This window comes from Nocardioides caldifontis (genome assembly GCF_008087345.1).
Classification (GTDB): Bacteria; Actinomycetota; Actinomycetes; order Propionibacteriales; family Nocardioidaceae; genus Marmoricola_A; species Marmoricola_A caldifontis.
On the sequence record NZ_ML701736.1, the window covers coordinates 1 to 57,671 of the forward strand.

At 69.7% G+C, this 57,671-nt stretch carries 45 protein-coding genes and 1 pseudogene (1 of these 46 running past the window's edge); 27 read left to right on the forward strand and 19 right to left on the reverse strand.

Annotated elements, in window-relative coordinates:
- Positions 1–390 precede the first annotated feature (390 nt).
- Together FIP57_RS02930 and FIP57_RS02935 are read left to right on the forward strand one after the other, a co-directional pair.
- Positions 391–1,143 carry a hypothetical protein gene (locus FIP57_RS02930; RefSeq protein WP_148571842.1) on the forward strand — a complete coding sequence of 251 codons (753 nt, stop codon included), beginning with the start codon at positions 391–393 and terminating at the stop codon, positions 1,141–1,143.
- A complete protein-coding gene (locus FIP57_RS02935) occupies positions 1,140–1,895 on the forward strand; it encodes a hypothetical protein (RefSeq protein ID WP_148571844.1) in 756 nt (251 codons plus the stop codon). Before FIP57_RS02930 ends, FIP57_RS02935 begins: the two co-directional genes overlap by 4 nt.
- On the opposite strand, the gene FIP57_RS02940 is transcribed toward FIP57_RS02935, so the two are convergent.
- Genes FIP57_RS02940 through FIP57_RS02950 form a run of 3 tightly spaced genes read right to left on the reverse strand, consistent with a single transcriptional unit; the run spans position 1,882 to position 6,090 of the window.
- Positions 1,882–3,138, reverse strand: coding sequence for an MFS transporter (locus FIP57_RS02940; protein ID WP_148571846.1), 1,257 nt, complete (start codon positions 3,136–3,138; stop codon positions 1,882–1,884). The two genes, FIP57_RS02935 and FIP57_RS02940, sit on opposite strands and share 14 nt — an antisense overlap.
- Positions 3,139–3,148: 10 nt before the next feature.
- Positions 3,149–5,038: a CocE/NonD family hydrolase gene (locus FIP57_RS02945; RefSeq protein ID WP_148571848.1), complete on the reverse strand. Its 1,890-nt coding sequence runs from the start codon at positions 5,036–5,038 to the stop codon at positions 3,149–3,151.
- Positions 5,035–6,090 carry a P1 family peptidase gene (locus tag FIP57_RS02950; protein WP_162529663.1) on the reverse strand — a complete coding sequence of 352 codons (1,056 nt, stop codon included), beginning with the start codon at positions 6,088–6,090 and terminating at the stop codon, positions 5,035–5,037. Before FIP57_RS02950 ends, FIP57_RS02945 begins: the two co-directional genes overlap by 4 nt.
- Positions 6,091–6,151: 61 nt before the next feature.
- Between FIP57_RS02950 and FIP57_RS02955 the strand changes: the two genes are divergently transcribed.
- Positions 6,152–7,216, forward strand: coding sequence for an arginase family protein (locus FIP57_RS02955; protein ID WP_148571853.1), 1,065 nt, complete (start codon positions 6,152–6,154; stop codon positions 7,214–7,216).
- Between the two features lie 26 nt (positions 7,217–7,242).
- On the opposite strand, the gene FIP57_RS02960 is transcribed toward FIP57_RS02955, so the two are convergent.
- On the reverse strand, positions 7,243–7,902 hold the full coding sequence (locus tag FIP57_RS02960; RefSeq protein WP_148571855.1) for a GntR family transcriptional regulator: 660 nt from the start codon (positions 7,900–7,902) through the stop codon (positions 7,243–7,245).
- A 22-nt stretch (positions 7,903–7,924) separates the two neighbouring features.
- Positions 7,925–9,421 (reverse strand): FAD-dependent tricarballylate dehydrogenase TcuA, encoded by a 1,497-nt coding sequence (tcuA, locus tag FIP57_RS02965; protein ID WP_203231025.1) that lies wholly within the window; start codon positions 9,419–9,421, stop codon positions 7,925–7,927.
- 128 nt (positions 9,422–9,549) lie between these two features.
- On the opposite strand from tcuA, the gene FIP57_RS02970 reads away from it, so the two are divergent.
- The 3 genes from FIP57_RS02970 to FIP57_RS02980 are packed head-to-tail and all read left to right on the forward strand — an operon-like array spanning position 9,550 to position 12,572.
- The gene (locus tag FIP57_RS02970) at positions 9,550–10,566 is read left to right on the forward strand and encodes a Bug family tripartite tricarboxylate transporter substrate binding protein (protein ID WP_203231026.1); all 1,017 of its coding nucleotides are present in this window, start codon (positions 9,550–9,552) and stop codon (positions 10,564–10,566) included.
- Positions 10,566–11,075, forward strand: coding sequence for a tripartite tricarboxylate transporter TctB family protein (locus FIP57_RS02975; protein WP_148571859.1), 510 nt, complete (start codon positions 10,566–10,568; stop codon positions 11,073–11,075). Before FIP57_RS02970 ends, FIP57_RS02975 begins: the two co-directional genes overlap by 1 nt.
- Positions 11,076–11,087: 12 nt before the next feature.
- The gene (locus FIP57_RS02980; protein ID WP_148571861.1) at positions 11,088–12,572 is read left to right on the forward strand and encodes a tripartite tricarboxylate transporter permease; all 1,485 of its coding nucleotides are present in this window, start codon (positions 11,088–11,090) and stop codon (positions 12,570–12,572) included.
- A gap of 5 nt (positions 12,573–12,577) precedes the next feature.
- Here FIP57_RS02980 and FIP57_RS02985 read toward each other — a convergent pair whose 3' ends face one another.
- Entirely contained in the window at positions 12,578–13,285 is a 708-nt protein-coding gene (locus tag FIP57_RS02985) for a lysoplasmalogenase (protein ID WP_148571863.1), read from the reverse strand.
- Positions 13,286–13,318: 33 nt separating this feature from the next.
- Positions 13,319–13,546 (reverse strand): hypothetical protein, encoded by a 228-nt coding sequence (locus FIP57_RS02990; protein WP_148571865.1) that lies wholly within the window; start codon positions 13,544–13,546, stop codon positions 13,319–13,321.
- Between the two features lie 352 nt (positions 13,547–13,898).
- On the opposite strand from FIP57_RS02990, the gene nrdR reads away from it, so the two are divergent.
- From nrdR to FIP57_RS03030, 8 genes are all read left to right on the forward strand, one after another.
- Positions 13,899–14,405 (forward strand): transcriptional regulator NrdR, encoded by a 507-nt coding sequence (gene nrdR, locus FIP57_RS02995; RefSeq protein WP_148572511.1) that lies wholly within the window; start codon positions 13,899–13,901, stop codon positions 14,403–14,405.
- Between the two features lie 129 nt (positions 14,406–14,534).
- On the forward strand, positions 14,535–17,402 hold the full coding sequence (locus FIP57_RS03000) for a vitamin B12-dependent ribonucleotide reductase (protein ID WP_148571867.1): 2,868 nt from the start codon (positions 14,535–14,537) through the stop codon (positions 17,400–17,402).
- 530 nt (positions 17,403–17,932) lie between these two features.
- On the forward strand, positions 17,933–21,934 hold the full coding sequence (locus tag FIP57_RS03005; protein ID WP_203231027.1) for an Eco57I restriction-modification methylase domain-containing protein: 4,002 nt from the start codon (positions 17,933–17,935) through the stop codon (positions 21,932–21,934).
- Positions 21,931–25,392: an SNF2-related protein gene (locus tag FIP57_RS03010; RefSeq protein ID WP_148571871.1), complete on the forward strand. Its 3,462-nt coding sequence runs from the start codon at positions 21,931–21,933 to the stop codon at positions 25,390–25,392. Before FIP57_RS03005 ends, FIP57_RS03010 begins: the two co-directional genes overlap by 4 nt.
- Positions 25,393–25,777: 385 nt before the next feature.
- The gene (locus tag FIP57_RS03015) at positions 25,778–27,340 is read left to right on the forward strand and encodes a 3'-5' exonuclease (RefSeq protein ID WP_148571873.1); all 1,563 of its coding nucleotides are present in this window, start codon (positions 25,778–25,780) and stop codon (positions 27,338–27,340) included.
- Positions 27,340–31,131 (forward strand): protein kinase domain-containing protein, encoded by a 3,792-nt coding sequence (locus FIP57_RS03020; RefSeq protein ID WP_162529664.1) that lies wholly within the window; start codon positions 27,340–27,342, stop codon positions 31,129–31,131. The genes FIP57_RS03015 and FIP57_RS03020 overlap by 1 nt, the downstream gene beginning before the upstream one ends.
- A complete protein-coding gene (locus FIP57_RS03025) occupies positions 31,128–32,741 on the forward strand; it encodes a methylation-associated defense system protein MAD7 family protein (protein ID WP_148571878.1) in 1,614 nt (537 codons plus the stop codon). Before FIP57_RS03020 ends, FIP57_RS03025 begins: the two co-directional genes overlap by 4 nt.
- The gene (locus FIP57_RS03030) at positions 32,738–37,747 is read left to right on the forward strand and encodes a helicase HerA domain-containing protein (protein WP_148571880.1); all 5,010 of its coding nucleotides are present in this window, start codon (positions 32,738–32,740) and stop codon (positions 37,745–37,747) included. Before FIP57_RS03025 ends, FIP57_RS03030 begins: the two co-directional genes overlap by 4 nt.
- Before the next feature lie 168 nt (positions 37,748–37,915).
- Here the strand turns inward: FIP57_RS03030 and FIP57_RS03035 are convergent, their stop codons facing one another.
- Positions 37,916–38,662, reverse strand: coding sequence for an NUDIX hydrolase (locus tag FIP57_RS03035; RefSeq protein WP_203231028.1), 747 nt, complete (start codon positions 38,660–38,662; stop codon positions 37,916–37,918).
- 60 nt (positions 38,663–38,722) lie between these two features.
- Here FIP57_RS03035 and FIP57_RS03040 point away from each other — a divergent pair, with 60 nt between their 5' ends.
- Complete coding sequence (locus FIP57_RS03040) at positions 38,723–40,258, forward strand: ADP-ribosylglycohydrolase family protein (RefSeq protein ID WP_148571882.1); 1,536 nt, start codon at positions 38,723–38,725, stop codon at positions 40,256–40,258.
- Here FIP57_RS03040 and FIP57_RS03045 read toward each other — a convergent pair.
- Positions 40,204–41,118, reverse strand: coding sequence for a phosphorothioated DNA-binding restriction endonuclease (locus FIP57_RS03045; protein WP_148571884.1), 915 nt, complete (start codon positions 41,116–41,118; stop codon positions 40,204–40,206). The genes FIP57_RS03040 and FIP57_RS03045 overlap by 55 nt on opposite strands.
- 79 nt (positions 41,119–41,197) lie before the next feature.
- Between FIP57_RS03045 and FIP57_RS03050 the strand changes: the two genes are divergently transcribed.
- On the forward strand, positions 41,198–42,112 hold the full coding sequence (locus tag FIP57_RS03050; RefSeq protein WP_148571886.1) for a nuclease-related domain-containing protein: 915 nt from the start codon (positions 41,198–41,200) through the stop codon (positions 42,110–42,112).
- Positions 42,113–42,303: 191 nt separating this feature from the next.
- Here the strand turns inward: FIP57_RS03050 and FIP57_RS03055 are convergent, their stop codons facing one another.
- A complete protein-coding gene (locus tag FIP57_RS03055; RefSeq protein WP_148571888.1) occupies positions 42,304–43,695 on the reverse strand; it encodes a hypothetical protein in 1,392 nt (463 codons plus the stop codon).
- Positions 43,696–43,902: 207 nt separating this feature from the next.
- Here FIP57_RS03055 and FIP57_RS03060 point away from each other — a divergent pair, with 207 nt between their 5' ends.
- The 8 genes from FIP57_RS03060 to FIP57_RS23530 all read left to right on the forward strand — a co-directional run bounded on the left by FIP57_RS03060 (position 43,903) and on the right by FIP57_RS23530 (position 50,751).
- A complete protein-coding gene (locus tag FIP57_RS03060; RefSeq protein WP_148571890.1) occupies positions 43,903–46,500 on the forward strand; it encodes a winged helix-turn-helix domain-containing protein in 2,598 nt (865 codons plus the stop codon).
- Between the two features lie 88 nt (positions 46,501–46,588).
- Positions 46,589–47,260, forward strand: coding sequence for a hypothetical protein (locus FIP57_RS03065; protein ID WP_148571892.1), 672 nt, complete (start codon positions 46,589–46,591; stop codon positions 47,258–47,260).
- Positions 47,257–47,919 carry a DUF2306 domain-containing protein gene (locus FIP57_RS03070; RefSeq protein ID WP_148571894.1) on the forward strand — a complete coding sequence of 221 codons (663 nt, stop codon included), beginning with the start codon at positions 47,257–47,259 and terminating at the stop codon, positions 47,917–47,919. The genes FIP57_RS03065 and FIP57_RS03070 overlap by 4 nt, the downstream gene beginning before the upstream one ends.
- Positions 47,916–48,125: a hypothetical protein gene (locus FIP57_RS03075; protein WP_148571896.1), complete on the forward strand. Its 210-nt coding sequence runs from the start codon at positions 47,916–47,918 to the stop codon at positions 48,123–48,125. Before FIP57_RS03070 ends, FIP57_RS03075 begins: the two co-directional genes overlap by 4 nt.
- A gap of 41 nt (positions 48,126–48,166) precedes the next feature.
- Positions 48,167–49,477 (forward strand): HNH endonuclease signature motif containing protein, encoded by a 1,311-nt coding sequence (locus tag FIP57_RS03080; RefSeq protein WP_148571898.1) that lies wholly within the window; start codon positions 48,167–48,169, stop codon positions 49,475–49,477.
- A gap of 375 nt (positions 49,478–49,852) precedes the next feature.
- Positions 49,853–50,029 carry a hypothetical protein gene (locus FIP57_RS23040; RefSeq protein WP_162529666.1) on the forward strand — a complete coding sequence of 59 codons (177 nt, stop codon included), beginning with the start codon at positions 49,853–49,855 and terminating at the stop codon, positions 50,027–50,029.
- 122 nt (positions 50,030–50,151) lie between these two features.
- The gene (locus FIP57_RS03085) at positions 50,152–50,376 is read left to right on the forward strand and encodes a hypothetical protein (protein WP_148571900.1); all 225 of its coding nucleotides are present in this window, start codon (positions 50,152–50,154) and stop codon (positions 50,374–50,376) included.
- A gap of 30 nt (positions 50,377–50,406) precedes the next feature.
- Positions 50,407–50,751, forward strand: coding sequence for a hypothetical protein (locus tag FIP57_RS23530; RefSeq protein ID WP_203231029.1), 345 nt, complete (start codon positions 50,407–50,409; stop codon positions 50,749–50,751).
- 3 nt (positions 50,752–50,754) lie between these two features.
- On the opposite strand, the pseudogene FIP57_RS24475 reads toward FIP57_RS23530, so the two are convergent.
- A pseudogene (locus tag FIP57_RS24475) lies at positions 50,755–51,155 on the reverse strand (DoxX family protein).
- Between the two features lie 39 nt (positions 51,156–51,194).
- On the reverse strand, positions 51,195–51,734 hold the full coding sequence (locus FIP57_RS03100; protein WP_238993246.1) for a Uma2 family endonuclease: 540 nt from the start codon (positions 51,732–51,734) through the stop codon (positions 51,195–51,197).
- 89 nt (positions 51,735–51,823) lie between these two features.
- On the opposite strand from FIP57_RS03100, the gene FIP57_RS03105 reads away from it, so the two are divergent.
- Positions 51,824–52,294, forward strand: coding sequence for a DUF4112 domain-containing protein (locus FIP57_RS03105; protein WP_203231030.1), 471 nt, complete (start codon positions 51,824–51,826; stop codon positions 52,292–52,294).
- Between the two features lie 2 nt (positions 52,295–52,296).
- Here FIP57_RS03105 and FIP57_RS03110 read toward each other — a convergent pair whose 3' ends face one another.
- Entirely contained in the window at positions 52,297–52,770 is a 474-nt protein-coding gene (locus FIP57_RS03110; RefSeq protein WP_148571905.1) for a VOC family protein, read from the reverse strand.
- A gap of 100 nt (positions 52,771–52,870) precedes the next feature.
- Between FIP57_RS03110 and FIP57_RS03115 the strand changes: the two genes are divergently transcribed.
- Positions 52,871–53,362 (forward strand): nucleoside deaminase, encoded by a 492-nt coding sequence (locus tag FIP57_RS03115; protein ID WP_148571907.1) that lies wholly within the window; start codon positions 52,871–52,873, stop codon positions 53,360–53,362.
- Here the strand turns inward: FIP57_RS03115 and FIP57_RS03120 are convergent.
- The 4 genes from FIP57_RS03120 to FIP57_RS03135 all read right to left on the reverse strand — a co-directional run bounded on the left by FIP57_RS03120 (position 53,359) and on the right by FIP57_RS03135 (position 56,223).
- Positions 53,359–53,952, reverse strand: a complete 594-nt coding sequence (locus FIP57_RS03120; protein ID WP_238993247.1) for a class I SAM-dependent methyltransferase — start codon at positions 53,950–53,952, stop codon at positions 53,359–53,361. The two genes, FIP57_RS03115 and FIP57_RS03120, sit on opposite strands and share 4 nt — an antisense overlap.
- A gap of 25 nt (positions 53,953–53,977) precedes the next feature.
- Entirely contained in the window at positions 53,978–54,418 is a 441-nt protein-coding gene (locus FIP57_RS03125) for a hypothetical protein (protein WP_148571909.1), read from the reverse strand.
- Between the two features lie 63 nt (positions 54,419–54,481).
- Entirely contained in the window at positions 54,482–55,135 is a 654-nt protein-coding gene (locus tag FIP57_RS03130; protein ID WP_238993248.1) for a response regulator, read from the reverse strand.
- On the reverse strand, positions 55,123–56,223 hold the full coding sequence (locus FIP57_RS03135; protein WP_148571911.1) for a sensor histidine kinase: 1,101 nt from the start codon (positions 56,221–56,223) through the stop codon (positions 55,123–55,125). Before FIP57_RS03135 ends, FIP57_RS03130 begins: the two co-directional genes overlap by 13 nt.
- 146 nt (positions 56,224–56,369) lie before the next feature.
- Between FIP57_RS03135 and FIP57_RS03140 the strand changes: the two genes are divergently transcribed.
- Positions 56,370–56,972, forward strand: coding sequence for a hypothetical protein (locus FIP57_RS03140; RefSeq protein WP_148571913.1), 603 nt, complete (start codon positions 56,370–56,372; stop codon positions 56,970–56,972).
- Here the strand turns inward: FIP57_RS03140 and FIP57_RS03145 are convergent.
- Entirely contained in the window at positions 56,962–57,615 is a 654-nt protein-coding gene (locus FIP57_RS03145) for a response regulator transcription factor (protein ID WP_148571915.1), read from the reverse strand. The two genes, FIP57_RS03140 and FIP57_RS03145, sit on opposite strands and share 11 nt — an antisense overlap.
- Before the next feature lie 18 nt (positions 57,616–57,633).
- Positions 57,634–57,671, reverse strand: the final stretch of a protein-coding gene (locus tag FIP57_RS03150; RefSeq protein WP_148571917.1) for a sensor histidine kinase. The gene runs 1,123 nt beyond the window's last position; 38 of the gene's 1,161 nt are visible here — the last part of the coding sequence; its start codon lies beyond the right edge, outside the window — the gene reads right to left on this strand; the stop codon is at positions 57,634–57,636.

A 57,671-nucleotide genomic window follows, 5' to 3' on the forward strand; every position in this document is an offset into this window, starting at 1 on the left:
TGGCCGGGCTCCGCGACCACCTCACCGATGCGCGGGAGCAGGGGTGGGCGGCCGTCCTGCTCCTCGGCACTGCCGCCACCACCGGTGCCGCGGCCACCCTGGCGTTGGTCGTGGCCCCGCCCGCCCCGCGGGGCCCCGGCGGGGCCCCCCCCCCCCCCCCCCCCCCCCCCCCCCCCCCCCCCCCCCCCGCCCCCCCCCCCCCCCCCCCCCCCCCCGACTCGACATGTGCGTGCGGGCGGCGCACGATGGGGCGATGGGTGACATCGGCACCGAGAGACGTGAGGTCGAGTTCGAGCCGCTGACCGCGCCGGCACCGGGTCCTGCCCGGCAGCCGTCCCCGGAGCCTGCGCGCGAACCGGCCCCCGCCCCCCAGCCGGAGCCGGCAGGGTCGTGACGGACGATCGCGCGCTCGTCGCCGGTGAGCTGCGCGGCTACCGCCAGTTCGAGCTGCGCGACGACGGGCTCTACCCACTGGTGCACGGCGACGCGGGGCCGTGGAGCGGCGAGGTCGAGCACGCGCGCTGCCAGGCCGGGGGAGACCACCCCGCGCCGGCGCGAGGGTGTCGCTGCGGCCTCTACGCGTGGTACCTCCCCGGCGCCGCGACCGTCGCGCTCGGCCCGGCCAGCGCCGTCGTCGCGGCCCGCGGCCGGTCGGTCCTCGGCGACCGCGGGTTCCGCGCCGCGGCCGCCCGCATCGAGGCGGTGAGCCTGCCCGTCACCGCGCGGTGGGGGCCGGCGTCGAAGCGGGCGCGCCGGATGCTCGCCGAGCGGTACCCGTCGACGAAGGTCTACTCCTCGCCCCGCCGGATGCTCGCCGACCACCCACCGCACGACGTCGGCGCGCTCGGGATCCACCCGCCGCCGGACCGCAGCCGCACCTACCGGGCCGTCCTGGTCGCGGTGTGGGCTGCCGTCGTGGTGGCGGTCTACTCCCTCGTCGCGGTGCCGCGCGGGCGCACCGCGGAGCTGGCCGAGCAGTGGTGGCCGCTGCTCCTGCTGCTCGCCGTCGCCTGGCAGGCGTCGCTGGTCTGGCTGGTGGTGCGACTCATGGCACTCCAAGGTTCCCCCGGACCGGGTGTGGGGACGGGCGGACCGTGGAAGGAAGAAGCGGAGCGTACGACGACGACAGGAGCGAACGAATGACCGAGCCGCAGACCGGGCGCGCCACCGACGACGACCGGCTGGTCGGGGACCAGAAGGTCCAGGACACCTCCACCGACCCGCTGACCCCGATCCGGATCGGGCAGCTCTTCGGGTTGACCGCGGCGCTGGCCGTCGCGCTGTACGTCGTCCGCGGGCTGCTCTTCGGGCGGAAGCAGAAGACCCGTTCGGAGCTCCTCGCGGAGGCCGCCCGGACCAAGAGCGAGGCCGCCGCTGCGTCGGCCCGCAAGGCGGCGGAGAGGGCGGCCAAGCAGGCCGGGCCTGCGGCGAAGGAAGCCCGGAAGGCGGCGGACAAGGCGGCGAAGAAGGCCGCCCCGATCGCGGCCGCCGGCGCCGGTGCGGTGACCGCGACCGCGGCGAAGGTCGGCACCGAGGTGGCCGCCAAGGCAGTGGACGTCGGCGGCGAGGTGGCCTCCAAGGCCGCGGCGCTCGGCGCGGGCGCCGCCGCGGTGGCCGCCGGGATCGGCGAGGAGGTGGGGGACACCGTGCACGGCGTCCAGAAGAAGGTCCGCAAGACGCGGCGCCGGCTCTTCGTGATCGTCTGCCTGGCGATCGGCTACGTGCTCGGCGCCCGGGCCGGGCGCGAGCGCTACGACCAGATCGTCGCGCAGGCGCAGAAGCTGATGGGTCGGCCCGAGGTGCAGCAGGCCCGGAACACCGTAGCCGACAAGCTCGACGACGTGGCGGGCTCCGGCTCGAGCCAGGACTCGGGCCCCTCGGCTACGTCGGCCTGAGCGGCGCGGCCGGTGCTGCGGGGCTCGGATCGTCCAGCCCCCGCAGCACCGGCAGCGCGCTGATCCCGAGCGCCAGAACCACCAGCAGCCCGGCGATCACGAGGAAGACCGGGTCGACGCCGAGCCACTCGACCCCGCCGCCGGCAAGGAGCTGGCCGAGCGGCGGAGCGGCGTAGAACAGCCCGAGCTGCACGCCGTAGATGCGGCCGTGCTGGTGCTCGGGGAACCGGTCCTGCACCAGCGAGTTGAGCAGCGGCTCCATCGGCCCCCAGGCGAGCCCGAGCAGCAGCGCCGGGACGACCATGACCACCGGCGCCGGCAGCAGCGCCACCGGCACGTAGGCGAGCGCGGCCAGCAGGATCGAGCCGCGCACCAGGCCGTGGCGGGTGGTGCGCCGCGCGATCCAGCCGTAGCCGAAGGCACCTGCCATCGCACCGACCGACATCGCGCTGAGCACGATGCCGAAGGCCTCCGGCTCGTCGGCGCCCTCGAAGTGCACCGGCAGCAGCACCGACTCGGTGGGCGCGTAGATCATCCAGATCACCGTCACCGCGATGGTCAGCACCCACAGCGGCTTGTCGCGGAGCAGCGCCCCGACGCCGGCGCGGGCTGCGTGCCAGGGAGAGGCCTCGACGAGCGCGTCGTCCGACAGCGGCGCCCGGTTCGGCACCCGCATCGCCAGCACCGCGGCCGACGCGAGCACGAACGCGGCGAACGCGAACCACATCGTGGCCACCGAGCCGACCGTCGCGATCCCGAGCGCGCCGACCATCGGGCCGACCACCCAGCCGCCCGCGAAGAGCCCCTCGTGGAGCCCGTTGAGCTGGTCGCGAGGGACACCGCTGGCCGCCGAGACGTTCGGGATCAGCGCCTTGCGGGCGGTGTAGCCCGCCGGGTCGAACGCGGCGCCGAGCACGGTCAGCGCCAGGATCGCTCCGTAACCGAGCACGCCGAACGCGTCGAGCACCGGGAAGAGCAGCACCGACACCCCGCTGAACAGGTCGGAGACCACCGAGACCGCCTTGCGGCCGATCCGGTCGACGAGCACGCCGACGACCGGCGCGATGAGGATCCCGGGGATGGCGGAGACCGCGGCGGCCAGCCCCGCGGCGCCGGGGGAGTCGGTGCGCTCGAGGATCAGCCACGGGATGACGACCATCACGACGGCGTTGCAGACGCCGCCGAGGATGTTCGCGGCCTCGAGGAGGACGAGCTCGCGCTTGCTCGTGGAGGGCGTGGTCATGGCGCGACGATCATCGCGGGAACCGTTCGGTCCACTGACGCCGGGCCACCTGCACCTCCCCGTCGTACGCCTCGAGGTCGATGGTGACGTCGGTCCACTCGCGGCCGAGCTCGACCTGCATGGTCGAGTGGACGCGGACGTCGACGCCGGGCCAGGTGAGCCGGTAGGTGCAGGCGGCGTCCGCCCGTTGCGCGAAGGTACGCCGGTCGACGCTGACCGTGCCGGTGTAGTGCTCCCAGGCGTGGCCCTCGTGCGGGACGGCGTAGTCGGAGCCGTGGTCGACGTGGCAGGTCGTGGTGCGGGCCAGCACGTCGTCGCTGATCGTCCACGTGGTGCCGGCCGGGTCCTCGCTGCTGGTCTCGGCGCCCGGGGTGAACCCGGGGTCTGCCGGCTCGCCGTCCCAGACCGGGAGCGTCACCTCGCCGCCCTGGACCGTGAGGGTGACGGGCGCGGGCGGGGCGACGGTGTTGGGCCAGTCGGCGCCGGCGACCGAGACGCGGAGCCGGTGGCCGGGGGCGAACCGGTAGGCGCAGGCGTCGAGCTCGAGGTCGACCGTCACCTCCTCGTCGGGGACCACGTGCGTGGCCTCGCCGTGGACGTGGTCGCGGAAGGTCAGGCACCGGCTGCCCCGCGTCACCAGGGCGGAGGTGCCGTCGGGGAAGACGTCACACAGCTTCACGCTGAGCGTGCCGTGGGTGGCGTCGGCGGTGAGCCGCAGGGTGGCGGTGGGGTGGCCCATGAGCGTGAGCCCGTCCGCCGGCCACTCCCAGGTCAGCGAGCGGGCGTCGTCGGCGCGCTGGTCGCCGGACTGGCCCCACGGCAGGTGGCCGGCGCAGTCGATCCAGGCGGCGGTGCCGACGTCGGGCTGGACGTCGAGGCTCCGCGGTCCGTCGAGGGTGTGGGTCTCCGCCCTGCTCGTCGTGGTCGTCGTCCAGAACCCCTCGTGCAGGTCGAGGTCGGGCTCCGGGCGGGTGGACCCACGGACGAAGACGTCGACCCGGTCGGGCTCGCCGTCGCCGCGCAGCCAGTGGTCGAAGAACGCCGCCATCTCGACGTCGAGGTCGATGCGCGGGCCGGGCATCGCGGTCTTCGGGTCAGCGTGCGCCCAGGGGCCGGCGAGGAGCCGGTGCGGGGTGCCGTTGGCCTTGAGCGCCGCGATGGTCCGGAAGCTGTTGTTGCGGTAGCCGTCGGCCCAGCCGGCGACGATCATCGTGGCCGCCTCGATGCGCTCGTAGCCGGTGCCGTCGGCGCGGCGGACCGACCCGTGGCGCCAGTACTCCCCGTCCATGCTGGCCCGGAGCCAGGTCAGCACCCAGGGCTCCATCGTGTCGATGCGCCGGCGCCACTCCTCGCGCCACCCCGCGCCGTACACCGCGGGGACGGGGGGCAGCGCGCACATCGGCGTCATGTAGTGGTTGTAGTCGACGAGGTCGACCAGCTTCAGCGCGCCGCCGCGGTAGTGCACGTCGTCGGTCCACCGGTCGTCGGTGGCGTAGATCGCGCAGACCGCCTTCAGCGCCGGGGGCCGCTCGCAGGCGAGCTGGAGCGAGTTGAACCCGGAGTACGACGTGCCGAACATCCCGACCTTGCCGTTGCACCACGGCTGGGCGGCGAGCCAGGCGATGACCTCCTTGAGGTCCTCCTGCTCGGCCTTCGGGTACTCGTCCGTCGCGTCGCCCTCGCTGGACCCGGTGCCGCGCAGGTCCACCCGGCAGACCGCGAAGCCGAACTCGTCGCAGAGCCGCTCGTAGGTCGCGGTGTAGGAGCTGGTGAGGTCGTCCTTGCGGTAGGGGAGCGCCTCGAGCAGGCACGGCTGAGGGTCGTCGCCGTCCGGCACATAGATCGTGGCCGCCAGCTCGATGCCGTCCCGCATCCGGAGGTGGACGTCGCGGGCGGTCACGTGAGCAGCTCCAGCACCTTCTCGGGGTCCAGTCCTTCGCTGGTGTTGCCGTCGCGCCCGACTGTCGTGGGGGAGGAGAGCATCGAGTCGAGCACCGCCTCCTCGGCGCAGTCGACGACGGCCTCGAAGAGCGGGTCGAGGGCGCGGCTCCCGATCGGGTCGGCGCCCACCCGGTTGCCGTCGCGGTCGGTGCGGAAGGTCGTGCTCGCCGCCAGGAAGATCTCGCCGCTGCCGTGGTGGGCGGTCGAGCCGGTTCGGGCCAGGCCGAGGCCGATCCGCCGGGCGAGCCGCTCGCACCCGGCGCCGTCGACAGAGGCGTCGGTGACGACGACGCCGATGCAGGAGCCGGCGGGCTTCTCCGGCCCCGGTGCCGGCGGGAAGTGGCGGCCGACCGGGACGCCGGCGACGGTCAGCCGGTCGCGCTGGCCGAAGTTGGTGAGCAGCAGGACCGCGACCGTGTGGTCCCCGACCTTCCGGGAGGCGGTCCCGATGCCGCCCTTGAAGCCGAGGCAGGACATGCCGGTGCCGGCGCCGACGGAGCCGGTTCCCGGGGCCGTGGTGCCGCGGGATTCGCGCGCTCGTGTATAGGCAGTCCTCACGTCCTCGGCGGTGACCTGCATGCGGCGGCAGTCGTTGAGGTAGGAGTCGTCGCACTCGGCGACCACCGGGACGACCACGTCGTCGGCCACTCCCGGGTCCTGCTCGAGGGCGAGCTCGCAGGCGGCGTCGTACACCCGGCCGAGCTGCATCGTGGAGGTCAGGTAGACCGGTGTCTCGAGGGTGCGCCACTCCTGGGCGGAGATGAACCCGGTGCACTCGCCGGCGCCGTTCAGCACCGCGCCGCCGGCGGCGAACGGCCGGCGGTAGGCGTCGGCGGCGACCAGCAGGACGGTGACGCCGGTGCGCGCGACCCCTCGGCCCTCGGGCGGGGCCGGTTCGTCGCGGACGACGGTGGCATGGCCCAGGCCGACGCCGGGCACGTCGAGGACCGAGCACGACGGGCCTGGGGGGAGGGACCCGATCACGATCCCGAGGTCTTGGGGACGTGGCACGTGACTATCTGAGCAGTCAGCCAGTGTTCTTGTCGAGCGGCTTGTGCTTCGATGCTGACCGATGAGTCAGTACGACGTGCCCGTGGTCTGGTCGCCGACGACCCGGCTCCACGACCCGCACCACGAGGTGTGGGTCGGCGTCACCACGCCGGCGGTCGAGGTGGCCGCGCGGGTCGACGCGATCCTGGCGGCGCTGGCGGACTTCCCGCTGGTGGAGGCTTCCGCGTCGCCGTCGTCCGCGCTGGCGTCGGTGCACTCGGCCGGGCTGCTCGGTTTCCTGGAGTCGGCCTGGTCGCGCTGGGCCGGCGCCGGCTACGCCGAGGAGGTCGGCCAGGACCGGGTGGTGCCGTACCTGTTCCCGACACCCGCGATGACCGGCGGCATCCCGCTGTCGGTGCCGGCGCGGGTGCACGCCGAGGCCGGGAGCTACGCCTACGACACGATGACCCTGGTGGGGCCGGGGACGTGGGAGGCGGCGTCGGCGGCCGCCGCGTGTGCGGTGGAGGCGGCGTCGCTGGTGGGCTCCGGTTCCTCTCTCGCCTACGCGCTGTGCCGGCCGCCGGGGCACCACGCGACGCTGGGCGGGTTCGGGGGAGCGTGCTACCTCAACAACGCGGCGGTGGCAGCGGTCTCGTTGCGGGCCGCCGGGCACGAGCGGGTCGGGATCGTCGACCTCGACGCGCACCAGGGCAACGGGACGGCCGCGATCTTCTGGTCGCGGTCGGACGTGTTGTACGGCTCGGTGCACGTCGACCCGGCCGCCGGCTGGTTCCCGCACTACGTGGGGTTCGCCTCGGAGACGGGTGCGGGTGACGGTATCGGCGCCACCCGGAACCTGCCGCTGGAGCCCGGGACCGGGGACGGGCCGTGGCTCGCTGCCGTCTCCTCGCTCGCTGACTGGGTGGTCTCCGCCGGGTGCACCGCGCTGGTGGTGTCGCTCGGCGTGGATGCGGCCGTCGACGACCCGGAGAGCCCGCTCGAGGTGACCCACGACGGGTACCACCGGGCGGGGGAGCTGTTGCGTCACACCGGACTGCCGGCGGTCGTCGTGCAGGAAGGTGGCTACCACCTGCCGACGTTGGGGTCCCTCGTCCGGGCCTACCTGACCGGGCACGCCGGCACGTAGGGCACCTGCTCGACGGCCGAGGTCGGTCAGTGCAGCGGCGTGACGCCGTGCCGCCGCAGCAGGTCGAGGCGGATCTCGCGCGCCTTGCTCATGTGGGCCGCGGCCCGTTCTCGAGCCGATTCGGCGTCGCGGTCGCGGATGGCGGCGAGCACGCCGGCGTGCTCGTCCAGCGCCTCCTCCCAACGGCCGCTGGCCGAGAGCGTGGAGTGAGGGGTGCGGACCAGGTGAACGGTGAGCCGGCGCAGCAGGTCCTGCAGCACCGCGTTGTGGGTAGCTGCCCAGATCGCCTCGTGGAACTCGGTGTTCGCCTCGGCGCGGGTCGCGTCGAGCGGATCGACCAGCGCCCGGTCGCGCTCCAGCAGCGACTCCAGCCGCATGAGGTCCGCCTCGGTGCGCGAGGAGGCAGCCTCCGCGGCCGCCTCGCCCTCGAGCAGGATCCGCACGTTGTAGATCTGGATGACCTCGTCGGTGCCGACCCCGCGCACCACCAGCCCGCGGGCGGACGGGACGAGGATCCGGTCGTGCTCGAGACGGCGCAGGGCCTCGCGGACCGGCGTACGGGAGACCCCGAAGCGAGAGGCCACGGCGACCTCGCGGACCGGCTCGCCGGGGGACAGCGCGCCGTTCACCACGTCCGCGCGCAGGGCGGCGTAGATGGCGGAGGCATCCGCCTTCGGTCCCGCCACCGCATCCTCCTCCGCACCAGGCCTAGGCCAGCGACCCCGCGCGCCGGCCGAACACCGCACCCGACACCAGGCCCGTCCCGCCGGGGTAGTTGCCGCTGAACAGCCCGCCGAGCATCTCCCCGCAGACGAAGAGCCCGTCGAGCGGCGCGCCCGATTCTGTCAGGACCCGCCCGCAGGTGTCCGCGCGGAGCCCCCCGAAGGTGAAGGTGATGCCGCACGTCACCGGGAAGGCGTGGTACGGCGGTCGGTCCAGCGGCTGGGCCCAGTTGCTCTTCGGTGGCGTGACGGCCGCGCGCCTCCCGTCCTTGACGGCGGGGTCGAACGGCACGGAGGTGTCGATCGAGGCGTTGAACTCCGCGATCGTGCCGGTCAGGGCGGCCGCGTCGATTCCGAGCTCGGCGGCCAGCTCGTCGAGCGAGTCGGCGACGACCTCGCTGGTGCCGGGCGCGTCGTAGTCCTCGGTGCGCAGCATCGGCCGGGTGGTGGCGTCGAAGAGCTGGTAGGCGATGCCGCCGGGCTGGGCCAGGATCAGGGCGCCGTAGCGGGCGTAGGTGTAGTTGCGGAAGTCAGCGCCCTCGTCGAGGAACCGGTGTCCCTCGCTGTTGACGACGATCCCGATCGGGTAGCCGCCGCGGGTCAGCTGGTTGGTCAGCTCGCGGTCGCCCTCGTCGGCGGCGTTGGCGTCCCACGCCACGCTGTGGCAGGTCGACCAGTCCCCGTACGGCGCGGCCCCTGCCTCCAGTGCCGCACGCAGCATGTCGCCGGTGTTGAGCGGGGTGCCGCGCACCTTGGCCCGCTGCCAGCCCTCGCCGAGGTGCTCCCGGCGCATCTCGGCGTCGGCCTCGAAGCCGCCCGCTGCGAGGACCACCGACTCTGCGCGCAGCTCGCCCTCCCGGCCCTCGGCGTCGCGCACGCGCAGCCCCGTGACCCGGCCGTCCTCGGCCAGCAACGAGGTGCCGGCCACGCCGTACCGGATCTCGACCCCGGCCGCAGCGGCGGCCGCCTCGTGCTGCTCGACCAGGCCCTTGCCGCCGCCCGTGCTGCCGATGGCCAGGCCGCCCCAAAAGACGTGCTTGCCCTGGCTGCGATCGGCCTGCCGCTCGTACATCAGCCGGAAGCGCAGCCCATGCGTCTTCATCCACCGCAGAGTCGGCTCGCTCTCCTCGACCAGCGTGCGGGTGAGATCGGGGTCGTTGCGGCCGTCGGTGACGCGCGCCATGTCGGCGAGGTACTCCTCGGCGGTGTACGGCGGCAGCACCGTGTCGTCGAGCCGCTCGTCGTCGTCGACGAGGTCGCGCACGTCGTCGACATCGCCGTGGGTCACCCGCATCGCCCCGGCGGTGTAGAAGGTGTTGCCGCCGTGCTCGCCCCGACGCCCCTTCTCGAGCAGCAGCACCCGCCGGCCGCGCTCCGCGGCGGAGAGCGCCGCGCAGTGGCCGGCGTTGCCGCCGCCGACCACGACGACGTCGTACGGGTCGCTGGAGTCGATCGAGTGATCCGTGGGTCGCGCGTCCGTCACGGCTGCTCCTTGATGTTCGGGGCCGTGACCGGCCCGCCCGAGACCTTGTACGCAGCAGGATACAACTGTATACACGAGGGATGGAATCGAGTGACCGCGGTCACTCGCGTCTCTCGGGAAGGACGCCCATGGACCCATCGTCGATGCGCTGGCGAGCCGTCGCCCCGTATGCCGTCGCGCTGGTGCTGGCGGTCGTGCTCGTCGTGGTCACCGTCAGCCGCGGCGGCCGCCCCGCCGCGGCCGAGGCCGCCCTCGGTGACCAGCAGCTCAAGATCATGGCGCCGGCCGACCCCGGCGGCGGTTGGGACCAGACGTCCCGTGCAATGCAGGAGGCGCTGCGGGACCTTGTCGGCCGCAGCGAGGTCTACAATGTCGGCGGCGCGGGCGGGACGATCGGGCTGAGCCAGTTCGCCCAGCTCGATGGCCAGCCCCACCAGCTGATGACCACCGGCCTCATCATGGTGGGCGCGATCGCGGCGAACGACGCAAGGGTGACGCTCGACCAGGTCACCCCGCTGGCTCGGCTGACCACGGACAGCCAGGTCGTCGTGGTCCCCGCCGACTCCGACATCCAGACCATGGCGGACCTCGCCCAGCGGATGCGCAGCGACCTGCCGTCGGTCTCCATCGCCGGCGGCTCGGCCGGCGGTGCTGAGCAGATCCTCGCCGGGTTGATGGCCGACGAGCTCGGCCAGGATCCGGCTGGCGTCAACTACATCGCCCACGCCGGTGGCGGCGAGGCCGTCGCCACCTTGCTCTCCGGCACCGCGGTCGCGGGCATCTCGGGCATCTCCGAGATCAAGCCGCAGATCGACGCCGGGGAGATGCGCGCGCTCGCCGTCTCCAGCGCCGAGCGGGTGGACATCCTTCCCGACGTGCCGACCCTGATGGAGGAGGGCATCGACGTGGAGCTCACCAACTGGCGGGGCGTGGTCGCCCCCGCCGGCATCACCGACGAGCAGGAGCTCGCGCTCGAGGAGCTTCTCACGGACATGTCCGAGACCGAGGTGTGGCAGGAAACCCTGGAGTCGAACGGCTGGGGCGACGTCTTCCTCGTCGGGCCGGAGTTCGAGGAGTTCCTCGCCGAGGAGGTCCGGCGCACCAACCAGGTCATCGCCGACCTCGGTCTGGGAGGTGGGCAGTGATGGCGGCCGGCAACGAGCCGGAGCCCACTTTCTTCGACCCGTCGCGCGATCGGCGTACCTCCCTCGCGACGATGATCCTCGGCGGCGTGATGCTCGCGCTGGGCGTCGTGGTCGTCGTCCAGGCCACGCGGCTTGACAACGGCGACGACGTCGTGGGCGCGGCGACGGCCCCCTGGGTGGTCGGCGGTCTGCTCCTCGTCTTCGGTCTGCTGATGGTGCTGCGCGGACGCCGGGACATGGGGCCGTGGGAGGAGTCCACGCAGACCCACGCGCAGGACTGGAAGCGCACCGGCGTGATGGTTGCGGTGCTCCTGGCCTTCGCCCTCGTCGTCCCGTGGCTCGGGTACGTCGTGTCCGCGACGCTGCTCTTCGGCGCCACCGCGATCGTGCTCGGCGCCCCGGCGCGGGCGCGGTCCTTCGCCTACGGCTTCAGCGTGGCCGTGATCGTCTACCTCGCCTTCGACGTCCTGATCGGGATCTCGCTCCCGACCGGGCCGTGGGGCTTCTGAGAGGCAACGCCCATGGATGCCCTGACCATGCTCATGGACGGGTTCGGCGACGCGCTGACCCCCACCAACCTGTTGCTGGCGCTCCTCGGCGTCACCGTGGGCACCGCCGTCGGCGTGCTGCCCGGCATCGGCCCGGCGCTCACGGTCGCGCTGCTGCTGCCGCTCACCTTCAAGCTGGATCCGGCGGGCGCGCTGATCCTCTTCGCCGGCGTCTACTACGGCGGCATGTACGGCGGGTCGACGTCGGCCATCCTGCTCAACACGCCAGGGGAGTCGGCATCCATGGTGGCCGCCCTCGAGGGCAACAAGATGGCCCGCAAGGGGCGAGCGGCTTCGGCGCTGGCGACCGCGGCGATCGGCTCGTTCGTCGCCGGCACGATCGGCACCGTCCTGCTGACCTTCGTGGCCGAGCCGTTCGCGGAGATCGCCGTCGACTTCACCCCGGCCGACTACGTCGCGTTGATGGCGATCGCCTTCGTGACCGTGGCCAGCCTGCTCGGCGACTCCGCCCTCAAGGGCTTCGCCTCCCTGCTGATCGGCCTGACCATCGGCCTGGTCGGCATCGAGTCGCAGAGCGGCCAGGCGCGGCTCACCTTCGGGGTCCCGACGCTGCTGGACGGCATCGACGTCGTCGTGGTCGTCATCGCGCTGTTCGCCATCGGCGAGGTCTTCGCCCACGCCCTCCGCGGCGGTGGTGGCGGCACGGTCACGCCGCTGCGCGGGGTGCCGGTGATGAGCCGGCAGGACTTCCGCCGGTCCTGGCCGGCCTGGCTGCGCGGCACCGCGTACGGCTTCCCGATCGGGGCGCTCCCGGCCGGCGGCGCGGAGATCCCGACGTTCCTCTCCTACGCCACCGAGCGACGCCTGTCGAAGCACAAGGAGGAGTTCGGCCACGGCGCGATCGAGGGGGTCGCCGGTCCCGAGGCCGCCAACAACGCCGCCGCCGCCGGCGTGCTGGTGCCGCTGCTCACCATCGGCCTGCCGACCTCGGCGACCGCCGCGGTCATCCTCACGGCGTTCCAGTCCTACGGCCTGCAGCCGGGCCCGCAGCTGTTCAGCGAGTCCGGGCCGCTGGTCTACGCGCTGCTGGCCTCGCTCTACGTCGGCAACCTGATGCTGCTCGTGCTCAACCTGCCGTTGGCGCGGCTGTGGGCCAAGCTGCTCCAGATCCCGGCCTACGGCATCTACGCCGGCATCCTGGTGTTCGCCACGCTCGGCACGCTCGCCTCCGGCGGCGGACTCGCCGACCTGCTGGTCCTGTACGTGATCGGCGCGCTCGGGGTGCTGATGGCGATGGCCGACGTGCCCGTCGCCCCCGCGATCGTCGGCCTGATCCTCGGGCCGCTCTTCGAGACCCAGCTGCGCCGGGCGCTGCTGATCTCTGAAGGTGACCTGTCGGTCCTGGTCGAGACGAAGCTCAGCATCGTGCTGTGGGTCGTCGCCGCTCTCGCGCTGGTCGTGCCGTTCGTCGCCGGCCGGCTGCGGCGCTCGGCCTGAGGTCGCTAGCCGACCGCCACCGCCTCCGCGACGCCGGCCGCGATGAGCCCCTGGCCGGCGGTGTAGGTCGCCATCACCAGCGCGTCGGTCCAGGCCGGCGCTTCGTCGAGCAGGAACCGTCGCGCGCCGAGGATGGTGTCGGAGGTCAAGAACAGCGCCGTGCCCGCCACGACCCGCCGCCGGGCTCGCCGGGGGAGCTCCGGGCTGAGTCGGGTCGAGGCGGCGACCATCGTCGTCAGCGCGCCGGCGTAGGCGACGACAGGCACTCGCAGGCGCTCGCTCTTCCGTCCGGCGGCCCACCCCATCACCGGGGCGAGCGCCGTGAACGCGGCGGCCGCGCCGACCACCCCGCCGTACGACCCCTCGGCGGGCGGCTGACCGGCGCTGGCGAACGCGGTGGTGTACGCCACGTGCGCGCCGAAGAACCCGCCGACCCCGGTGAGGAACGCCGCCTCGGACCTCCCGAGCAGCGCGATGTCACCGACGCCGGAGAGCGCCTGGGCGGCCACCGTCCCGCCGCGGAGCAGCCCGCCGTGGTGCCGCTCCCTACGGGCGAGTGCACCGGCGAACGCCGATCCGAGGACCGGCATCAGCAGCGGCTTGGTCACCAGCCGCCAGCGGCGCACGTCGGGGGAGGAGGAGCCGGCGAGGGCCGTGTCCAGGGCGGCGAGGCCGGCGTACGCGATCGGGAGGGCTCGTCGGGGGAGTCGCACGGGCACATAGTGCACCAGCCGACCGACGGGCAGTCAGCGGTGCTTGCCGCCGCGGGGGCGCGGCTCCTCACGCCTGACCAGCCGGGTGCCGACGGCCAGCGCGGCGGCGAGCGCGGCGACGGCTCCGAGGGCGGCCAGGGCGAGCCAGACCCAGGCAAGCGCGTCCCCGTCCCGGGCGGAGCGGCCGGCCGCGATGGCCAGCCACACCAGTCCGGCCCACGCGACGACCAGGACCAGGAGCGCCAGCGCGCGGACCGTCATGGTGACCATTCTGCTGCACCGCCCGCGGAGTCACAGGAGCCCCTCTCGCACCTCCGACACGCCCGGACCGAGGTCCCGAAGAGGGAAGAACCTGGGTTGACCTGCGGTTTTACCCATGAGCCCGAAACACGTCGCGACGACGCGCCGTGACGGGTTGCGCCCTTGGGGGCCCGGGAGTACGGTTCCCCAACATCTAGTGATTACAACGGTGTGATTCTCCACAGGTAGTGGTCGGTTACGCACAGACGAGCGGGAGTTCTCCCCACGTTCTGCACAACCTCCTCCACACCCAGCGGCGGATCAGCCACCGGGACCACGGTCCCACGAACCACCCGCGAAGGAGGTGCCGGACATGCACTGCCCCTACTGCCGGCACACCGACACCCGGGTCATCGACAGCCGCGTCGCCGACGACGGCGGAGCGATCCGCCGGCGCCGCACCTGCTCGTCGTGCAGCAAGCGGTTCAGCACCGTCGAGCAGATGCAGCTGGTGGTGGTGAAGCGGTCCGGCGCTACCGAGCCGTTCACCCGTGAGAAGGCCGTCGCCGGCGTCCGGAAGGCCTGCAAGGGCCGGCCGGTCTCCGAGGACGACCTCGCCAAGCTCGGCCAGGAGGTCGAGAACTCGCTGCGGTGCGAGGGGTGGGCCGAGGTGCCCGCCCACGAGGTCGGCCTGGCCATCCTCAAGCCGCTCCGCGAGCTCGACGAGGTCGCCTACCTGCGGTTCGCGAGCGTCTACCGGGCGTTCGAGTCCGCAGACGACTTCGAGGCCGAGATCGCGATGCTCCGCCTGTCCAAGCCGGCCGCCGAAAGTGTCGGTGCCGCCGAGCAGGCTGAGCGAGAGCCCGCTCCCGCGGGCTAGCAGACCACCCGGCGCGCGTGTGGGGAAGCGCGCGCGCCGGGTGCACCACCCTTCCCCCAGCACCAGAGCAGTCAGCGTTACACCCCCACGCAGGACGCACACGACAGCCACAACGGAGAGGAAGTCGGCATGACGGAGACGGTGAACGGGCCCGCACGGCAGCGGAGCCCGAAGAAGGCCGCGGGTCTCAAGATCGACCGGGTCTTCAGCACCGCGGGCGTGCACCCCTACGACGAGGTGACGTGGGAGCGTCGCGACGTCGTGCAGACCAACTGGAAGACCGGCGAGGCCGTCTTCGAGCAGCGGGGCGTCGAGTTCCCCGACTTCTGGTCGGTCAACGCCTCGACGATCGTCACGACCAAGTACTTCCGCGGCGCGGTCGGCACCGACGCCCGCGAGTGGAGCCTCCGGCAGCTGATCGACCGGGTCGTGCACACCTACCGCAAGGCCGGCGAGGACCACGGCTACTTCGCCTCCGCCGCCGACGCCGAGCTCTTCGAGCACGAGATCACCTGGCTGCTGCTGCACCAGTACTTCTCGTTCAACAGCCCCGTCTGGTTCAACGTCGGGACCAAGTCGCCGCAGCAGGTCAGCGCCTGCTTCATCCTCTCCGTCGACGACTCGATGGACTCGATCCTGAACTGGTACAAGGAGGAGGGGTTCATCTTCAAGGGCGGCTCCGGCGCCGGCCTCAACCTCTCCCGCATCCGTTCCTCCAAGGAGCTGCTGTCCAGCGGCGGCACGGCGAGCGGCCCGGTGTCGTTCATGCGCGGTGCCGACGCCTCGGCGGGGACGATCAAGTCGGGCGGCGCGACGCGTCGTGCGGCGAAGATGGTCGTGCTCGACGTGGACCACCCGGACATCGAGGAGTTCGTCGAGACGAAGATGCGCGAGGAGGACAAGATCCGCGCGCTCCGCGACGCCGGGTTCGACATGGACCTGGGCGGCAAGGACATCACCTCGGTGCAGTACCAGAACGCCAACAACTCGGTCCGGGTCTCCGACGAGTTCATGCGGGCCGTTGAGGAGGGCACCACCTTCGGGCTGCGCGCCCGGATGACCGGCGAGGTCATCGAGGAGATCGACGCGCGTTCGCTGTTCCGCAAGATCAGCGAGGCGGCGTGGGCCTGCGCCGACCCGGGGCTGCAGTACGACGACACGATCAACGACTGGCACACCAACCCGGAGACGGGGCGGATCACCGCGTCGAACCCGTGCTCGGAGTACATGTCGCTCGACAACTCCTCCTGCAACCTGGCGTCGCTGAACCTGCTGAAGTTCCTCAAGGACGACGACACCTTCGACTCAGCCCTGTTCGCCAAGGCGGTCGAGCTGATCATCACCGCGATGGACATCTCGATCTGCTTCGCGGACTTCCCGACGGAGTCGATCGGCCAGACCACGGTCGACTACCGCCAGCTCGGCATCGGCTACGCCAACCTCGGTGCGCTGCTGATGGCGATGGGGCTCGGCTACGACTCCGACGGCGGCCGTGCGATGGCGGCGTCGATCACGTCGCTGATGACCGGCACGTCGTACAAGCGGTCGGCGGAGCTGGCCGCCGTCGTGGGGCCGTACAACGGCTACGCCCGCAACGCCGAGGCCCACAAGCGGGTCATGCGCAAGCACCAGGCGGCGAACGACTCGGTGCGCACGCTGCACTCGACCGACCGTGACGTGCACGCGCTGGCCACGAAGGCGTGGGACCAGGTCATCAAGCTGGGGGAGAAGAACGGGTTCCGCAACGCCCAGGCGTCGGTGCTCGCCCCCACCGGGACCATCGGCTTCATGATGGACTGCGACACCACCGGCATCGAGCCGGATTTCTCGCTGGTGAAGTTCAAGAAGCTCGTCGGCGGCGGCTCGATGCAGATCGTCAACCAGACCGTGCCGCGGGCGCTGCGGAAGCTGGGGTACCTCGAGGAGCAGGTCGAGGCGATCGTCGAGTACATCGCCGAGCACGGCCACGTCATCGACGCTCCCGGGCTCAAGCAGGAGCACTACGAGGTGTTCGACTGCGCGATGGGCGCGCGGGCGCTGGCGCCGATGGGCCACGTGCGGATGATGGCGGCCTGCCAGCCGTTCCTCTCGGGTGCGATCTCGAAGACCGTGAACCTGCCGGAGACGGCGACGGTCGAGGAGATCGAAGACATCTACCTGCAGTCGTGGAAGCTCGGCCTCAAGGCGACGGCCGTCTACCGCGACAACTGCAAGGTGGGCCAGCCCCTGGCCGACGCGAAGGCGAAGGGCGCCGACAAGGCGGTCGAGGCCGACGAGGGGCAGGTCAAGGTCGTCGAGGTCCACAAGCCGTTCCGCAAGCGGCTCCCGAAGTCCCGGGCGTCGAAGACCACGTCGTTCACCGTCGGCGGTGCCGAGGGGTACATGACCTCCGGTGCCCACCCGGACGGCGAGCTCGGCGAGATCTTCCTCAAGCTCGGCAAGCAGGGCTCGACCCTGGCCGGCGTGATGGACGCGTTCTCGATCGCGGTGAGCATCGGCCTGCAGTACGGCGTGCCGCTGGAGACCTACGTCTCCAAGTTCACCAACCTGCGGTTCGAGCCGGCCGGCCTGACCGACGACCCGGACGTGCGGATGGCACAGTCGATCATGGACTACATCTTCCGCCGCCTCGCGCTCGACTACATGCCGTTCGACGAGCGCTCGATGCTCGGCATCTACTCCGCCGAGGAGCGCCAGCGGCAGCTCGAGACGGGCTCCTACGAGCCGGTCGACGAGGTGGAAGAGGTCTCCGAGGCCGAGTCGCTCCGTGACCACGAGGCCAAGGTGGTCGAGCCTGTCGAGGCTGAAACCAAGTCGGTCGAGGCCGCCGCGGCGAAGGAGGCGCCGAAGGGCGCCCACACCTCCGCCGAGCTGATGGAGGCCATCACCGGCACCGCCGTCGACAGCCCGCTCTGCTTCACCTGCGGGACCAAGATGCGCCCGGCCGGCAGCTGCTACGTCTGCGAGGGGTGCGGCAGCACCAGCGGCTGCAGCTGAATTTGCGCGATGGTGGAGCGGGTGACGACCATGCAGGTCGTCACCTGCTTCTGCGTCGGGGGATGGTGCACGTGCCGGTTGAGATCGTCGATGTCTACTTTGCATCGGCGATATAGGGACTCAAGTTTCGTGGGGCCGGATTAGTCTTTTGGGGTGGGAAAGCGGCCGCTATAACCGCCCCGGCGTTCTTGCCGGCTCGGTTATAGCGGATTGGCGTCGACATGGCGAGGGGCGTGGGGCACGCCTCTCGGTCAGCACTTGCCGGTCCGTGCTCTGCCGCTGATGGTCGAAGCCACGGCATAACCTCGCGCGCGCAAATACGCTGGAGGTCGGGTAAGGCGTCAAACTGCCGGACTGTCACGCCGCTGGAGGGCACTCGGTGCAGGGCCGCGGCGATGGGTGCCGGCTGACCGCGCAGTGGCAGGATCGTCGGCGAATCCTAGATGTCCGCCGCATCTCTGCCGGTCGTTACTAGGGTTTGGGCCGAGTGTCTTCACAACCGGGCTGAAGTCTGAGGAGATTCCGTGCGATTGACCGCCGACAAGGTTGTGTCCTGGAACGACCCGTCTGCGCCCGCCACCGTGACGACCGAGAAGGTGTACCTCGGCCCTGACCCGTTCGGGCTGGGCGGATTTCAGGTCGCAACCGCCACCGCGGTCGTCGCCCCATCACGGCAGGTTCTTCGCGACCTTTTCGCCAACCGCAAGGGCAGGACGCAGATCCAGCTGGTCGTCGCAGTCGCGCACGACGGCGTGGTCCATCTCTTCGGTCCGGATCCGCAGGCCCAGCCGATCGCGTTGCCGGAGGATCAAGCCGAACGTCAGCTCCAGTCGGTTCTCGCCGAGACTGATGTCCTGGCCGCGACGGAGCGGTTTGCTGGCTTCCGCAAGGCGAACGACTCGACCGGCGTGGCGGGCTTCACTAACAGCGGGCTGTTTGCGTCGCACCACATCACGAGCAACGTGCCGAAGCGTTCTGACTGGGGGGCGCTCGGCAGCAAAGCGGCGCCCCTGCTCAGCAAACGCGGCAAGCAGCTCGTTGAGGCCCTCGGGTTCGGAACCCAGCCCGGGCCGAACGGCACGATGCTCCTGTCGATCGGCGGCCAGCCGCCGCGTGCGGTAGCCGTCCTCCTCGACGACTCCGAACAGTTCGATGCCAAGACCCAACGGTTTCAGCTCTCCCCGGTGGCGTTCGGTCTCGCCGTGGCCTCACGGCAGGAGGTCCCGTGGTTGGTGGTCCTTCGCAAGGACCAGATCCGGCTGTATCCGGGGCGTGACGGCGTCGGTGTTGGCTCCAAGGGGCAGGCAGAGACCTTCTTCGAGGTCGACCTCTCGACAGTCGATGCTGAGTACGCCGCGCTGCTGCCCCTGATCTTCTCGGCGGACGCGCTGGTCGCCGACGGGACGGCCGATGAGCTACTGCGGGACAGCTCCCGCTACGCCACGGAGCTCGGCGCCCGTCTCAGGGAGCGCATCTATGACGAGATCGTCCCGCCAGTGGCAGTCGAGGTTGCGCAGAGGCTGGCGAAGCATGCCGCAGTCAAGCTCGACGCGGACGGTCTGGCACTGGCCTACCGGGTCACGCTTCGCATCCTGTTCCGGCTGCTCTTCCAGGCCTACGCCGAAGACCGCGGACTCCTGCCCTCGGGACGCAACGAGGGCTTCGACGCGAACAGTCTCAAGACGAATGCTCGCCGGCTGCTTGCCTCGGACTCCGACGAGTTCGGGGACTCGTCGACGATCTGGTTCGACCTCGTCCAGGTCTGGAATGCCATCGACCAAGGCAACCCGCAGTGGCAGATCCCGTCCTACAACGGCGGTCTGTTCGGCACCGACCCGGACCGTGCTCCCGAGGGTGCACTCATCAAGAAGATCGAGCTGCCGGACAGTGTGCTCGGACCTGCGTTGCGGAGTCTGCTGATTGACGTCACCAATGACGGCGTGCTCGGACCGGTCGACTTCCGGTCACTGAGCGTGCGCGAGTTCGGCACCATCTACGAAGGCCTCCTCGAGAGCTCGCTCTCCCTCGCAGAGGAAGACCTCACCGTCGACAACAGCGGTGCCTGGGTGCCGGCCAAGGAGGGTGATGAGATCTATGCGCACTCCGGTTCGGTCTACTTCCACACCGCGTCGGGGGAGCGAAAGGCGACAGGCTCGTACTTCACGCCGAAGGTCGTCGTCGACCACCTCATCGAGCGCTCGATCGTCCCTGCACTGACCGCCCACCTCGAGAAGATCGCCACATACCTGAACCAGGGCGACGCGTCCGCCGCCGCGCGGGAGTTCTTCGACTTCCGCGTGGCTGACCTCGCGATGGGCTCAGGGCACTTCCTCGTTGCGGCGGTCGACAAGATCGAAGCGCTGATGCGGACGTTCCTCACCGAACACTCGGTGCCGGGGGTCACTGAGGAGCTGTTGCGCCTCGCCGCGGTGGCGCGCGACGCGCTCGGCACCGATGACGTTGCGAAGAGCGAGGTTGACGAGGTCGGCCTGCTTCGGCGTCAGGTTGCTCGACGCTGCATCTACGGGCTGGACGTCAACCCGATGGCTGTGGAACTCGCCCGTCTAGCGTTGTGGATCCACACGTTCGTGCCTGGGCTACCAATGAGTAACCTCGACCACGGCCTCGTGAACGCGAACAGCCTCACCGGGATCGGCACTATCGAAGAGGCCCTCGATGCGCTCCAGCCAAATCGCAAGCCGGGGGAGATGAGTCTCTTCGACGAGATCCTCACCGACCAGCTTGCCTCGTCGAAGACCCTCTTGATCGACGTGGCGAACGCAAGTGAGGCCAACAAGGCCGAGGTCGAAGAAGGTGCCCGCATGCTCGCGCAGGCACGGGAGGCTGCGGACACCGCTCGTCGGATCTTCGATGCCGCTGTCGCCGCGCGCATTGGATGGATTCAGCCTGGCGTGATCCTGGACGAAGACTCGCTTCAGGAGGTCCTGAAGCGGCTCGAAGTTGCCGAAGCAGCTGCGGAGCTTGAGCCGGCACACATGCCCTACCTCTTCCCTGAAGTCTTCCTGCGTGACAGATCAGGCTTTGACGTCATCTTGGGCAATCCTCCGTGGGAGAAGCTTCACGTTGAGGAGCATCAGTGGTGGGGGCTGCGCCTTCCGGGCCTCCGTTCCATGCCTACCAAGCAGCGGAATGCGACGCTCACAGCGTTTCGCGCTAGTCGACCTGATCTGGAGGCCGAGTACGAGACCGAGATCGAGCGTGTTCGCGCCATGGCCGAGGCGGTTTCGTCCGGACCGTACGTTGGCTTGGGCGCGGCTCACCTTGACTTGTTTCAGGCGTTCGCCTGGAGGAACTGGCAACTGCTTGGCTTGGGGGGACGCTCCGCGCTGGTGTTGCCGCGTGGTGCGCTAGCCGGCTCCGCGCTCACATCGTGGCGTCGCGAGATCCTGAGGAGCGGCTCGTTTGCCGACGTTTGCTTCTTGGTGAACAACCAAAAGTGGGTGTTTCCGGAGGTTCACCCTCAATACACGGTTTGCCTTACGGTGACTGAAAAGGGCGGCGAGAAGGTCGTGAGGTGGTCCGGCCCCTTCTCGAACGAGGAGGACTTCGTCAAGGGCGCCGGAGTTCTCGCTGAAGTGCCGGGCGACGAGTTCGTTTCCTGGTCGAATACGGCGGCCTTCCCGCTGATTCCTGATCCGCGGTCAGCAGAGGTCTTCCGTCAGATGAAGCGGAGTCCTCGGTTTGACGCAGTCCGGGCCGGCTGGGAATTCCGTCCGATTCAGGGAGACATGAACGCCAGCGGTGACCGCGGCGTCATGGAGTTCGACACAGAATCGGCGCGAGGACGAATCCCCATTGTCGCTGGTGCGAGCTACAACATCTGGGCACCCGACGCGGGGAGTCCGTTCGCGTACGGAGATCCCGAGGTTCTGCGTCCGCACCTGACTACCAAGCTGGCCAGTGCGGTGCGGCACTCGCGCTCGGCATACAACGGCCTGAAGTTCGCACCAAACACCCTGCCCCTCGACAGTGCGCGGATCGCGTTCCGCGACATTGCGCGCGCAACCGACACGCGGACGGCGATTCCTTGCCTCCTCCCTCCAGGCACTGCCGCGGTGCACCAATCGCCAATCCTGGTGAGACGGCAGGGCGACGAAGCTGCGGAAGCATTCCTCCTGGGCGTGATGTCGAGCATCCCGTTCGACTGGGCAGCAAGGCGCTGGGTCGAGCTTCACCTCACGTTCGAGCTGTTGAATCCGCTGCCCGTTCCGGCTTACGACGCTGACTCCCCGTTTTGCCGGAGGGCTCGCGAGATCGCTGGTCGCCTCGCCGCTATCGATGACCGCTACACAGACTGGGCGGCTGCAGTCGGGGTTCCGGTGGGGTCGGTGAAGACTCCTGAGGAGAAGGACGACCTCATCGCTGAGCTCGATGCGCTGGTGAGCCTGTTGTACGACCTCACTGAAGACCAGGTCGAGCATGTCTTCGCGACCTTCCACCGTGGCTGGAACTTCGAAGTCCGCCTCGACGCGGTCTTGACGCACTACCGAGAGTGGAAGGGCAAGGCATGACCCAGCTCCCTGACTTCGCGACTAACCACGCGCCGAGCGACGCCGCGACCACGGTGGCCGACAAGGTCAATGAGTTGTTCCGGCTTCTTCGCGAGAACCGGGTGACGGCCCCGCCTATCGCCATCGCGACGGCATACGTCAACCCGGCCGGGTTCGCACTCTTGGCTGATGAGCTGGAGACGGCACCGCGGGTGCGCCTGCTGCTCGGTGCGGAGCCGGAGGAGGACTCGGTTCGGGCGATCACGTCGGGGGACTCCGACCAGGATGCGCGTCGGGACGCGGCCATCGAACACCACCAGGCATGGCTTGAGGCGGAGCGCGACACGATGGGCTTCGCGCGCGTGCCGACCGCTGAGGCGAAGCGGATGGTCGAGTGGCTGAAGAGCGTCGACCCCGAAGGAATCGCCAAGGTCGAGGTGCGGCGCTACGCCGGCGGGTTCCTCCACGGCAAGACCTACCTCGTCGAGGATGGAGCGGCGCAAGCCGCCATCGCGGGATCGTCCAACATGACCTACGCCGGCTTGGCTCACAACGCTGAACTGAACCTCGGCACCGGTGGTGGCACGAGTTCGGCGGCCAAGGTGCGTGAGTGGTTCGAGCACTTCTGGAGCCTCAGCGACCCGTATGACTTGGCCGGCCTCTACGGTCGCCTGTGGGACCCCCACACACCCTGGGTGATCTACCTCCGGATGCTCTGGGAGCTGTACGGCGAGCATCTCGACGAGGACGAGAACCCCAACGTTCGCACCGGACTCAACCTCACCCGATTCCAGGCCGACGGTGTCGCGCGCATGGAGCGACTCTTGGACGAGCACGGCGGAGTCCTTGTCGCCGACGAGGTGGGCCTCGGGAAGACCTTCCTCGCGGGCGAGGTCATCTACCGCACCGCCAACATCAACCGACAGCGCGTGCTCATCGTGGCGCCCGCTGCGCTGAAGACCTCGATGTGGGAGCCCTTCCTCGTCACCCACGACTTCAGCCGGTGGGTGAAGGTCTACTCGTACGAGGAAGTCCGCAACCGGCTCGATCCGGACAAGGGGCCGGTCGACGCCTTCCTCCAGGAGATCGAGGACTACTCACTCATCGTCATCGACGAGGCCCACAATCTGCGGAATTCGGGGGCGCAGCGGTCGGGCGCGGTCGACCGCGTCATCACCGCCGGCAATCCGAAGAAGGTCGTGCTGCTGACCGCGACGCCCGTCAACAACTCGCTCACCGACCTCGAGACGCTCGTCAAGTACTTCATTCGTGACGATGCCCGATTCGCCTCACTCGGCATTCCCAGCATCAAGGCGTACATCAAGCACGCTCAGGACATGGATCCGGCCAACCTGACGCCGGAGCACCTGTTCGACCTCATGGACCAGGTCGCGGTGCGCCGTACGCGCAAGTTCGTCAAGGAGCACTACGCCAACGAGATGATCATCGGGCCGGACGGAAAGCCGACGACGATCAAGTTCCCGCAGCCGAAGGTGCGTCGGATCGAGTACCCCCTGGACGCCGACGGCTTGGCCCTCATCGATGCGATGGTCTACGCCCTTGACGACCCGACCGACCCCCACGCGCCTCGCGCGTGGGAGGACCGCAGCCGCGACCCGAAGCGCCTCATGCTCGCCCGCTACCTGTCGAGCATGTACACCGTCGACCACGACCTGCAGGAGTACCAGATCAGCAACGTGGGCCTGCTCCGGTCCGGTCTGCTGAAGCGGCTGGAGTCGAGTCCCCAGGCCCTGCACGCGTCTCTGGAGAAGATGATCGCCTCCCACGAGGCCTTCCTCGATGCTCTGGGAAAGGGCTTCGTGCTCAAGGGGGAGGCGCTGAGCGAGTGGGTCTCGTCGGACTCGGACGACCTCGACGAGTTCGTCCTCGAGTTCGACAAGGATGACCAGATCGAGTCGGTCGATGGCTACCACCTGACCGAGCTCAAGGCCGACGTCGAGTCAGACATCGTGTTGCTACGCGAGCTGAGCGACCTCGCCGCTGTCGTCATCAAGGGGACGGAGCCCAAGGTCGAGAAGCTCATCGAGGAGCTGACCCAGATCGCAGCAGATGCCCAGCGCACCGACCCCAGAGGGCTCTCACACTCGGACCGGCGCAAGGTCATCATCTTCTCGGCCTTCACCGACACGATCCTTCCGATCTACGACGCCGTCGAGGAGGCGATCAAGAAGGCCCCCGCGGGATCGCCGCTGGCGGACTACAGGGACCGGGTGGCCCCGCCGATCATGGGTTCATACGCGAAGACCCATGAGCGCGGCGCCAGCGGTGGCGTCGATCAGGGAGGACGAGCATCCACGATCGCCGGGTTCGCGCCGGCGACGGCCGGCCCCCGAAACGCAGCTGGGGAGCCCACAGCCAAGGACGAGTTCGACATCCTGTTCACCACAGATGTTCTTGCCGAGGGCGTCAACCTTCAGCAAGCCGGCCAGATGATCAATTACGACCTCCCGTGGAACCCGATGCGGATCGTCCAGCGCCACGGTCGAGTGGACCGCATCGGCTCCAAGCATGACTACGTCTACCTCGGGCTCTTCTTCCCGGCCGAGCGTCTTGACGAGCTGCTGGCCCTGGAAGCTCGCCTGGAGGCGAAGCTTGCCCTGGCTGACGCGGCTGTCGGCGCTGGTGAGGTGCTTCCGGGGAGAGGCCCTGGTCACGAGGTGAACCTCGCTGACGACGAGGTCACCGACGAGTTCGAGAAGTTGCTCGACGCCGGCGGCTCCAGCGCGTCCCTGTCCGGAGAGGAATACCGCCGCAGGCTCTTCGGCGCCTTCAACATGGAGCCGGTCGTCAAGGAGGATGCCCTAAGCCTTCCGTTCGGCGCGGGCAGTGGCTTCGTGAACCCGGTCGTGCACGGCAACGGCTATGTGTTCTGCGTCAAGATCGGGAAGAGCCGCCAGCCCTGGTTCCGCTACGTCCCGACGGACGAAAACTGGGCACTGCGTTACACGGACGATGGCGCGCCGATCGTTTCGCCCGACACTCTCGTCTCTCTGCGCGTCGCCGACCCGCAGAACGCGACGGCGGAGCGCTGGTTGCCCGAGGACGTCTACGACCACGCATTCGACGCCTGGGAGGTAGCACGCGACAGCGTCTACGCAGCGTGGAAGGAGCTCACCGACCCCAATGCGTTCCAGCCCGACCTGCCGCTGTCGTTCCGCGACGCCTATGCGCTCGTCCTCCAGAGGGGCACCTTCCTGGACAAGGACGAACGCATCGAACTAGCAAGTCGGTTGCGCAGTGTTCCCACCGCCAAGGTCGCGCGACAGGTGCGCGGGGCCCTCAATCAGGGTGCAACCGATGAGCAGCGCATCAAGCTGGTCCGCGAGGTACTCGATGAGGCCGGGATCACCGCTCCGCCTCCGCGCGATCCGCTCCCCGATATCGAGAAGCACGAAGTCCGGCTCGTGACCTGGATGGCAGTTCGGGGGACTCGCGGGCTGGAGGGATCGAGCGGCTGACGTCTCGGAGGCGCCGATAGTGCGGCGGGAGGAGGGTTCAGCTGCGTGGTCGTGCGGGCCGAGCTCTCACATGAAGGCGTCTAAGGAGACTGTTGTAGTCCCCGGCCGGCCCCAGTCGAACCGGCTGGACTTGTCGAATAGATGGTGCGAGCGGTCAGCTCGACTGGAAACCACCTCGGCCCAAATGACGTCCCACCGGGTGGTGTAGTTCCGGGTTTACCTTCGTCTCGCTGACGGAGACGAAGGCTGCTGTACTGCAGCGTTGCAGAACTCGTTCCGCGCCAGTCTTGACTCGACACCTCCACGATCTGGCAAAAGGTACGTACGGTTCATCTCGGCCGTCGCTAAGCTGTATGCCCAGACGTGAACAGGGGGACTACGGGGCATGCCGACTGCTCGCTCATCCAGTTTGGAACAGGCGCTGACAACGCACTTGACTGAGGCTGGCCTCAGCGTCTTCTGGCCGGAGTCCGACGACCTGCCAAGCCTGGTCGCGGTGGATGCTCAGTGGGGCCTTCTGGTTGTCGACCTCGTTGAGCACGAGGAGGGCGCCCTTGTCGAGCTCAACCGCAAGCTCGCTCGACTTCGCAACGACATCCCGCAGATCGCACGAGTGCCCACGCAGAGGCTAGTTGTAGCCGGCGACGCAAGTGCTTCTGACGGCCGCACCTTGGCGCTCGCGGATGTATTCGAAGGCACCTTTGTCTCGGGACTCACGCCGAATGCGATTGACGAAGGTGCCGTCAGCGCGGTCACGGACCGCTTTGCACCTCGCCTCAGTATCGACGTTCCTCGCCGTGACCCGATGTCGGACGAAGGTGCGTCTGCTCGAGCTGCGCGGCGGCTCGTGCTAGACGCCACGCAGAGCGGCATCGCTTGCAGGAAAGTGGAAGACGTCCTCCTCGTCACCGGTCCACCGGGTAGCGGGAAAACCCTGGTCCTGGCCGCTCGAGCCAAGTGGCTGGCGACCCAGAATCCCAGTTGGCGCATCGTGTTGCTCTGCTACAACCGCTTGCTTGTCCCGTACCTGGAAACCTTGGTCTGGGGCCACGCCAACATCACGGTCTGCACCTTCGGGCAGCTGACAAGTCGACTTCGGATCCGCGTCTCCCTCGACAACGAGGAGTGGGCCAGGCAGAACGTCAAGCACGCGCTAAAGCAAGTCAAGCCGGTGTTCGACGCAGTCCTCGTTGACGAATGGCAGGACTTCATGGATGCGTGGACCCGCCTCGTCCTGGCCACGGTCCGGCCCGGGCGGGGCGGTGTGACCCTGGCCGGTGACCCCAAGCAGGCGCTCTATCGCGACGCGAACAGCGAAGTCGCCCTCGCAGGCCATGAAGTGGAGATGGCCACGCTGACCCGTCCCTACCGATCAACGCGGCAGATCCTCGAAGTCACCTCAGCGCTGGACAGGACGATGGATGTGAAAGGCCGGGAGGACGCCTTCGACGGTCAGGCGGTGGACCTCGTCTGGGCGGAGAACGTGTCAGAGCTCGGGGCCGCCATCGCTCGCGACATCCAGCTCCTCCTCGCGGAGGACAAGCGGAATCCCCAGGACATCGGAGTGCTCGTCACCCGGAAGTGGGACATCGGAAAGGTGATGTACGCCTTGAAGAAGGTCAGCGTCCCGGCGCGGGCCGTGTATCCGAACCAAGCGAAGGAGTTCGACCTGTCGGAGCCTTCGGTCAAGGTGATGACGGTGCATTCGGCGAAGGGCTACGAGTTCGACGTCGTCTTCCTGGTCGGGATGGAGCACCTCGCCGATCCTGACGGAAGCGAGCGTGCCGGTCGCGAGGGACGCTGTGGCTACGTTGGTTCGACGCGGGCCAAGGACCAACTGGTGCTCACCTACTCCCGCGACAACGTCTACCTCGACCGGATCCGCTCGCTGCCCGATGAGCTGGTACAGCAATGGGTATGGCCCGACGACTATCCCGAGGTCGGCTGATGGCGGATCTGCGGGTCAAGGGCGAGTATGTAGGGCCAGGTGAGCAGCGGACCGCCGAGCACCTCGCGGAAACCCTCCCGGAAGACTGGGTCATTTTTGCGGGCAGGAAGCTGCCAGGCCCGAACCGTGACGACGCCGACCTTGTCATCGTCGGCAAGTCGCTTGTCTTCGTCATCGAGGAGAAGGCCTGGGGTCCGACTGTCGTCGTCGACGACAACAACTGGTACGTCGGCTCAGACGCACGGCCGAACCCGCTGAATCGTGTGGGTCAGGTGGCGCGCATCGTGGCCGGTACTCTCAAGCAGCGGGCCAACGGGTATAGGAATCTCGGTTCGGCCCACCGCGTCGTACCGGCCGTGGTCCTAAGCCACCCCAAGCTGCAAATCCTGCGTGGGCACAACCACGACGAACGGGAGCACATCTGGGCACTCTCGGAAGCCGCGGATGCGATCCTGGCTCTGGACGAGCGATTCCCGGGATCGGGCCTGGGCGTCGCCCGTCGCCCCGTCATCGCCTACCTCGACGACCTGCCGAAGCCCGACGGCAAGCCGACCCTTGGCGGGTACACGCTGGATTCCCGGGTTGCCAGCGCCGGACGGGAACAGGCGTGGTCCGCCACGGATTCGACCGGCGAGCGGCTGGTGCTGAAGTGCTATCCCTCGGCGGCCTTTGGCGCCCACGGGGATCCCGAGGAGTTTCTGCGACGGGAGTACGTCGCTGTCAACCGGGTTGCAGACCTCGGCCGGACGTGGCGCGCGTTCCCACCCTTCAAGGACGACACCGGCAGCCTCTTCGTCGTACCGGTCGTGCCCCCCAGGGGCGGCATGACCCTGCGTGCGTCGGTGCAGGACGGGGTGCCTGAACGTCGTGACGGCCGGTTGGACGACCAGATCGCGCGGGCTGTGACCATCGACGCCTTCCGCGCGCTTCAGGACATCCACGACGCAGGCCTCGTGCACCGGGCGCTTCATCCCAAGCGCGTGTGGCTGCACCAGAAGCGGCGCGTCATGTTCAGCGACCTCAACTTCGCCCGTGTCGTGGGCGACGAGTCGATCGCCCTGTGGGCCGACGACGGCGACATGAGCGAGGACTACCGGGCGCCCGAATGCGCGCCCAGCCTCGCGCTCGCGAACAGCAGGTCGGACGTGTTCAGCCTGGCGCTGTGCCTCGGCTACTGGTTGCTGGGAAGAGACGTCATGGAGCTCACCCACGAGGAGCTGGGCCGCGCCGTGGCCACGACATATCCGTGGGCCGAGCCGATGCTCCGGGCGCTGTCTGGTGCCTCGAAGGACCGGCCTCATGCCGGAGAACTGGCCGACGAGCTCGTGGCGCCCACGCCGTCGCCGGAGCCGATACCAACGCCCTTGGGGGTTTTCGAGGAGGGGGGCCTGATCGCTGATCGCTACGAGATCGTCCGCAAGCTGGGCAGCGGGGGGTTCGCGACGTCGTGGAAGGTCTACGACCGTCAGCGCGAGCTGCCCATGGTGCTCAAGCAGTTCCACGAGGACGTGCCCGACAACGTGCGCGCCGAATTCCAGTCTGCCCACGGACTGCACTACGACTACTGCGGAAGCGTCTACGACATCCATGTCAACGAGGCGCCGCACTACCTGGTCTCGGAGTACGTCGAGGGCGAGAGCCTCGCCGACGAGGGCCAGGCGTTCGCAGTCGAGCAGCTGCGCGACATCGCCGTCTGCATCCTCAAGGCCCTCGACTACATTCACAACCGCGACCGGGTCCACGGGGACGTCACGCCCTCAAACGTGATCGTGTCCCCGGACGGCAGCAGTGCGAAGCTGATCGACTTCGGCCTCATGGTGCGCGCCGGTAAGCGGCCGGCCGGGCAGACGCCCAGGTTCGCGGCGCCGGAGTTGAGCGACGGCGAGCCCGCGACTGTGTCCAGCGATCTGTTCGGCTTCGCCGCGACCATGGCCTACGCCATGCTCGGGCGCCCGGTTAGCTCGACGGCGTCCGGCAGCTTCGAGTTGATCCCGCCGACCCTTGCAGAAAGGGAGGCGTGGGGCCACGGCGGAACAAGGCTGCTGGAGACGTTCTTGATGGCAGCCAAGTTGGCGCCGGTTGACCGCCCGCGATCCGCCGCGGAACTTCTCGACCTCGTGCGGAGCACGCGCATCGCCTCGGAACCCGACACGCCCTCAGACGGCGAGGACACGTTCCGTGTGAACCCCAACGTCGCAGCGATCAGACGGCTGTACCGCGCGAGCTCGATCGGCAACGCCGGCAACCGCGGGCTGGACGATGAGTTCGCCCTCGCGACGTATGTCCCCACGCGCCTCGACCAGAACCTCGTTCCGAGGGTGTTAGCCGGCGACCTGGACGTGGTACTTCTCAGCGGCAACCCAGGCGACGGAAAGACCTCGCTCCTGGTGCAACTTGGTCAGTTGCTCAGGGACCGCGGCGCGGAGGCTCTCCACTCGGACGACGCAGGATGGGTCCTGCGACTGCGGGACCGCACCTTCCATGCGGTGTTCGATGCCAGCGAAGCTCACGGATCGCTGAGCTCAGATGAGCTGGTGAAGCAGGCGCTGGAGCCGGTCCGCACGTTGAGCGATGGACCGGCCACCGCTCTCATCGCGGTCAACGACGGGCGCCTGCACCAGTTTTTCGAAGACAACAGCGATATCTACGAGGACTGGTGGTTTGAGATCCAGGACCAGATCGCGGGACGAGACCCCGGCACCTCCCGGGTAGTGCTCGTTGACCTGAAACGCCGATCGTTGGCTTCCACGGACGCAACGGGCTTGTCCGACCGGGCCCTCGCGTCCCTGGTCCGACCCGAGCTCTGGGACACCTGCTCCTCCTGCGCAGCTCGGACGGCCTGCCCGATCCTCGTCAATAGGGACCGCTTGAGCGGGCCGGGCGCGGGTGCGTTCAGCGAGCTGATGCTGATCAGCCACCTGCGGCGCCGGCGCCGGGCGACCTTCCGTGACGTCCGGTCCGCGGCCGCCTGGGTCATCACGGGTGATCGGGACTGCGCCGAGGTCCACGAGCTGGTCCGGCAGGGGAGGAACGCCAGCTTGATGTCCGACGCCCTCGCGCACGACCTCGCCTTCGCGACCGACAGCAACGACTATCTGATCAACGAGTGGAGCGACCTGGATCCCGCGCTGGTGCCGAACCCGAGTGTCGACAGGGCCCGGCGGCAGTCCTCCACGGCCGACGGGACCGCGTTCCTCCGCAGCAGCGAGAGCGCCGCCCGCTCCATCTACTTCGGCGAGCGCGTCGCCGACGACATCACTCGCAGCGATGTCCGCGTGTACCGCTACTTGAGCGAGTTCGTCAGGATGCTTCACGGCAACGACCCCATCGCCACCAGGGACCGCCTGCTGCTCGGCATCAGCCGGCTGCTCGGCGCGCCCGGCTACCGGTCGTCCGGCCTTGCGTTCGGCGTCGGTGCAGGGGACTCGAACTGGGCCATTCTCCACGCGATCGAGAGCGAGGCCTTCACCGTGCACGTCGCCGATTCGACGCACCCATTCGTGGAGACGATGCCCGACCTGCTCGAGCTTCGCCACGAGTCTGGGGCGTCGAAGCACACGCTCAGGCTCAACCTCGACACCGCCGAGATGATCCTGCGCGCCGCCGACGGCGAGCTCGTGGACGACCCGGCGTCTGACGCGATCCGCCAGGAGATCGATGCCTTTGTCGGGCAACTGAGCCGCCATCCCTCGAAGGCCGCGCACATCGTGGACTCGTCCGGCTCGGTGACCACAGCCACCATCCGCGGCGTTGCGATCTCGTTCGCGCTCGACGGGGAGGAGCGTTCGTGACCTTCGCCATTCCCAAGGGACTCACCCAGAACTCGCTCATCACCGAAAACGTCATCAACGTCGAACTCAACGACACCGACATCGACCGGATGATGACGAAGATCCTCGAACGGGCCGTCAAGCGCGGCCGAGTTTCGGGTTCGCGCGTGGACACCAAGGCCTACGACGGTTATCTGGCAAAGCTACAGCGGTCCCCGCACCTCGCGGGCGTTGACGGGGACCGGGGGCTCGAAGTCCTCGACGGGTGGATCCGGTCGTCCGTTCTGGTCCAGGAAACGGCAGGCCTGCGCCGGGACACGGTTCAGATGGGCTACCTCCGCCCGCTCACTATCGCTGCTTACCGCAGTGGGCTACCTCGGAGCCAATCCCGCAACCGCCGAGCGGACGCGCTCGCCTACAAGGCAATGGCCCGCATGATCAAGGCTCGTGGCGACGAGAACGAGTCGGCGGTCATTCAGACACTGTTCTTGGAAACTTTCGGCCGGGGCGTCGAGCTGGGCCCGTTCCCGTCGACCAACCCCTCGTACGACGGCTCCGAGGTCGACATCGACACGCTTCTGGCCCTCCGGTTTATCGAGCAGTTCGAGGGGAACGAGGCGCACAACCGAGACCTCGAGCCGCTCGACCCGCCCGTACCCCTTGCGGTTGACCCAGTCGGACAGGACCTCCTCGACTTTCTGACGTTCTACGGCCCCAAGCTCCCGGTCGCCGAGGCGTATACGCACCTCTCAGCCCTGCTGAGCCTGCGCCTGTTCCAGCTGCCTCTGGTCACCGCACATGCGGTACGGTCTCTACTCTCCACCGGGGCTCAGCTGCCCGTAGGAGCCAATCCGTGTGCCCAGTACTTCGACTTCGTGCGCCTGCGCGGTCACCCGTCGGACGAGCTGTCACGGATGTCGGTCCAGCGCGACCTCGAGGTAATGCGCACGTTCTTCGGTGACCGCTTGTTGCTGCGCTCGCTGCAGGAGGCCGTCGCTGTGCTGCCGACCAAACCGGATCTGGGCGAAACAGCGGCAGCGCGGATGGCTGCTCTTGCCGCGCTGAAGGATGACGGCATGATGCAGATGGCCCTACAGATGCAGATCAGTACGATCGAGGCGGCGCTGGCGCCGACGGACGAGGGTCGTGCGTTCGTCGCGGAGGTGAGGGCCTCAGAGGGCCTCACCGCAGCTGATCAACTGACGGCGATCCTCGTCGAGGGTTTGCGCAAGCGGGGTCTAGAGAACCAAGTCAAGTGGTTCCACTCTGCCGGAGGCATCAAGAAGGCCTACGGCGTTCTTAAGGGCGACCTTCGTTCCCGCGGCAGCTGGCGTTACTCGCTTTCCGACGAAGGGTTGGTCGCTCTGCTGTGCATGGTCTTCGTAGACCGCAGCGGTCAGCGGACCACGACCAGGCTGCCGATCCGGGAGGTGCTGAGCCGGCTTGAGCGACGCTTCGGGATCCTCATCGACGCACCCCCGGCGGATCTCGACTCCGCCGACGCACGCGCCGGCGCGGCGGCGAACCTGTCTGCCTTCACTCAGCGGATGAAGCTCCTCGGCTGCTTCGAGGGGCTGTCCGACGATTTCAATGCTCAGTTCGTGACCCGACCCAGGGAGGCGGCCAAGTGACGGCGTCGGCTAATGAACTGCTCACGTCCACACTCGCCCACCATCTTGCCTCACTACTCGACGAAGCGGAGCCGGGACACTGTGTGCGCGTCGACGACGTGAATGCCGCGCTGGCTCCCGATCTCGCCTTCGCCCTCTCGGAGAAACTGTCGAAGGCCGCCGTCCACGTGCTTCGGGCGCACCCCGAAGGCCCCCGGGAGATCGCGGCCGAGCGCGCGATCGAAATCCGCAACCGCAAGCAGCAACCGTGCGTCCTAATCGTGCCGGCGGGGGAGGGCCACGCCGCTAGCTCCCTCGACAACTCGTTCCAGCGAATCCCCGTCCTCGACGCTTACACCCACGTCGAGCGACTGCTGCTCGATCGCATCGGCGACCAGGTTGTCCGCGAGCTGGCCGTCCGGAACCGGCGCTGGCTGCGGGCGCAACGCCAGGAGGCTTGGACCGAGTTCCTCGCCCAGCTCTGCGTCGAACCGACCGAGGCCGCCTTCGGGCGGAACCTGTGGATGGTGGGTCTGGTGCCAGACCACGCCGACCACCCAGGCAACCGCGTCGAGCGGAACCGGCTGGCGGTGCAGGCGATCAGCCGCCCCTCGCGGCCGGCGGCCGCGATGGACGAGCGGTTCACGGTCGCGGGACTCCAGGAGGGGCCATGGCGCGGGCCACTGCGCCGGTTCTGCGAGCAGCGGGGAGCGCAGCTCGCCAACCCGCGCCTCTGGGCTCAGGCGATCGCCGAGCACCATCCCGAGCTCACCTTCGACAAGTGGCCCCTGGCGGAGGACATCGCCGAGGACATCGACGAGCTGGAGGTCGTGCCCTTCACCAGTGCGGCGGGCACAGTCGAGAAGTGGAGCAAGCTCAAGCAGGGAGCCGACGGCCAGCTGGTCCTCGAGGTGCCAGAAGGAGGTACCGGCTCCGTCACCGTCAAGTGGAGGACCGCTCCCGCCAACATTGCCGCGGTGGCCAAATGGGAGCTGTCGGTAGTCCCGCCGGATGATCTGCGCACAGACGACACCGAACCTCTAGCGTCGACAGTGATCGCGGGCGGCCGCCGTCAGGGCACTGTCAAGGTTGCCCTCGAGGAGGACTCCCTGACCGCCGGGACCCGGTTCGTGGTGAGCGTACGGGCGATCGCGGAGCACGGGGAGTCGGTCAACCTCACGTCCGGCGATCCGGCCTCCGCGGACAGTCAGGAGTTCCAGATCGTCGGCGCCCAGGAGGGCGAGACGAAGACCCGGCGGACAGCGGCCACGAGCGTCCCCGAGGCCGTTGTCCGCGCTGCGCTTGATGGTCTCGACGATCTGTCCGAAGACCTAGTCTCCTGGGACTTGGACGGACAGGTCTTTTCCCTGCGGCTTGGGAATAGGCGCGCCGTCCAGGTCCGGATCTGTGCCCCGCTGATCAGCTGCCAGCGCACGGCCACCGCGCAGCCCGACCGGCCGGTGCACTTCCGCGCACGCGGAGCCCACGGCACGCCGCTTGAGCCGGACCGGGTCGAGGAGATCGAACTGGCGCTTCCCGCCGCGCTCAAGCGGGCGCGCTCGGAGTTCTTGGCGGCCCTCGCTGGCACGCCGCACCGGGACACGATCGAGTCGGCGGCCTGGAGTGAAGGGCTGCGCGAGCTCGCCGCGACGTATGCCGCGTCCTACAAGCGGGCGCTTGAGCTCCCAGGACAGCAGCTCGACGACCTGCTGCGGATGGACACGATGTCGCTCGACGTCTTGCGTAGCAACACCGTCATCCGTGCCGTCATCGTCCTCCCGACGCACCCGCTGCGTGCGGCCTGGGCGGCGACTCACGACCTCGTTCTGCGGGACTGGGCTCAGCAGCTCACCGAACTGACCCCGCGTGGTGCGCGTGCGCGCATGGTCGATGCCGATCTAGTCGCCCAGGTCGTGCCGGCGAACCTGCCGTTCACCGTCCCCGTCGATGGCGAACTCGCGGTGTACACCGAGGAGCTGACGTTTGGCTCCGGGCTCTATCTCGTGCCCGGCGACGTCGATAGTGAAGCGGCCGCCGAGTCTGTGGCCTCGGTGCTGGAGTTGCAGCGGGCCGGATCGACGATGCGAGCGTCGTCGCAGATGGTGGCCGAGCGGATCAAGGCCTACGAAGCCGCGCACAACCCCGGTGGGACGCTGCGGGTGCTGGCGGTCAACCCCGGTTCAGGGGGGTTACTCGCCGGCGCTCTTCGTGAACCTGTCCAGCAGGGCGAGGATGATGAGGAGGACCCGCGGCGGCTGGAAATCCTGGTTTACTCCGACAGCCCGTCCTACACCCAGCCCGTGCCGGCCCTCTCCGGCCTGCAGCAGAGTATGCGTCGCCGCGAGCTCGCTCGGAAGACTACCCACCTGACGCCTCCGCTGTCCCTGTCGGTGCGCCGCGTCAACGACCTCAAGACGGACCCGCAGGGCGCACACCTGACGGTCATACAGGACATCGGCGCACCTGCAGTCGATTTCGGGCCGGATCCCGAACGTCGCCCGGCGTTCGAGGACCTCCTCGTGCCGATCGTGACCCGCTCGTTCACCGAGGCTGGTGACCTGATCTGGGAGAGTGCTGCGGCGACCGGCCCGTCCACCGGTGGCGGCGACGGCGAGCTGCCCGTCGTGCACCGCACCCACCAGCGCGCTGTGGCGCGGCTCGCCTCGTCGCCGGAGGGGGCAGTTCCGGCCGTCAAGGTGGTGCTGGACGGGGAGCATCAGGCCCGCATCGGCGCGGCCCACGCCAGGTCGGATTGGGTGATCGGCGTCGACCGGTTCATCGGTGTTGACCTGTTCGAGCTCGGCACCGGCGCGATCGGCGAGTCCTACATTCTCGACTATGCCCCGGACTTCGTTGAGGGCATCGGCGAGCGCCTCACCGTGACCACTGCGAACCGTCGCGAGGTGGAGCTTCTCCTTGAGGAAGCAATGCGCGAGCTTGGCCTCGCCGACGTTCAGCACAGCGTTGGCGGGGTGCTGTCCACGTTGGCCGTCGTCTCCGGTCGGTTGGCGCTGCGGCTGCTCGAGAACACCAACCACGCCCGCGAGGCGGTTGCCCTGGCGGCGGTCATCACCCACCTGCGGGAACGGGGTGACCTCGAGGGGCTGATCGTCGTACCCGTCGATGCCCACCCGGAGATCTTCGGCGTCGCAGCCCGCGACGAAGGGGCCAGGCGTCGCTGCGACCTTCTGCTTGTGCGCGTCGGCCAGCGCTCCTTCAAGATCGAGTGCGTCGAGGTGAAGTCCCGAAAGGAGGCGCGCCTGCCGCAGATGCTCGCTGACCACATCGTCGACCAGCTGCAGGACACCAAGCGCTTGCTGCAGTCGCGATTCTTCGCCAGCGACCCTCCTCGCATCGACATCAGACTGCAGCTGGCGCGTTTGGCGAGCGTCCTCCACTATTACGCCGACCGCTCTGTCCGGCACGGCCTTATCTCCGGGGAGAGGGCAGCCGACGTTCACCGTCACATCGACCGGGTGACCGAGGGGCAGATCGCTCCGGAGATTTCCCTGCGGGGATATGTGATCAGCCTGAACGGCGATGAGGGATTCAGGAAGAAGTACGGCGAGATCCCGCTCACCGTCCTGACGGCGAACGACTTGGGCCGACTCGGCTTCACCACCGTACTGCCGACGCCCTCTGCGCGCGGAAAGGAGGGCGAAGGGTCCAGGCCCGGGGCCTCGGCCCGGCGACCGGGCGACCCCCCGGTTTACCCGAGCCCCGATTCCCGACCAGACGCCGAGCCAGGGGAGCCCGCACCGCAATCGGATCCCCAGCCGGAGCCCGAGGCCCAGTCCCGAGCCAACAGTTCGAGTTCCCAGCCTAATGGCGTGCCGTCCGCAGGCCCGGAATCGGTAAGCACAAGCGGGACGGCCCAGGTGAAGAAGCGGGCTACGAGCACCTCTACTGACGGTCCCGCGGTTGCGGCGCCCTTCTCTGACGGCCCCGTGGCGGATCCCGAGGTCGGCACCGTGGAGCCGGTCGCCAGAAGGAATCCGAGCGAGGTCGAGACTGTCTTGGGGGTCGACGCAAACTCCTCTGATGTGCTGTGGCGAGTCAGCACCCAAGGCAGCCCGCACGCCTTCATCGTCGGGATCCCAGGGCAGGGCAAGTCCGTGACGACTCGTCACATCATCCGGAGTTTCGCCAACCAGGGTCTGCCGTCACTGGTCTTCGACTTTCATGGTGACATGGCGGCTGATCCTCCCTCGGGAGCAACGGTCCTGAACGCAGCGGAGGGGCTGCCGTTCAGTCCATTCGAGGCGGACGTACGAGTTGGACGACCGATCAACACGACCGCGTGGGAAATCTCGGAGATCGTCGCCTATGTCACCAAGCTCGGCGAGATCCAGCGGAATCACGTTTATGACGCGCTTCAGGCAATGTACTCGGCGCACGGTTGGCACGGCACTGAGCGAGGTGACAGCCTGCCGGTTATAAGTGAGTTCGGTGATGCCGTAGAAGCAGCCGAGGCCAACGCCCGTGGCCGTAACGCGCGCCAACGGCTGAGGCCGATGACGGACTTTGGGTTATTTCGCGATGACGCAGATGCGGCCTTCGACCTGCTCAACGCCTATCGTGGTGGCGTCGTCGTCGATGTGAGTCAGCTGGGGCTCGAAGAGGTGCAGCTCTTCGCTGCGTCGTTCATCCTGCGCAAGATCTACCGAGAGATGTTCAAGTGGCCACAGGATCGAGCTATGAAGCTGGCGGTCGTTCTCGACGAGGCCCATCGGATGGCGCGCGACGTGACCCTGCCGAAGCTAATGAAGGAGGGTCGGAAGTACGGGGTGAGCGTCATCGTGGCCAGCCAGAACGCCGACGACTTCCACAAGGATGTCCTTGGCAACGCGGGAACGAAAATTGTCTTCCGGACCAATCACCCTGCTTCGCGGGCTGTTGCCGGATACTTGCGAGGGCGAGGTGGGCTCGACCTAAGCGTGGAGATTGAGAAACTCAACGTGGGCGTGGCGTACGTGTCGACGCCCGACCACCCACAGGCGCGGCGCACCTACATGCAGGAGTACTAGCCTTCGACGGCGGGCCCTCAGGCACGGTCCGGACAGCAATGTTCCAGTTGGCAAGCTGTTATGAGCCGTTGCATCCGAAACTTCCGAAGCCGAGCACCTCGGCCCACGTCGTCGGTGCGCCGAACGCGGTGAAAGCCGCGGTGTTCAGCCAGTTGGTGACGCTGTCCATCAGTTCCCCCTCGTCCTGCCGCGGGGCCGCTGGTCACGAGGGAGCAGCAGACGGCGGCGTTCGTCGTCCGACAGTTGTCGCTGCTGGCGTGTCAGGTACAGCTGTGCCGGTCGCCCGCCGCTGCTGCGCACCGCAGGCGAGCCGTCGCGCTCGAGCACCGGCGACAGGTGCGGTGTCATCCGCCGGTTGAACGTGTCGCGGAGCAGCGGTTCGCCGAGGACGGCCTCGTGGACGGCGCGCAGCTCGGCGAGGGTGAACGGTCCGGCGAGCAGGCCATCCGGGTCCGGGCGCCGCTCGTACCGCGCCCGGATCGCGGCGACCGCAGCACTGACGATGTCGGCGTGGTCGTAGAGCAGCGGGCGCTTCGGTCGCGGGCGACCCTGGAGGTCCACGCCCACCAGCTCCCCCTGCGCGCTCTCGAGCTCGTCGGCGGGCAGGGCGAGTGCGTGGGCGAGCGACATCGTCCATGCACGCGGGTCTCTCGCCGGGTCGTCGAAGACCCCGAGCAGAGTGAGGCGGGACGGCGTGATGCGCAGCCCGACCTTGATCCCGAGGACGTCCGCCACGGCGTCCTCCATGGTCTGCTGCGGCCGGAGGAACCGGCCGGGGAGCGCCCACGCGTCGTCCACCGGTTGCAGGAGGATGCCGAGCCGCCCGACCGCGGTCCGCCCCTCGGCCGGCAGCACCGTCATCAGCGCGAGGTCGACCGCGACGTTGGGCCGGGGGTACCGGTTCAGCTCTGCCACGTGCGGCAACTTAGCGCGAATATGCGTTAAAATGCAATCGACGAGACCGAGGGGGACCACATGAGACTCGCATCAGCACAGACCGACCGCGCCGCCGGCGTCCTGCTCGGGGCAGCCGTCGGTGACGCGTTGGGTGCCGGCTACGAGTTCGGCACGGCCCGGCTCGCGCCGGACGAGCAGCCGCGCATGATCGGCGGCGGGCTCGGCGGGTTCGAGCCGGGGGAGTGGACCGACGACACGGCGCAGACGTGGGCGGTCGCCGAGGTCGCCGCCACCGGCGCCGACCTGCGCACGGACGAGGCGCTGACCGACGTGGCCCGGGGCTTCGCCCGGTGGTACGCCGAAGGGCCGCCGGACGTCGGCGTCCAGACCTCCCGCGTGCTCGGATCCGTCGGCCGGCAGCCGACGGCCGGAGCGCTGCGGGACGCCGCCCGCGACGTCCTGGCTCGCACCGGCCGCGCCGGCGGCAACGGTTCGCTGATGCGCACCTCGCCGGTCGCGCTCGCGCACGTCGACGACGCTTCGGCCACCGCCGAGGCGGCGGTCGCCGTGAGCGAGCTGACCCACGCCGACCCCCGAGCGGGTGAGGCGTGCGTCCTCTGGTGCCTGGCGATCCGGCACGCCGTGCTCGAGGGCGAGCTCGACGTCCGGGCGGGGCTACCGTTCCTCGATGCCGACGCGCGGACCTTCTGGGAGGCGCGCATCGACGAGGCGGAGTCGATGCCGCCGTCGACATTCCGTCCCAACGGCTACGTGGTGACCGCGCTCCAGGCGGCGTGGTCGGCGATCGTCTCTACACCCGTGGCTGACGCCGAGCCGCACCGTCACCTCGTCGACGCCCTCGCCACGGCGATCCACATCGGAGACGACACCGACACAGTCGCCTCCATCGCGGGTGCGCTGCTCGGCGCGCGGTGGGGCTCGTCCGCCGTGCCGGCGGAGTGGCGGCGCGTGGTGCACGGCTGGCCCGGTCGTACGGCGCGGCAGCTGGTGGACCTCGCCATGCTCACGATCAACGGCGGACGGCCGGACTCCTACGGCTGGCCCGGTGTCTCCCGCGTCGACTACCACGGCTGGACCGGCAACGGCCGGGTGACCGTGCACCCGGACGACGACCGGGTCTACCTCGCGGGGATCTCCGCCCTCGACGACCTCCCCGCGGACGTCACCGCGGTCGTCAGCCTCTGCCGCACTGGAGGCGAGCACGTGCCAGGCTCGGTGACGCACATCGACTTCCGCCTGGTCGACAGCACCGCTGCCGACAACCCGAACTTGGCCTACGTCATCGACGACGCGGCGCGGACCGTCCAGGCTCTCCGCGATGAGGGGCACACCGTGCTGCTGCACTGCGTGGCGGGGCAGAGCAGGACGCCGACGGTGGCGGCGCGGTACTCGATGCTGCGGGCCGGCGTGTCAGCCGACGAGGCGCTCGACAAGGTCTGCGCCGCCCTGCCGGACCCGCGGCCTAACGAGGTGCTCGTCCGCGCCCTCCGGAAGCTGGATGGACTCCGTCGAGAGCAGGGTGACGATCGGGCCACGCGTCACGCGGACAGCGGGGCTCCTTGGAAGACCTCCGTCCGGTGCCACGACACGTGAGCCGACGACGGCAAGACAGTCCCCGGCCGTGGTCGGAGGCTGTTGCCGTGCAGGTCGTACACGAGCCTGCCGATGCCGTCGCCCGCCGAGAACCGGTCGGAGACGACGATCGCGTAGGAGTCGTCGAGCCCCATGGCGCCTCTGTCAAGGAGCTTGTGGTGCAGCGAGCAGAGAGCGAGCCCGTTGTCGAGAGTGTCGGGTCCGTCGAAGTTGAACCAACGGACGTGTGCCGCTTCGAGTCCGACAGGAGCGTGTCCGAGCCGGCCGTCGAAGCCACAGAACGCGCAGCGGTTGTCCCAGGCCTGCAGGACGGCTGACCGCCACACCGCGCTCCGCTGCCGTCCGGCCGTGGTGCCCGGCGCCGCTCCGGTCGTGAGGATGACTTGCGGGTCGAGACCCACCGCCTGCAGCACGTCGGGTGCGACGGTCGGTGGGAACTGGCTCTCGACCAGGAGCCGCGCTGCCTTCTCCAGCGCGCCCGGCGCCTTCAGCTCACGCTCGAGACTCGGTTCGAGTCGTCCTGTGACGGGCGCTTCGTCGAGCGGTCCGACATTGTCCATCGGGACCTCGCGGTCCAGGAGCCAGACCCCGTCCGCGCGCAACCGGGTGAAGGGGTACGCCGCCGACTGCCGGCGCCCGGTCCTTGACGGTCGACCGAACTGCGCGATGAGGTCCGCGAGCTCGCCCTCGACGTCGGACCATCGCATGCTGCTCGTCCCCTGGTTCGCCAGCCTGCCGAGCGCCAGCAACGCCAGCAGCGGCTTGTGAGGTGACCGCTTCCCGTCCTGTTGGTGCTGACGCAACGATGCAAGCCGCGCGACGACCGCTTCTGCTGCAGAGCGGCCGTCGGAGTGAGTCATGGCGCCGACACTAGCGACGGGAGAGGTCGAGCGTCCGGTCTCCCCGAACTTGGCCACCGGTCCGATTTGTCCGATTAGGATGGCGCATCTGGAGCAGGAGGCGAGCGTGAGAGCAGGGCATTCCGCCGACGAGGTGGCTCGGCGCGCGCGGGAGAACGCTGAGCGACACCTGCGGCGAGCGGAGATGTTCGAGCGCGGTGCCGCGGGCGAACGGGCGACTGCCGCTGCGCTCGGTGCGCTCGGCTCTGGCTGGGTCGCACTGCACGACCATCGCTGGCCAGGCCGACGCCTCGCGAACATCGACCACGTGCTGGTGGGCCCGGGCGGCGTATTCGTCATCGACTCGAAGAACTGGTCCGGCGACGTCCGGGTCGTCGACGGGATTCTGCGACAGAACGGGCGCTCGCGCGAGAAGGCGGTCGCTGCGGCCGCGGACGCGGCTTTGGCGGTGTCAGAGCTCGTAGGTCCGCATGCCGAAGTCGTACGACCCGTGCTCTGCTTCACCGGCGACCGTGAGCTGGCGGGCTGGGCCCGGGACGTGATGGTGTGCTCGGTCGACAACCTCAGGACGATGCTCGAGACACGCCCACAGGTGCTCGCACCGGAGGTCGTGCGGGACCTCGCGGTCAGGGTGGACGCGTCGATGCAGAGCGCGTCGCCGATCTTGCCGGCCCGGCCGCAAACCGGCCCACGGCGACCGGCTCCGTCTGAGCCGCCCGCGAAGACCACGCCGAACGGACGTGCCCGCCGTTCGAAGCGCCGTTCCCCGGGTCGGGTCCTCGCGGTGCTTGTCGGGTGCTTGGTGCTGGTCGCGAGCGTGCCGACCGTCCTGCCGGCACTTGGCGACGCCGTGGCCGACTTCGTCGTCGAGTCGACGAAGCGGGACGTCCACACGTGCGCCGGAAGGCAGCCGGCGGAAGCTCCCCGTCAGGACGGCGTCGGCCAGGACGGTAAGCGTGAGCGGGCGTCGGCACTCACCGACAAGTGCGAGTGACACCCCGGAACGAGCACCTGGCCGTGTCGGCCCCGCGCCAGGCAGACTTCGGGAGGCCGGGCGCAAGGGGGATCATCTCGACGGTACGACAGGCTCGCCGCAGGTCGGGCACTGCACATGATCGGTGGTCTCGTCCGGCCGCGTCGTTCCGGTCGTCCCGCAGTAGTCGCACACCCAATCAGTCATCAGTCTCACATCGCCCTCAGGAAGCGGTTCTGATCCTTCTTGTCCTTCTTGTGGTGGAGCTCGACATCAACGCGTCCGTCCTTTGTCGGGTGGTAGTAGATCCGACCCATGTCTCCATGCGCGGCATGTCCCGTGTGCGTCCGGAGCTCCCACCAGCCGTCACGTCCGACGACCTTCGTCCGAAGCCGCTCGTCCGTCCGATCCTCGATGCTGAGGAGGTGCTTCACCGCGGCCGCAGGGCGTGGCCACTCCAACAGCAGGTCGATGCCGTCCGCCGAGAGGTCGAGCCGCTCGAAGAGCCTCTCGAGGAAGAGCTCTGTCGACCCGCGCGGACCGCCTCCTCCATGGGCTGAGGCCACGGACCGTCTCTTCTCGCGGTGCTCGTCGCGTTCTTCCACGGCCGTTCGGTAGTTGGACTCGTAGAACTCGGCCGCATCCCGAGCGCTGTCGAGCTCCGCCCTGAGGGTGCGTACGTCGGTCTGGAGGTCGTCGACCTCGAGCGCAGCCGCCTTCCACTGGTCGATGGCGTGCCGTTCGGCGGCGCGGGCTGAACTCACAGCCTCGTCCGCGCTCGGGGTGGTGGCGCTGGGGTCGGTCACCTCTTCCAGCAGCGCTTCGAGCTCCGACACCTGGGTCTCGAGTGCTCGCCGGCCCGATCGGGCCTCGTGCAGGTCGCGAGTCAGCCCGTCGACCTGCTTCTGTGCCAGCCGCTTGGCGGCCGTGAACTGGTCGATCAGACGGTCGCGCTCGGTCTCCTGGTACGTCTTGAGCGCTTGTAGCTCGGAGCGCAGGACACGGAGATCGTCCTGCATCTGGTCGAGCAGCTCGGCGGCTTCGCGGACGGAGTCGGCCTGCGTCGACGACAGGATTGCTGACGGTGCCGAGGTGGCCGGTCCCGTGGCGGCCAGCACGTGCCGAACGCGACGCAGGCACTCTTCGCGTGACCCGTCGAAGGCGAGCCGGATGAACCAGTCGTACTGTTCGCCGTTGTCCGAGACGCGCACGCTCTCGTCCCATCGACGGACACCGATGCCGCTGGAGTCCATCAATGCGACGACACGCTCGGCTAGGGTCACGGACGCGTCGAACACCAGATAGTGACCGAAGCGATTGCTCTCGACGTACCAACGCTTGAGCTGAACCCCCGGAGGTTGGGCTGGTGTCGATGATGGGCCGTAGGGCACCGGTTCGCCGGCGTCGACAAATGACGAGCACGACGTCTTATCGTAGGAAGCGCCGGTCACCTCGATGCTGTTGTCGGCGCGGAGGGGGTAGACGTCTCCGGCGTACACGACGCCGCCGTGTCCGCTCGGTGTGAGGCGCACGGGCCTCGAGACCAATGTGTCGATCCGCTTTCCGTGGCTCAGGACTGCCACGTCCACCTTCGCCGAACCCATGCTTCCCCCGCTCCTTGCTCCGCAGTACATCTTCGGCCAGGAGGGCTGGAAGCATGAGCCATTCAGCGCAGCTCGAGGGCACGTCAGCCTGGGATCGAATCCGGAGCGGCGCCGCCCTTCCGGAGGCCACCGACCCCAGACCTAGGTCCCGCGGCCCGGGACCGAGGCGCGTCACGCCGCTCCGGCGGCGCGCGGGATGCTCGGGTCGTGACGGTCCTCGTCCTGACCACCAAGCTCTTCGCGCCGGCCCGGCGTGAGAGCACGGTCCAGCGCCCGTCGGTCCTCCGGCTGCTCGACGCGACGCTGCGACCGGGCAACCGGCTCACCCTGGTCGCGGCACCCGCCGGCTTCGGGAAGTCGACGCTGCTGGCCGAGTGGACAGTTGCGGCGCGCGAGGCTGGCACGCACGTCGCCTGGCTCTCGCTCGACGAGGGCGACAACGACCTCACGAGGCTGCTCACCCACCTGGTCGCCGCACTCGACGCAAAGAGCGATTCGATCGAGCGGCTGCGGGACGGTATCCCCGCCGCGATGACGGTCCTCGTCAACGACCTGGCAGACCGCCCGCAGACCGTCCTGGTCCTCGACGACTACCACGTCCTCACCGCACCCGTCGTCCACGAGGCGATGACCTTCCTCGTCGACCACGCGCCGGAGAGCCTGCACCTCGTCGTCGCCACCCGCGCGGACCCGCCGCTGCCGCTGGCCCGCCTCCGCAGCCGCGGCCAGCTCACCGAGCTCCGTGCCAAGGAACTCCGGTTCACCACCGAGGAAGCCGGCCAGCTCCTCCAAGACCTCGAGCTCGCCGACAGCGACGTACGAGCCCTCACCGACCGCACCGAGGGGTGGGCCGCCGGACTGCAGCTCGCTGCGCTGGCACTCCGCGGGGCCGAGCCAGACAACGCCTCCGCCTTCGTCGAGGACTTCACCGGCAGCAACCGGTTCGTCCTCGACTACCTGGCCGACGAGGTGCTCGCACGTCAGCCCGAAGCCACCCGCGACTTCCTCTTGAGGACGGCGGTCCTCGACCGGCTCACCGGCCCGCTCTGCGACGCCGTGACGAAGGTGCCGGACGCGAAAGGAACGCTCGATCAGCTCGACCGGGACAACCTCTTCCTGATCCCGCTCGACGACCGACGCGGCTGGTACCGCTACCACCACCTCTTCGCCGACGTCCTCCGCGCCCGCCTCCTCGCCGACCACCCCGACGAGGTGCCGACGCTGCACCGACGGGCCAGCGACTGGTACGCCGATGCAGGGCTCGTCGAGGAGGCCGTCCGGCACGCGCTGCTGGCCGAGGACGTCGACCGGGCGGCGTACCTCATCGAGCAGGCGGTCCCGGAGATGCGCCGCGCCCGGCGGGACGCCCTGCTGATGAGCTGGGCCCGCGCGCTGCCGGACGACGTCGTGCGCCGGAGCCCGGTGCTCAGCATCGTCTCGGGTTGGGCGCACCTGATGGTCGGAGACCTCGGCGGGCTCGAAGCGAGGCTCGACGACGCGGAGGCGGCGCTGGCCGCCGGCGACAAAGACCCCGCACTGAAGGCCCGCTGGGCCGACACCGAGGACCTGCGCACCGCACCGGCGCACATCGCCGTCTACCGCGCCTCCCTCGCCCAGGCCCGCGGCGACGTGCCGGGCACGGTCCAGCACGCCCGCCGCGCCGTCCAGCTCGCCGCGCCGGACGACCACTTCGTGCGCGGCGCCGGCGGCGGCTTCCTCGGCCTCGCCGCCTGGGCAGCCGGGGACGTCGAGGAAGCACTGACGACGTTCACCGACGCCGTGCACCACCTCGAGGCCGCCGGCAACCACATCGACGCGCTCGACGCCACGATCGTGCTCGCCGACCTCCAGGTCGCCGCGGGCCGCCCCGGCCGTGCCCGGCAGCTCTACGAGACCGCGCTTCGGACAGCAGCCCGCATGGGGGAGCCGCCGCCCCGCGCCGCCGCCGACCTGCACGTCGGGCTCGCAGAGCTGGCCACCGAGCTCGACGACCTCCCGACCGCCGAGGCCCACCTCGAACAGGCGCGCCAGCTGGGGGAACACGGCTCGATCACCGAGAACCGGCACCGATGGTTCGTCGCCAGCGCCTGGCTCCGCGCCGCGCAGAGCGACTATGCAAAGGCGGTCGCATTACTTGAGGAGGCGGAGGCGGTCTACCGCCACGGCTTCTACCCGGACGTCCGGCCGATCGCGGCGATGAAGGCCCGCGTGCAGATTCGCGCGGGGGAGCTCGACGCAGCAGGCGCCTGGGCGGAGGGGCGGAGCAGCGAGCCGGAGTTCCTCCGAGAGTACGACCACCTCACCCTTGCCCGGCTCCTCCTCGCGCGAAAGGAGGACGCCCTGCCGCTCGTGACCCGGCTGGAGGAGGCCGCCGCACGTAGGGCGGGAAGTCTTCGCGAGGTGCGGGTGCTCAAAGCCCTCGCGCACCAGGCGAACGGCGACCGGGCAGAGGCACGAGCCGCGCTACTGGCCAGCTTCGACACCCCCGAGCCCGACAGCGCCGTACGGCTCTACCTCGACGAGGGCCGGCCGATGGTCGAGCTCCTGCACGATCTCGACCACCCGCACGCCCGGCGACTGCTCGCCAAGGCGCACGCCCAGCGCCCGCTCGCCGAGCCCCTCAGCCCCCGCGAGCTGGAGGTCCTGCGGCTCCTCGAGAGCGAACTCACCGGCCCCGAGATCGCCCGCACCCTCTACGTCTCGCTCAACACGCTGCGCACCCACACCAAGCGGATCTTCACCAAGCTCCAGGTCACCACCCGCGCGGCCGCCGTACGACAAGCGCACGAGCGCGGCCTGCTCTGAAGTCACCCGCCCTGTCACATCATGTGGGGACGCGAGGCCACCTCGTCGCTCCATACGTTCCAAGCACCCCCAGGAACAGGAGACCGAGATGAACCTCGACACCACCACCCTCACCCGGGCCGCCGGCCTCGCCGCCGTCGCGGCAGGGCTGCTCTTCATCTGCGTCCAGGTCGGCCACCCGCACGTCGACCTCACGTCGATCACGACCACCGAGATGACGGTCCGCACCACCGTGAAGCTCGTGATGGCGGCGCTGGTGCTGGTCGGCATCACGGGGATGTACCTGCACCAGGTCCGCCGCAACGGCTTGCTCGGGCTGGTCGGGTACCTCGTCTTCGGCGCCGGCTACCTGATGATCATGTGCACCACGTTCGTCGCCGGGTACGTCGTCCCGTCCCTGGTCGACACCGACCCCGCGTACGCCGAGGACGTGATCGAGGTGGCGACGGGCGGGTCGGCCACGGGTGACCTCGGGGCGTTGGGCGTCGTCTTCCAGCTCCAGGGCGCGGCGTACCTCGGCGGCGGGCTGCTCTTCGGCATCGCGCTGTACCGGGCCGGCGTGCTGACCCGCTGGGCCGCCGCACTCCTCGCCGTCGCCGGGCTCGTCAGCGCTGCGCTGTCGGTGATGCCGGACGCGTTCTACCGGTTCCTCGCCTTCCCGAACGGCATCGCGATGGTCGCCCTCGGCTGGTCGCTCTGGCGAGTCGCGACCGTCTCGCAAGCGCCCGCGCCCATGCCGGTCGAGGTCGGTGCCCGGTGACGACCCAGCTGCGACCCCGGCCGGCGGAGCGCCGTCGGTCGGGCTCGCTCGTCCCCGTGCCGCTGATCCTGCTCAGCCTGATCCCGTTGGTCGCCGGCGCGCTACGGCTCGTCGAGATCGCGGGCGGCCCGCAGGTCATGCCGGCCAACCCGCGGGTCGAGGCGGTCCCCGCGCCGGTGGTCGCGCACGTGCTCGGGGCGGCGGGCTACGCGCTGGTGGGCGCCTTCCAGTTCCCCGCGCGGTTCCGCCGTCACCACAGGACCTGGCACCGGCGAGCGGGTCGTGTCCTGGTCGTGGCCGGGCTCGTCGTCGCGCTCTCCGGGCTCTGGATGACGCTGTTCTACCCGGACGCCCCCGGTGGTCTGCTGCTCTGGTCGGTCCGGCTCGTGGCTTCGTCGGCGATGGCGGCGGCGCTGGTCCTCGGCTCCGCCGCGATCCGGCGGCGGGACATCAGCGCGCACCGGGCATGGATGATCCGTGCGTACGCCCTCGGGCTCGGCGCCGGCACCCAGGCGATCACCGAAGGGATCGGCGAGGCGGTCGCCGGGAGCGGTGACCTGACCAAGGCCGTGTCGATGGGCTCTGCGTGGATCCTCAACGCCCTCGTCGCCGAGTGGATCGTCCGCCGTCCGGCCAGGCTTCGGGCGAGGGCGGCATGAGCAGGTACCTGCTCCGGCTCGCCGGCCACCTCGACCAAAGGTGGTCACCCTGGTTCGACGGTTTCGAGGTCGTGCACGAGCCCGACGGCACGACGACGTTGTACGGCGAGGTGGCCGACCAGGCTGCCCTGCATGGACTGCTCGGCAAGGTGCGGGACCTCGGTGTTCCCTTGCTCGCCGTCGAGGTCATGCCGGAACGGTCCTGAGCGCGACCAGAAATGTCGGAGGCGGCTGGGATCGTCTTCTCATGGCGGCAGAAGTCAGTGAGGACGTCGCGGGGTCCCCGACGCCGATGGCGCTGCGCGACCGACCGTGGCACGTGTTCAGCGGACGGCTGCACGCTCGCCTGGACGAGCTGGCGGACACCGAGCCGTGGAGCATGACGCCTTCCGAGACGGCTGAGACGATCGTGGAGCTACGGCGGGCGCAGGCCAAGCTCGCAGCGGCGGAGGCGCGGCTGCTCGCGCACGCGGAGCGGCTGGACCTTGCGCAGCACCACCACGCCACCTCGACCGAGGCCTGGTTCCGGGGCGAGCTGCGTGTGACGGCGCGGGAGGCGAAGCGGACGGTGGCGTTCGCGAAGGCGCTCGAGACGGGGGCCTATCCGGCGACGATGCAGGCGCTGGGCGCCGGTGAGCTGCATGTCGACCAGGCACAGGTGGTCGTGGCCGCCGTCGACGCGTTGCGTGACGACGTGGATGCCGACGTCCGGCTGCTCGGAGAAGCGCACATGGTCGAGCTGGGGCGGCGCCACGACGCGAAGGAGCTGCGGGCGCTGGGCCGGCACCTGCTGGAGGTGGTGGATCCCGAGGCGGCCGAGCAGGAGCTCGCCGCGCGGCTCGAGGCAGAGGAGGCGGACGCGGCCCGCGCCACGTCCTTCACCCTGGTCGACGACGGGCACGGCAAGGCGCACGGCCGGTTCACCGTCTCCAGCCTCCACGGACGGATGCTGCGTTCGCTGCTCGAGGGGTTCGCCAACCCGGCCATCTCCGACGCCATCCCGCGGACGGAAGGGCCGGTGGACGGTGGTCGGCGCCGGCTGACGCGCGAGGTCCTCGGTGACGCACTGGTCCGGCTGATCGAGACCTACCCGGCCGACAAGGTTCCGACGTCCGGCGGGCTGAACGCCACCGTGGTCGTGACGATGCAGGTCGACGCGTTGAGGGAAGGGCTGACGCACGCCACGGTGGCCGGCACGGACGTGACCCTGTCCGCGTCCGCGGCCCGTCGGATGGCCTGCGCCGCAGGGGTGATCCCTGCCGTCCTGGACGGGAAGGGCAGAGTGCTCGACCTCGGCCGCCGCAGCCGGCTGGCCAGCCGGGCGCAGCGGCTCGCGAAGCTACTCGAGCAGGACGGGCTGTGCGCGATCGAGGGGTGTGACCGTCCGGCCTCGTGGGCCGACGCGCACCACTGGAAGAAACGATGGGTCGACGGCGGCAGGACCGACCTCGACGACCTGATCATGATCTGTCCGCGCCACCACACGCTCGCGCACCTGCCAGGTCGGACGGTGTCGCAGGTCGAAGGCGGGCGGTACCGGATCCGAAGGCAGACGTGAGGGGCATGCCCACCACGACGGTTCTCCACAGGGCTGCATCACGGCCCCAGGGGTAAGAGTCCGGTCGGTGCTCGGAAGCTGCCGATGGTGCGGACAATCCTCGACGGCCTGGTGGATCACACGGTCGTGGACGATCCATGGCCCGTGGTCGGCGCGACGCTCCTCGACCCAGACGTCTTCGTGGGGCTCGCCGAGTGGCTGGTTCCGTCCGACGGTCCGAAGCTGTAGCGGCTCGCTGACTCATTGGCGGAACCTGCGTCCACGCTTCGACTGGTCCTGGCCGGTGCGGCGAGGCCGGCGGCGACGCAGAGCTGAGCCGGTCGTGGGCGCAGGGCACGAACTGGCTTTCTGCAGGAACGTCGTTATGGTCGAGGCATGGAGGCGAACGAGGTGACACCGGTGGCCTTTGCGGCCGACCGCACGCTCGTTCCTTCACACGTGCCGTCCGGTGCGGTGCTGCTCGCGCTGCAGCTCAACGAAGAGGCGCGCGGCGCGAGCGGACTCGATGTGCTGCGTCGCAGCGTCGATCGCGCGCCGCCCGCTCAGTCCTGATCCCGCACCCTCCCAGGTGATGTCCTCGCGGCGTCGCCTCCCTCTCGCGCACCCCGGCACGACGCGACTCGCCCTGCAAGGCCGCGATCGCCGGGCGATGCGGCACACCCGAAGGACTGAGCATGACCCCCACGCACACCCGTCCCGCACCTTCTCCCGAGCCGGCGTCGCACCGGTTCCCCGTTGCCGGCCCTGAACCCCGCTCCGTCGAGCCGGAGCGGCGCGCGTTCCCCGCCGCTGGGCCCGCGACGGCCCCGGTCGAGTTCCCGACTCCGTCCGGTGGTTCCTTCCGGGCGCCGGAACGGATGGCCCGCGTGAGCGCCGAGTCGGCGCAGCACGGCTCCTGAGCCGACCGGAACCATCGGGAGGAGGTCACCGTGCTCGATCAGCAGACCGGCAACATGAGTGCTTCCCGCGGGTCCCCGACTGCGTGGCCCGAACCGGCCGTCCGTGCCCTACGGCGCTCGCAGCCGCCTCCCACCGGGCCGCGGGTCCACGGGCGCCGCGAACGGCGCTTCTGGGGGTTCCTCGTGCTCAGCGTCGTTCTCGCCGCACTCATCCCGATCACGGCCGCGGTCGGGATGAACGTCGCGAGCTCCACCACGTCGCGCCTCCTGGTCGCGTTCGCCATCCCCGTGCTGGCGGGGTCGGCGGTCACCGCCTCGGCTGCGGCGACGAACGCACTGCCACGGATGCGGCGTCGCGACCGACGTCGGGGGTGACGCTCAGGTGTGCCGATCGCGGCGGGTGAGCCAGCCGCCGCCGAACAGCGCCCACAGCACCAGCACCGGCTGGAAGAACAGCCGCACTAGCCGCCTAAGTCAGCGTTGAGGCCGAAATCGTCGTTTGCCCTCGACGTACTGCGCGATGTTGCCCGCGACGATCGCGACGAAGAACGTTGTCAGCAAGCCGCCGACCAGCCGCTGATGGCGGGGGAGCGCCACGAAAGCCGCGCCGAGGCTGATCTCGGCGAGGCCGGGCCGAGCACCGTCACGTCCCTATCGACCGGGAACCACGACGGCACCTGCGCCTGAAACTCCTCGCGCGACACCGTGAGGTGGCTGACTCCCGCTCCGACCATCAGTGTCCCGAGGACGACGCGGGCGGCGGTGCGGGCCAGGCTCATGCGCGGAACCTACGGTGGTCCCCGGAGTGAGGACGTGGTTCAGTCGATGAGCTCTACCGGACAGACCTGCATCTCGTACGGCGCCGACACCGTGCCGCTCGCCTCGCCGGTGAGCCGGAGCTCCTCGTCGTACCGACCGTCGCGCAGCTGCCACACGACGAGCTCGAGCCCGATCGGGTCGAAGACCCAGTACGACGCGCAGCCGGCCTCCTCGTAGCGGGCGTTCTTCAGGTTGAGGTCGAACAGCCGGGTGCTCGGTGACAGCACCTCCACGGCGAGCAGTGGAGCCACCGGAAGGTTCCGGTCGGTGAGGTCACTGCGCCGCGTGACGATCAGGTCGGGCTGCACCACCGTGTCATCGGCCAGCCGGACCTCGAACGGCGCCAGCCGCACCGCCAGCTCGTGCGGGCACTTCGCCGCGAGGAGGAGGTGCAACTTGCCGACCGCGCCCTGGTGGCGGTTGCTCGGTGCCGGTGTCACGACGAGGGTGCCGTCGACCAGCTCGTAGCGGTGCCCGTCATCAGGCATCGCTTGCAGGTCGTGGTGCGTCAGCGGCCTGCTCCAGGGGAGCGTGGTCATGGTCGTCATCGTGCTCCTTGTCGTCATGCCCGGCAATCGTGGGGCCCGGCACCGACAAGCCGTGCCGCGAGGCGCCTACGGTGTGGAACGTGACTCTTCCGCCGCACCCGGACCGGCTCCGAATGAGCCGGCGGCTCGCGTTCCTGCTCGACGACCTCGTGCGGATCCCGGGGACGAACCGGGGCGTCGGGCTCGACGCGCTGATCGGGCTGTTCCCCGGTGTCGGCGATCTGGTGGGCTCGGGGCTTTCGGGGGCGATCATGTTCGAGGCGGTGCGCAACCGGGTGCCGATCCCGACGCTCGCGCGGATGGCGTGGAACCTGCTGCTCGACGCGCTGCTCGGGATCGTGCCGTTCGTGGGCGACGTAGCGGACGCGGCGCACCGCGCCAACCGCCGCAACTACCAGCTGCTCGTGCAGGCGGTGGAGAGGAACCCGGACCCGGCGCCGCCGACCGCCGGTTACCTGGCGGCCGGGCTCGCACTCACCGTCCTCCCGCTGGTCCTCACGGTCGTGCTCGGGGTGGTGACGCTGGTCCTGCTGGTGCGCTGGCTGGTGTGACGTCAGGCGCCGTCGTACGCCGCCTGCAGCTCGGCGACATCGATCTTCGACATCGTCAGCATCGCCTGGCAGACGCGCTGGTTCGCCTCGGTCGAGTAGTCCCCGGACAGCTCCTCGAGCTCGCGCGGGATCACCTGCCACGACACCCCGAACATGTCCTTGCACCAGCCGCACGCACCGGGCTCGCCGCCGTCGGCGGTGAGGAGCTCCCAGTACCGGTCGACCTCGGCCTGCCCCTCGACGAGGAGGTAGAACGAGAACGCCTCGTTGAGGTGAAACGACGGTCCGGCGTTGAGGCCGACCACCTCGTGGCCGGCGACGGTGAACTCGACGACGTCGGCGACCCGGTCGTCCGGGGAGGTGCGGGCCGTGATCACCCGCTTCACCTCCGAGCCCGGGATGTGCTCGGCGTAGAATGCTGCGGCCTCGACGGCCTGGTCGTTGCCGAACCACAGGTGCGTTCGTACGGAAGCCATGGCTGTTCTCCTGTCTCGACGGGTCGTCACTGCTACCGACCGAGCGAAGGCGCGGAACTCATCGGTCGGCCGTCGAGCCGCGAGTGCCACACTGCTCCGCATGACGAGTACGACGTTGTCCGAGAAGGAGCTGCGGCACCTCCGTCGCGCCATCGAGCTGGCCGAGGAGGCGCTGGAGGCCGGCGACCAGCCCTTCGGCTCGGTGCTGGTCGACGCGGACGGACAGGTGCTGTTCGAGGACCGCAACCGGGCGAACAGCGTGGACGTCACCCGCCACCCCGAGTTCGAGATCGCGCGGTGGGCGGCCGCGAACCTGACGCCTGAGCAGCGGGCGGGCTGCGTCGTCTACACCTCGGGCGAGCACTGTGCGATGTGCTCCTCCGCGCACGCCCGGGCAGGGCTGGGGCCCATCGTCTTCGTCATCTCGGGGAAGCAGCTCGAGAGGTGGCTCGCCGAGTGGGGCGTCCCGCCGGCACCGGTGGCGACGTTGTCCATCAACGACGTTGCTCCGGAGGTCCAGGTGACCGGGCCGGTGCCCGAGCTCGTCGACGAGGTCAAGGAGCTGATCCGGCGCCGCCACCAGGAGCGCTAGGACCGCCGGGAGAGCACCGCGACGAGGAACTCCGAGGTCTCGCGGAACGGCCGCAGGTCCCACGACGACAGCAGCAGCTCCTCGGCCAGCCCGACGGACCGCGCGTCGTCGAGGAACTGCTCGAACGTGTAGCCGCGCCCGGCGCCGAACCCGACCACCAGCCGGCCCTCGTCGGCCAGGTGCGCCCCGAGCCGCTCGAGGACCGTACGTCGAGCGGCCGGGTCCACGAAGGTGATCACGTTGCCCGCCGAGACGACCACGTCGAACCGGTCCGGCAGCTCCAGGGTCGCCAGGTCGCCGACCAGCCAGGTCGGCCCGGGGTGGTCCTCCTCGGCCGCCTCGACCAGCACGGGGTCGATGTCGACGCCGACCACGGTGTGGCCGGCCCGGTGCAGGGAGCCGCCGAGCCGGCCGCCTCCGCAGCCGGCGTCGAGGATCCGCGACCCGCGGCCCACCATCGCGTCGACGAGGCGTGCTTCGCCGTCGAGGTCGCGTCCCTCGGCGGCCATCGTGCGGAACCGCTCGACGTACCACCGCGAGTGGTCGGGGTTGTCACGGACGATCTCGGTCCAGGTGCGGTGCTCGCTCACAGCGCCGAGGTTACGGGCGCAGGACTCAGGCAGACGCAGCCAGGTCGTCGGGGGCGATCACGACCAGCTCACGGTCGTTCGCCCGGTGGACCGGCCAGGTCCGCAATCCCTCCCGGCTGAGCACGCCGGTCAGCAGAGACGCCCAGGCCCGGTCGCCGCCGGTCAGCCCGTCGCGCCCGGGTCGCGAGAGCAGGAACGCGACCTGGCACGGACCGAGGTCGCCGACGAGGTGCGCGAGGAAGTGGCCGAGGTGCTGCTCCTCCTGCTCGTCCGGCGCGGCCGGCATGTCCTCGATCTGCACCAGGTGCTGCGTCGGCCGGCCGTCCTCCTCCAGCAGCAGCATCCACAGGGACCGGCCGCCGAACCCGAGGGGCCCCATGAGGGCCCGCCAGAGCCGTTCGAGGTCGGCCTGGGTCCGGACCGGGGGAGTGTTCTCGGGGTTCGTGAGAGGTGGGATCTCGTCCATGCGGTGAACCCTGACGTACATCGTGGGGGCGTGGGTGGTTCTCCACAGGGTGGTTTCGACAGGTCAACCACCGGCGCCGGGGCGGACGAGTCCCATCTCGTACGCCGCGACCGCCGCCTGGGTCCGGTCCCGGAGCCCGAGCTTGCGGAGGATCGAGGCGACGTGGGTCTTCACCGTCCCCTCGCTCACGAAGAGCCGGAGCCCGATCTCGACGTTCGACAGCCCGGCCGCGACCTCCCGGAGGACATCGAGCTCGCGGGCGGTGAGCCGGGACAGCTCGGGGGCGGGGGAGACGTGGCGGGAGGCGTACTCCTGCACCAGCCGGTCGACGAGCGATGGTGCCAGCGAGGTGCGGCCGGCGACGGCGTCGAGCACCGCGGCGCGGAGCTCGGCGGGCGGCATGCTCTTGAGGAGGTACCCGGACGCCCCGGCCCGGATCGCGCCGACGATCAGCGCGTCGTCGGAGAACGTCGTCAGCATGACGACCGGCGGAGCGCCCGGCGACGACGCGATGCGCCGGGCCGCCTCGATGCCGTCCATCTCCGGCATCCGGATGTCCAGCAGCACCAGGTCGACCGGGCGGGAGGTCAGCGCCTGCAACGCCTCCAGGCCACTCGAGGCCTCGGCGACCACTTCGAGCTCCCCGCCGTGCTCGAGGACCATCCGCAGCCCCGACCGGACGAGCGCCTCGTCGTCGACGACCATCACCCGGACCACGAGGCACCTCCCGGCAACGGGATCCGCGCCACCAGCCGCCACCCGTCCTCGGTGGCCGACGACGTGATCGTGCCGCCCACGGTCGCGAGCCGCTCCCGCAGCCCGACCAGCCCCCGTCCGCTTCCCGGTAGGGAGGCCGCCCGTGCCACTCCGATCGACGACACGCTCGCGACGACGGCGCTCCCGTCCCGCTGCACCGCGACTGCCACTTCCTGCGCGTCGCTGTGCCGGACGACGTTGGTCAGCCCCTCCTGCACGACCCGGTACACCGCCGTCGACACCCCGCTCGGGACCTCCTCGACCGAGACGTCGACGGAGACGGCCAGCCCGCCGCGGCGTACCCCCTCGACCAGCGCGGGCAGGTGCGCGATCCCCGGCTGTTCCTCGGGGGTGCTGTCCAGCAGCCGCAGGAACCGGTGCATCTCCGCCAGCCCCTCCCGCGCACCCTCCTCGATGCTCCCGAGCACCTCCGTGACGTCGGGCGAGCTGGCCCGCTCCCTTGCACTCCCGGCCTGCAGCGTGATCAGCGTCAGCGTGTGCGCGACCGAGTCGTGTAGATCGCGGGAGATCCGCCCACGCTCCTCCTGAACGGCGACCCTTGCCGCCCGGTCGGCGGCCACCTCCGCGGCCACGCGGCGGTCGCTGGCGACCCGCACCGCCCGTCCGGCGCCCCACGCCGCCACCAGCAGCACGACGTTGACCACCAGGTCGGCGAGCACGAAGTCGTCGGTCGTCGCGTCGAACACCAGCCCGCCGGCGACGACGGCGAGCACGCCGATGACACCGTCCTTGGGCGCGGCGTACCAGCCCAGCGACGCCAGCACGAACAGCAGCACCAGGAACCCGGTCGCTACCGGCGCAGTGCCGGCGAGCGGCTGGAGCGCCATGCTCACCGCGCCGACGAGGGCGGCGGCCAGCGGGTGCGTCCGGCGTACGGCGAGCGCCGGCACGATCAGCAGGTTGAGCCCGGCGTTCCCCAGCACGGACCCCTCGACCTCGTCCGCAGACAGCCACAGCTCGACCTCGGCCACGGCCGCCACGAGGAGGCCGACCACTAGGTCGCGGGGCCAGGCAGGACGAGGGGACATGACGGGATCGTAGGAGCCCGCGGACGGCCTCGCCTCTGTCTCAGGGCAGAGACGCCGTGGCCCGCAGGGCGATGTGCCGGCCGTCGCGGTCTTCCTAGCGTCCGGTTCACCGGCAGCGCCGCTGCCCGAGCCAGAAGGAGCCCACCATGACCGCCCTCGCCGCCACGCCCACGACAGGGACCACCGATCGCCCGTGGGGCCGCATCGTCTGCGCCGCCACCGCCGTCGGCACCTTCGTGCCCTTCGCCATGCTCGAGATCACCGGCGACAGCGGCGCGGAGATGACCGCCGGGCTCGTCGACGACGTCACGCTCCTCATGAGCGGCTCGATGGTCGCGGTGCTCGTCGCCGCCGGGCTGTTCGTCGCCGCGGCCCGGCTCGGGAAGGCCGTCGGCGGTGAGCCCGGCATTCTTGTCACAGCAACCGGAAGTGCCGTCGCCCTGATGTTCGCCGGCTTCTACGCGGTCTTCGGTGCCGGCGGTGTCGTCGCCGCCGAGGTGATGGCCGAGCCGGGCCCCGGTGTGGGGGAGGCGACGTCGGTGCTGCTCAACACCATGGAGATCATGCGCTACGCACCCGGGCTCGCCCTGACGGCGGTCGTCCTGCTCGCAGGTGCACGGTTCCCGCGGTGGGTGCGCGGCACCGCAGCGTTCTTGGTGCTCCTCACGCTGGTGCCGTTCACCAGCTGGGTGGCGGCGCTGCTGATCCCGCTCTGGCTCCCCGCGGTGGCCGCGAAGGTCAGGGCGTGACGACACCTGCCCGGAAACCGAGGATCACGAGGTGCACCCGGTCCCGGCACCCGGTCTTCGCGAGCAGCTGCCCGACGTACGTCTTCACGGTGCTCTCGCTGAGGTGGAGCCGCGCGCCGATCTCGGCGTTGGACGCGCCGGAGCAGATCTCGACCAGCACCTCGCGCTCCCGCTCGGACAACCGGTCGAGGACGGCGGCGAGCGCGGGATCGCCGGAGCGCTGGAGGTGCCGCTCGACGAGCCGCAGCGTGATGCCGGGGGCCAGCAACGTGGCGCCCTCGTGCACCTGGCGGACCGCCTCGGCGAGCACCCGCTTGGAGACGTCCTTCAGCAGGAAGCCGCTGGCTCCTGCCTGCAGCGCCGCCAGCACGTAGTCGTCGGCGTCGAACGTGGTCAGCACGACCACCCGGGGGTGGGGCGGCGGGCCGGCCATGATCCGGCGCGTCGCCTCCAGCCCGTCGGTGCGCGGCATCCGGACGTCCATCAGCACGACGTCGGGCGCGCAGGTGCGCACCATCTCGACCGCCTCGTCGCCGTCGGCCGCGCCGCCGACGATCGTCAGGTCCTCCTGCCCCTCGAGGATCGTCTCGATGCCCCGGCGCACCAGTTCCTGGTCGTCGGCCACCAGAACCTTGATCGTCACGTGACTCTCACCGCCGTCTCACCTCAGGGGCACCTCGGCCGTCACCCGGAAGCCCG

Bases quoted from the DNA above. Each gene is read 5' to 3' on its own strand.
- FIP57_RS02935 (WP_148571844.1), top strand. From the start codon at position 1,140: ATGACCGAGCCGCAGACCGGGCGCGCCACCGACGACGACCGGCTGGTC.
- FIP57_RS02940 (WP_148571846.1), bottom strand. From the start codon at position 3,138: ATGACCACGCCCTCCACGAGCAAGCGCGAGCTCGTCCTCCTCGAGGCC.
- FIP57_RS02955 (WP_148571853.1), top strand. From the start codon at position 6,152: ATGAGTCAGTACGACGTGCCCGTGGTCTGGTCGCCGACGACCCGGCTC.
- FIP57_RS02970 (WP_203231026.1), top strand. From the start codon at position 9,550: ATGGACCCATCGTCGATGCGCTGGCGAGCCGTCGCCCCGTATGCCGTC.
- FIP57_RS02975 (WP_148571859.1), top strand. From the start codon at position 10,566: ATGGCGGCCGGCAACGAGCCGGAGCCCACTTTCTTCGACCCGTCGCGC.
- FIP57_RS02980 (WP_148571861.1), top strand. From the start codon at position 11,088: ATGGATGCCCTGACCATGCTCATGGACGGGTTCGGCGACGCGCTGACC.
- FIP57_RS02990 (WP_148571865.1), bottom strand. From the start codon at position 13,546: ATGACGGTCCGCGCGCTGGCGCTCCTGGTCCTGGTCGTCGCGTGGGCC.
- nrdR (WP_148572511.1), top strand. From the start codon at position 13,899: ATGCACTGCCCCTACTGCCGGCACACCGACACCCGGGTCATCGACAGC.
- FIP57_RS03000 (WP_148571867.1), top strand. From the start codon at position 14,535: ATGACGGAGACGGTGAACGGGCCCGCACGGCAGCGGAGCCCGAAGAAG.
- FIP57_RS03010 (WP_148571871.1), top strand. From the start codon at position 21,931: ATGACCCAGCTCCCTGACTTCGCGACTAACCACGCGCCGAGCGACGCC.
- FIP57_RS03015 (WP_148571873.1), top strand. From the start codon at position 25,778: ATGCCGACTGCTCGCTCATCCAGTTTGGAACAGGCGCTGACAACGCAC.
- FIP57_RS03020 (WP_162529664.1), top strand. From the start codon at position 27,340: ATGGCGGATCTGCGGGTCAAGGGCGAGTATGTAGGGCCAGGTGAGCAG.
- FIP57_RS03040 (WP_148571882.1), top strand. From the start codon at position 38,723: ATGAGACTCGCATCAGCACAGACCGACCGCGCCGCCGGCGTCCTGCTC.
- FIP57_RS03045 (WP_148571884.1), bottom strand. From the start codon at position 41,118: ATGACTCACTCCGACGGCCGCTCTGCAGCAGAAGCGGTCGTCGCGCGG.
- FIP57_RS03050 (WP_148571886.1), top strand. From the start codon at position 41,198: ATGGCGCATCTGGAGCAGGAGGCGAGCGTGAGAGCAGGGCATTCCGCC.
- FIP57_RS03055 (WP_148571888.1), bottom strand. From the start codon at position 43,695: ATGGGTTCGGCGAAGGTGGACGTGGCAGTCCTGAGCCACGGAAAGCGG.
- FIP57_RS03065 (WP_148571892.1), top strand. From the start codon at position 46,589: ATGAACCTCGACACCACCACCCTCACCCGGGCCGCCGGCCTCGCCGCC.
- FIP57_RS03075 (WP_148571896.1), top strand. From the start codon at position 47,916: ATGAGCAGGTACCTGCTCCGGCTCGCCGGCCACCTCGACCAAAGGTGG.
- FIP57_RS03080 (WP_148571898.1), top strand. From the start codon at position 48,167: ATGGCGGCAGAAGTCAGTGAGGACGTCGCGGGGTCCCCGACGCCGATG.
- FIP57_RS23040 (WP_162529666.1), top strand. From the start codon at position 49,853: ATGGAGGCGAACGAGGTGACACCGGTGGCCTTTGCGGCCGACCGCACG.
- FIP57_RS03085 (WP_148571900.1), top strand. From the start codon at position 50,152: ATGACCCCCACGCACACCCGTCCCGCACCTTCTCCCGAGCCGGCGTCG.
- FIP57_RS03100 (WP_238993246.1), bottom strand. From the start codon at position 51,734: ATGACCACGCTCCCCTGGAGCAGGCCGCTGACGCACCACGACCTGCAA.
- FIP57_RS03110 (WP_148571905.1), bottom strand. From the start codon at position 52,770: ATGGCTTCCGTACGAACGCACCTGTGGTTCGGCAACGACCAGGCCGTC.
- FIP57_RS03115 (WP_148571907.1), top strand. From the start codon at position 52,871: ATGACGAGTACGACGTTGTCCGAGAAGGAGCTGCGGCACCTCCGTCGC.
- FIP57_RS03125 (WP_148571909.1), bottom strand. From the start codon at position 54,418: ATGGACGAGATCCCACCTCTCACGAACCCCGAGAACACTCCCCCGGTC.
- FIP57_RS03135 (WP_148571911.1), bottom strand. From the start codon at position 56,223: ATGTCCCCTCGTCCTGCCTGGCCCCGCGACCTAGTGGTCGGCCTCCTC.
- FIP57_RS03140 (WP_148571913.1), top strand. From the start codon at position 56,370: ATGACCGCCCTCGCCGCCACGCCCACGACAGGGACCACCGATCGCCCG.